This window comes from Saccharothrix tamanrassetensis (assembly GCF_014203665.1).
GTDB classification, from domain to species: domain Bacteria; phylum Actinomycetota; class Actinomycetes; order Mycobacteriales; family Pseudonocardiaceae; genus Actinosynnema; species Actinosynnema tamanrassetense.
Genome location: NZ_JACHJN010000002.1, coordinates 622,705 through 680,375, shown reverse-complemented (window position 1 = coordinate 680,375; position 57,671 = coordinate 622,705). Strand labels below are relative to the sequence as shown.

Here is a 57,671-nt window from a genome sequence, read left to right as displayed (position 1 = left end):
TCTCTGTGGTCCAGACCACGGTAGGGGTGAGGTCTAGACCACCTCTACGGCCGAACGGCCGAATCCGGTCCTACCGATCCCGATGCGCGGGTCATCGGTCTTGCAAAAGTTTGCATGTGCGCTGGCGGGCGGGGCGCGCTAGCGTCGCGTTGTTCAAGTTTGAACAGGGGCTCACAAGGGGGAATGGTGACGATCCTGGTAACCGGCGCGACCGGCAACGTCGGCCGACACGTGGTCGACCTACTGGTGAAAGAGGGGGTGCGACCGCGGGCGCTGACCCGCAACCCGGACAAAGCGGGCCTGCCCGCTGACGTCGAGACTGTGAAAGGCGACCTCACCAAGCCCGACGAACTGCCGCTCGACGGCGTGACGGCGGCGTTCCTGCTGCCGGTGCTGGAGGGCGACCGGGCCGCGGACCTCGCGCGGGCCTTCCTGGAGCGGGCGCGGGACCTGCGCCGGGTGGTGTTCCTGTCCACCGACGCGGTGGCCGTCCAGCGGCCGGGCAGCAACGAGCCGCACCAGTCGGTGGAGAAGGTCATCGAGGCCGCCGGCGTCGAGTGGACGCACGTCCGACCCGGTGAGTTCATGTCCAACAAGATGATCTGGGCGGAGACGATCAGGCGGGAGAACGTCGTGCGGGCCGCCTACCCGGACGCGATCGGCACGCCGATCCACGAGGTCGACATCGCGGAGGTCGCGGTGCGCGCGCTGCTGGACGACGGGCACGCCGGCCGGGCGTACCGGCTCAGCGGGCCGGAGGCGTTGACGACCCGGCAGCAGGTGGCCGCGATCGGCGAGGGCCTCGGCCGGGAGATCCGGTACGAGGCGCTGACCTACGGCCAGGCGCGGGCCACGCTCATCCGGGACGTGGGCCTGCCGTGGGACATCGCCGAGTACATGATGGGGTACTACGCCCAGTTCAACGAGGAGCCCGCCGACCTGCTGCCCACGGTCGAACAGGTCATCGGTCGGCGGGGTCGGACGCTGGCCCGGTGGGCGGCCGACCACGCCGGTGAACTGTCGGTGCTGAACTAGTGCGCTGAACTAGTGCTAGCGGCGCGGTCCGGTCCCGGCTAGACCGCGCCGTACTGGCGATCGCCGGCGTCGCCGAGCCCCGGGACGATGAACCCGGAGTCGTTCAGGCGCTCGTCGACGCTGGCGGTCACCAGGCGCACCGGCAGACCCGAGTCCGCCAGGTGCTCGATGCCCTCGGGCGCGGCCAGGGCGCACACCGCCGTAACGTCCGTCGCCCCACGATCTGTGAGCAGACGGATCGTGTAGGCCATCGACCCGCCGGTGGCGAGCATCGGGTCGAGCACGAGCACCGGGCGGCCCGCCAGCGACTCGGGCAGCGACTCCATGTACGGCGTCGGCTGGAGCGTCTCCTCGTCCCGGGCGAGTCCGACGAACCCCATCTGCGCGTCCGGGATGAGCTTGTGCGCCTGGTCGGCCATGCCCAGCCCGGCCCGCAGCACCGGCACCAGCAGCGGCGGGTGGGCCAGGCGGTAGCCGGTGGTGCGCGCGACCGGCGTGTGCACCCGTTCCTCGGCGACCGGCGCGTCGCGGGTGGCCTCGTACACGAGCATCACGGTCAGCTCGTGCAGCGCGGCACGGAACGCCGCGTTGTCGGTGCGCGCGTCACGCATGGTGGTGAGCCGCGCCCTGGCGAGGGGGTGTTCGACAACGAGGACGTCCATGGTCGAACAGTATGTGGTACGAGTAGGCGATGCCCGACGGCTCGTTACCGACTTCCGTGGTGCGTTTCGTGGACGGCTCGGGACACATCGTCGGCACCGGCGTCGTGGTCAGCCGCACGCACGTGCTCACCTGCGCCCACGTGGTCAACCTCGCCCTGGGCCGGGAACCCCGGGCCACCCCCCGCCCGGCCGACCCGGTGCCGGTCGAGTTCCCCGCGCTGCCCGGCCTCGCCACGCCCGCGACGGTCCACTCCTGGACGCCCCCGCCGCCGCGCGAAGGCGTGGCGGGTGACGACATCTGCGTGCTGTCGCTGGACGTGCCGGCGATCGTGACACCGGCGAAGCTGATCAACACGCCGCCGCGCGCCGGGCACCCGGTCGACGTGTTCGGCTTCCCCGCCAACCGGCCGGACGGGGCGTGGGTGCGCGCGGTGGTGCGCGGCCAGGTGTCCGGCCGGCTGCTCCAGCTGGACAGCGAGTCGGCGCTGCGCGTCCAGCCCGGCTACAGCGGCGGACCGGTGTGGGATCCGGAGACCGGCCGCGTGGTCGGCATCATCGCGACCGCCGCCGGGCAGGACAGCTACGCCATCCCGGCCGACCGGCTGCGCACCGCGTCGCCGGACCGGCCTCCGGTGCGGCGCGGTGACCGGATCTCCCTGCTGCACCTGGCTTCCACCCGGTTCGGCGCGGACGAGCGGTGGTTCGGCCCGTTGCACGGGTCGCTGGCCGACGCGCGCCCCGATCTCGTGGTGTTCAGCGGCGACCTGACCGAGGGCGGCAAGCCGAGCGAGGTCGACCGCGGCTTCCGATTCCTCGCGCAGTTGGCCGAGGCGGTGGAGCTGCCGCGCGAGCGGGTGGTGGTGGTCCCGGGCGCGAGCGACGTGAACCGGTTGGCGTGTCAGGCTTACTTCGCGCAGGAGGAGGCGCTGGAACGGCTGCCCGTGCCGCCGTACTGGCCCAAGTGGGCACCGTTCGCGGCGGCGTTCGACGAGTTCTACGACGGCAAGGTGACGTTCACGCCGGACGAGCCGTGGACGTTGTTCGAGGTGCCGGACCTCTTCGTGGTGGTGGCCGGGCTCAACTCGACGTTCCACGACAGCCACCTGACGTCGAAACCCGGTCTGGGTGCCGGGCAGGCGGAGAGGTTCACCGCGCTGCTGAGGGACTACCGGCTGCGCGGGTGGCTGCGGCTGGGCGCGGCGCACCGCTGGCCGGGCGACCCGGGCCTGGCCGACCGCGACCGGCTCAGCCTGTGCCTGACCGGGGACGGCGAGGTGTCGCGGATGCCCACCGGGATGCCGGTCGTGCCGGTCGCGGACAGCTCCTACCAGCTGATCACCCTGCACCCCATGGACATCACGCGGACTGTCCGGAGATGGCAGGGCGGCTGGGTCGACGTGGGGACGGAACACATGTCCGCGGAGTGGGAGTCGGCGCGGGCGACCTTCACCCTCGTCGACGCCCCTAGAGTGATCGACAGGTCCTCGAACTCGTTGCGCGGCACGTTCTTCGAGCGGGTGCACGAGGCCACCGTGGTGTCCCAACCGACCGCGACCGTCACGCCGCGGGCGGACCAGTCGTACCTCCGGGTGTCGAAACCCCGCGAGGGCGGCGGGTTCGAGCAGTGGCCGGTTGGCGTGGCGGGTGGCCCGGTGTCGGAGGAGGACGTCGACCGGTTCATCGTGCACGTGCACAACTCCTTCGCCGCAGCGGATCCGTCGGTGCCGTCCGAGATCGTCTACAGTGGACCGCCAGCCGCCCCGGAGGTGGTCCTGTCAGCGCAACGCCGAGGCGTGCGGTTGCGGAGCTTCGTCGAATACCAGGGCCTGCTGGACCTGCGGTCGTTGGCCGACCGCCAGGCGCAACGACTGGCCTCCGACCCGGTGTACCCGGCAGAGCTGTACGTGCCGCAACGGTTCGCGATGGTCGGCTCGACCGAGGTGAAGGACGACGTGCTGGGCCAGGTGATCGACTGGCTCGGTCGCGAGGCGGCCCGGTTCGTGATGGTGCTGGGCGACTTCGGGCGCGGCAAGTCGTTCCTGCTGCGCCAGTTGACCCGGCAGCTGCCCGAGCACCTGCCCGGACTGCTGCCCGTGCTGGTGGAGCTGCGCAGCCTGGAGAAGGCGCCGACGCTGGACGAACTGCTGGCGCAGCACCTGGTCCGCGAGGGCGTGGAAGCGGTCGACGTGGCCAAGCTGCGGTACATGATCAGCAGCGGGCGGCTGGCGTTGCTGTTCGACGGGTTCGACGAGTTGGAGCTGCGGGTCGGGTACGACAACGCGGCGGACTACCTCGGCGTGCTGCTGCACGCCGTGACGGACCGGGCGAAGGTCGTGCTGACCAGCCGGACCCAGCACTTCCGCTCCACCAACCAGGTGCTGACCGCGTTGGGGCAGCAGGTCTCCGCGTTGACCGCCAGCCGGGGGGTGGTGCTGGAGGACTTCACCGACGACCAGATCCTGGACTTCCTCACCCGGCACTACCTGGGTGACGCGGACCGGGCGGCGAAGCGGTTCGCGCTGCTCGGCGCGATCAGCGATCTGCTCGGCCTGTCCCGCAACCCGCGGATGCTGTCGTTCATCGCGGACCTGGACGAGGACCGGCTGCTGGAGGTGCGGCGGGAGCACGGCCGGATCAGCGCCGCCGAGCTGTACCGGGAGCTGGTGGACTTCTGGCTGGTGCACGAGGCGGAACGGCAGCGGCACCGGTACGGGACGCCGTCGTTCGACGACGTGGAACGGCTCGCGGCGTGCACGTCGCTGGCGCAGCGCCTGTGGGAGACCACCTCGTCGACCATCCGGACGACCGACTTGGCCGAGACCGTCGTCACCACGCTGACCCGGCTGGCGGAGCGCGGCTACTCGATCGACCAGGCCGCCCACGCGGTCGGCTCGGGCACCCTGCTGGTGCGGACCGAGGACGGCGGGTTCGCGTTCGTCCACCAGTCGGTGATGGAGTGGCTGGTCGCCAAGGTGGCCGCAGACGATCTGCTGGCAGATCGTCTGGACACCGCCATCACCCAGCGGAAGATGTCCAAGCTGATGGTGGACTTCTTCTGCGACCTGGCGGGGCACCAGGCCGCCGTGCGGTGGGCCCGGGCGGTACTCGCGGATCTCGACGCCGGCGACGTGGCGAAGCGGAACGCCACCGCCGTCGTGCAGCGGTTGGACACCTGGGCCAGGTTGGAGCTCTCCGGAGTCGATCTGCGTGCCAACGATCTGAGCACACTCGATCTGCGAGGCGCCAATCTCAGCGGTGCGGACCTCAGCGGTCAGCGCCTGGTCAACAAGGACCTCAGCGGCGCGAACCTGGCGAATGCCAACCTGACCGACGTCCGCATGTTCGGCGGCGACCTCACCGGCGCCACCCTGACCGGCAGCCGCTGGCACCGCGCCGCCCTGCTGGGCGTCACCGGCACCGAACACGGTGAGCTGGCCGACGCGGCGGTCAGCGGTCGCGACCGGGTAGCGGCGATGGTCGCGCCGCTCGCCGAGGACGTGAGCGCGGTCGCCTTCTCCCCGGACGGCGAACTGGTCGCACTGGCCCGCGTGCACGGGGTCGAGCTGCGCGACACGAAGACCAACAAGCCGGTCCGGTTCTGGCGCGGACACGCCAACCCGGTGGAGGAGATCGCCTACTCCCCCAACGGGAGGCTGGTGGCGACGGTCGAGTCGGACGGCCGTGCCTACCTCTGGGACGCGATGACCGGCGAGCCGCGCGCCGAGATCGAAGGACTGGTCCGCGGCCGGATCGCGTTCCTGGCGGACCGGGTCCACCTGGTCGGCCTGGGCGTCGAGGGCGAGGTGCGGTTCTGGGTGGTCCGCACCGGGGCTCTCCGCGACGCGTTGGCGGGTCGGTTCGAGAGGTTGGCGGTCGCATCGAACGGGGTGTGGCTGGCCACCGCAGCGGCCGGCGGCGTGGTCCAGGTCTGGGCTCTCGACGGCCACGAGACGCACCAGATCAGGGTGGACTCCGAGGTCCACCGGCTCGCGCTGTTCGACGACACCACGGTCGCCGTCGGCTCAGAGGACGGCGCGGTGGAGATCGTCGACACCGCGTCCGGTATGCCGGTCGCGCGCGTGGCGACCGGTCACGGGCCGATCGAGGACCTGGCGTTCTCGCCGGACGGCACGCTGCTGGCCACCACCGGTCAAGGCGCCGACGTGGCTGTCTGGGACATGGTGACGGGCGTCGAAGTGACTTCGTTCTCGGCCCGCTTGGGCGTCGGCGCACTGGTGTTCGCACCGGACGGGAAACGCATCGCGGTGGCGGTGGAGGACGGCTCGGCGTTCCTGCACCACATCCCCGACGGGAACCGCCTGGGGGTGCTCTCCACCGAGTGGCGCGGGGTCGGCGCGGTGTCGTTCACGCGGAACGGCGCCGCTCTCGCCACTTCCTGCGACGGCCTGATCAGGCTCTGGGACACCCGGACCGGGGTCGCCCGGCGCAAGTCCCGCATCGTCGACCGGGACATCCGGCAGGTGCGGGTCTCGCCCGACGGCACCCGAGCGGTCACGACTACCACCACAGGTGTCGCGAAGGTCTGGCCGTTGCGCGAGGTCGGGGAGTCCGTTCGGATCGGCGACGACGTCGTCCACGCGGTGGCCTTCTCCCCGGACGGCGAGCGGATCGCCACCTGGCACGAAAGAGGCCGGCTCCGGACCTGGTACAGCCGGACCGGAGCCCTGCTCACCAGCACCTCCGCGCCCGGTCTCGCGACGGCCTACGTGCTGGCGTACTCGCCGAACGGCCGCCGCATCGTCTCCGGGCACGTCGACGGCACCGCGCGGGTCTGGGGCGGCCAACACCCGGTCGTGCTCGGCCACCACGACCTCGAGGTGGAGACCGTGGCGTACTCCGCGGACGGCAGGCACATCGCCACCGGTTCGACCGACGGCAACGTGAAGATCTGGACCACCCGCGGCCACCTGCTGACCACGATCTCCATCCAGCGCAGCATCTGGGCAGTGGCGTTCTCCCCGAACGGCGAGCGCGTCGCCGCCGCGTCTTCCGACGGGTTCGCACGGGTCTGGAGCGTGAACGGCGAACTGCTCCTGACCCTCACCGGCCACACGACGTTGGTGCGGGACGTCGCGTTCTCCCCGGACGGCGAGCACATCGCCACAGCCGCCGAGGACGGCACCGCGCGGATCTGGGATGCCGGGACCGGCGCGGAGGTGGCGACGCTCGTGCACAGCGGGGACGGGGAGATCGTGCTGTTGCCGGACGGGTCGTACAAGAACGAGAACGGCCTTCCGGTGGACGACGTGTTCTGGTCGATCAAGCAGTGCCGGTTCGGTGAGGGCGAGTTGGACGCGTACTACCCGCACATTCGGCAGTTGTCGGATGATGCGCCTATTCCGGTGACTCGGCAGGGTTGAGCGGTGGTCGGTCAGCGGTGGCGGTGGGCGGCCAGGTAGTCGAGTTCGCGGTGGGCTTCGGCCATTTCGACCACCGTGCGGAAGTGTTCCGCCAGGGCGTCGAGGTTCGGGGTGGGCGGCGGGGCGGCGGGCTCGTCGGTGTCCGGTGGGAGGATTTTGACGGCCAGGTGCCAGTCGGCGTAGGTGCCGGTGATCTTCCAGGTCTGTTCCACGCGGAATACGTTCCCCCCCTTGCGTTTTGGTCTTGCAATGCGCACCTTCGGGTGACACCCCTTTCTTGCCCCGGTGGCAAGGCGGAACTCTCTGGGCCATGACACGCAAGGGGGCGTCCGTCCGGCAGCGGCGGGTTTCTACGGAACTGCGGGCTCTGCGCCTGGCCAGGGGATTGAGCTGCGCCGAGGTGGCCGATGCGATCGGCTGTTCGGAGAGCAAGATCAGTCGGATGGAGACGGCCAACCGGGGCCTGTACGCCGATGAAGTCGCCGCGATACTCGGGTTTTTGCAGGCTCCACCGAAGTTGCGGCAAGAACTGGTCGCACTGGTACGGGCCGGAGAGGACCGGAACTGGCACGCCATCCACGGCAAACTGCCCAACAACTGGAAGAACCTCATCGACTTCGAGGGTCAGGCCGAGGCGCTCTACAACTACGAGCCGCTGGTCATTCCCGGCCTCGCCCAGACCGCCGACTACGCGCGGGCGGTGATCAAGGGCACCGACGGCCGGTTGTCCGACGGCGAGGTCGATGGTCTGGTGGCGGCCAGGATGAGCAGGCAGGTCATCCTCGGGCGGGTGGATATTCACCTGCTCATCGACGAGACGGTGCTCCGGCGTGCCTTCGGCGATCCGCCGATGTTGCGCGCGCAGCTCCAGCACCTGGTGGCCCTGGCCAGCCGGTCGACCGTCGCGATACAGATCGTTCCCTTCGACACAGTGGCTCATCCGGGAGTCGAAGGCTCGTTCCTGCAGTTGGAGTTCGCGGATCAGCCGTCGTTGCTCTACGTGGAGAGCCGGAACACCAGCACCTTCCTCGAGGAGGAGATCTACCTGGAAGGGGCTAGGGATGCCTGGCGGGCGCTGCGTACCTTGGCCATGTCACAGGAGGAGTCGGTCGGGTTGATCGCCAGGCTCGCCGGCAAGGCGACATGAGACGGGAAGTGCAGCCGATGACATGGCGCAAGAGCAGCTACAGCACCAGCCAGGCCAACTGCGTGGAAGTACGGCACCTCGGCACCACCATCGCCATCCGGGACTCCAAAAACCCCAACGGACCGGTCCTGGTACTGCCCAAGGTCAACTGGCACGGCCTCACCCGCTGAACCATGCGGCACGCACTGCTGATCGCCACCGACCGGTACGCCGACCCGACGTTCAGCGCGTTGAAGTCGCCGCGCCGGGACGTTGCCGAGCTCGACCGGGTGCTGGGTGATCCGGCGATCGGCGGGTTCACCACCGACGTGCTGGTCAACCGGACCTCCGGGCAGGTGCGGGAGCGGATCGAGGGTGTGTTCAACTCCGCCGGGCACGACGACTTCGTGTTGCTCTACCTCTCCGGGCACGGGGTGAAGGACCGGGTCGGCCGGCTCCAGTTCGTCGCGACCGACACGCGCAACGACAAGTTCGCCTCCAGCGCGGTGTCGGCGCAGTTCGTGCACGACCTGATCGGGCAGAGCCGGGCGTCCCAGGTGGTGGTGTGGCTCGACTGCTGCTACGGCGGCGCGTTCCCGAGCGGGATGCTGCCCCGGTCGGCCGGCACCGTCGACGTGGTCGAGCAGTTGGAGGGGCGCGGGTGCGTGATCATGACCGCGTCCACCCACATCCAGTACGCCTACGAGCCCGGCCGGAACGGCGCGGACGGCAGGCCCGAACCGTCCGTGTTCACCAGGACGATCGTGGAAGGGCTGGAGACCGGCGCGGCCGACCTGGACGGGGACGGCGAGATCACCACCGGTGAGCTGTACTCCTACGTCTACGACCGGGTGCGTGCGGAGAACCCCGAGCAGACGCCCACCAGCGGTGGCACGGTCAGCGGCAAGCTGGTCGTCGCGCACGCGGGTTCCCAACTGCCGTTCGGGCTGCCCGATGAACTCCGCCGGCTGCTCCGCAGTCGCGACCCGGCTCTCCGGGAAGCCGGAACCCGGATCCTCGCGGAACGGGCGGGCGGGGGTGACGCCGAGGCGGCGGAAGCCCTGCGGTCGCTGGGGACGGAGCCCGCGGTGGTCGTCCGGCGAGCGCCGCCGTCGCACGAGGTGGTGCTCGCCCGGTTCGAGCACTGCGCGGAAGTCCGGGACGGGGCGGGCACCGTGGCCTTCAGCCCGGACTCGACGATGTTCGCGTCCGGCGAGTGGGTGTGGGACACCGACACGTGGCAGCGGATCCACCACATCGAGGACGGCGTCGCCCCGGCGTTCAGCCCGGACGGGCGGCTGCTCGCGGTGGGGAGGCTGGCGACCGTCACGTTGCTGTCCACCTCGGGCTGGGACGAGGTCGCCCGGCTCGACTGCCCGCCGGACCGGCTGGAGGAGCTGAGTTTCAGCCATGACAGCCGCTCCGTGCTGTGGGATGGCGGTCACGGCCAGCGGGCGTGGATCGCCCGGGACGGCGAATGGATCCAGTGGCGGCACGGCAGCGAGCGGTACGCGTGCCTCAGCGCCGGCAGCCCCCGGTTCGCCAAGCTGTCCTTCAGCGGCGTCGAGTTGTCGGACACCTCCGATCCGTGGAACTGGCGCGTGCTGCACACCTACCGCACGGCCGAGGCGAGGGCCATCGCGCTGAGCCCGGACGGCAAGCTGCTCGCGATCGCGGACCGGGAGCGGACGACGGTGTGGCGGACCACGGATCACATGAAGCTCTCGACGCTTCCCACGGGTGTCGAACACTTCGCCCGGATGGCCTTCGGGCCGGACAACCGGACCCTCGTGGTGCCGACCAAGTACGGGTTGGAGCTGTGGGACGCGTTGAAGGGCAGGTCTGTCCAGACCCTGGGGGCGGGCCTTGACCGAATGGCGTTCAGCGCGGACGGCAGGTTCCTGGCGGCCGGCCACCGGTACGGGTTTTACCGGAACGCGTGGGTGTGGGCGAGCGATCCGGGCGCCCTCGACGGCCTGCCCCGAGGGGACGGACCGCCACCGTCGAGCGCCGAGGTGGACCGCCGGACGTGGGTCTCGATGCGGCCTTCGGTGGGCGGCTCGGCCGCCGGTGTGGCGGGGCTGGGGACGACGTTGTCGGTGGCCGGGTGGTCGTGGCTCACGTTCCTGCTCGCCGTGGCGGTGGCGACCGGTCTGTTCGTAGTCACCCGTTCGGTCGTCAAACGGGCGTGGCCCTCCTAAACTCACCCGGGTGAGCGACGAGCTGGTGCCGGACCCCAGTCAGATGCGTGCCTCGGATGCCGACCGGGAGAAGGTCGCCCAGGTGCTCCAGCGGGCGCACGGCGAGGGGCGGCTGGACCTGCACGAGCTGGACGAGCGGCTCGGCGCCGTCTACGCGGCCAAGACCTACGGCGAGCTGGCTCCGCTGACCGCCGACCTGGGGATGCCCGCCGCCAACCTGCCCTCGCCGATGCCGCACCACCTGCCGTCCACCCGCATCGGGGGCACGCCCGGTCCCACCACGTCCATCGCGTTCTGGTCCGGGGTGGACCGGAAGGGCGAGTGGGTGGTGCCGGCGAGCCACACCGTGGTGGCGGTCATGGGCGGGGTCGTGCTCGACCTGTCCAAGGCGCGGTTCGCCCAGGCCGAGACGACGATCAACGTCTTCGCGTTCTGGGGTGGCGTGGAGGTCTTCGTGCCCGAGGAGGTCACCGTCCGGGTCGACGGGGCCGGGATCATGGGTGCGTTCGAGGACAACACGCACAAGACGCCGACCATCCCCGGCGGGCCGGTGGTGCGGATCACGGGTGTCGCCATCATGGCCGGGGTCGAGGTGCGGCGGCCGAAGCGGAAGAAGATCCGGGGCGAGAAGCGGGCCGAGCTGGAGGACTGAGGCCTCCCGGCGGCCCTCCGACACCGTCTCCACAGACCACGTCACCACCCCGGTACAGACCCGCTGAGCTGCGGAAACGCGTTCACTTAGGACGCGCGTGCCAGTCCGCCTAGACTCGGTCGCATGGCTGCCACATCGACTGCGCCGTCGTTGCCGCCGGCGCTCGCGGACGCGGTGCGCGACGACGCGTCGCTGCGCCGGTTCCTGCACGGACTGCCCGGTGTCGACCAGGTCGGGGTGGAGCAGCGCGCGGCCGGCCTGGGCACGCGCAGCATCAAGAAGGCCGCGAAGTTGTGGGCGATCGACACCGCGATCTCGATGGTCGACCTGACCACGCTGGAGGGCGCGGACACGCACGGCAAGGTCCGGTCGCTGGCGGCCAAGGCCCGCAGACCCGACCCGGAACGACCGGACGTGCCGAAGGTCGCGGCGGTGTGCGTCTACCCGGACATGGTGGCGACCGCGGTCGGCGAGCTGCGGGGCACCGGGATCAACGTCGCGTCCGTGGCGACGGCGTTCCCGTCCGGCCGGTCGTCGTTGCCGGTGAAGCTGGCGGACACCGCGTTCGCGGTGGAGGCCGGTGCGTCCGAGATCGACATGGTGATCGACCGGGGCGCGTTCCTGTCCGGCCGGTACGGGCAGGTGTTCGACGAGATCGTGCAGGTCAAGCACGCCTGCGGGGACGCGCACCTGAAGGTGATCCTGGAGACCGGCGAACTCGCGACCTACGACAACGTGCGGCGCGCGTCGTGGCTGGCGCTGCTCGCGGGCGGCGACTTCATCAAGACGTCCACCGGCAAGGTGACGCCCGCCGCGACGCTGCCGGTGACGCACGTGATGCTGCAAGCCGTGCGGGACTGGCACACCCAGACCGGTGACCTGCGCGGGGTGAAGCCGGCCGGCGGCATCCGGAGCACCAAGGACGCCATCAGGTACCTGGTGGCCGTGCACGAGGTCGCCGGGCCGGAGTGGCTGACGCCCGACCTGTTCCGGTTCGGCGCGTCGACGCTGCTCAACGACCTGCTGATGCAGCGGCGCACCCAGTTGGAAGGCCACTACAGCGGCCCCGATTACGTGACGGTGGACTGACATGTGGGAATACGCGCCCGCGCCCGAATCCCGGGACATCGCCAACCTCAAGCCCGACTACCGGATGTTCGTCGACGGCCAGTTCGTCGAAGGCGGCGGCGAGCCGCTGAAGACGATCAACCCCGGCACCGAGGAGGTGCTGGCGGAGGTCTCCACCGCCGCGCCCGCCGACGTGGACAAGGCCGTGAAGGCCGCCCGCCGGGCCTACGACCGGGTGTGGGGCCGGATGCCCGGCTCCGAGCGCGCCAAGTACATCTTCCGCATCGCGCGGCTGGTCCAGGAGCGCTCGCGCGAGCTGGCCGTGCTGGAGTCCTTGGACAACGGCAAGCCCATCAAGGAATCCCGTGACGTCGACGTGCCCACCGCGGCGGCGCACTTCTTCTACCACGCGGGGTGGGCGGACAAGCTCGGCCACGCGGGCTACGGGCCGGACCCGAAGCCGCTCGGCGTCGCGGGGCAGGTGATCCCGTGGAACTTCCCGCTGCTGATGGCGGCGTGGAAGATCGCCCCCGCGCTGGCGTGCGGCAACACGGTCGTGCTCAAGCCGGCCGAGACGACGCCGCTGTCCGCGTTGGTGCTGGCGGAGATCATCCAGCAGGCCGACCTGCCGCCGGGTGTGGTGAACATCCTGCCGGGGGCCGGCGACGTCGGCGCGGCGGTGGTGTCGCACCCGGACGTGGACAAGGTGGCGTTCACCGGGTCCACCGACGTCGGCAAGGTCATCCAGCGGCAGCTGGCGGGCACCGGCAAGAAGCTGACGTTGGAGCTGGGCGGCAAGGCGGCCAACATCGTGTTCGACGACGCGCCGCTGGACCAGGCCGTCGAGGGCATCGTGAACGGGATCTTCTTCAACCAGGGTCACGTGTGCTGCGCCGGATCCCGTCTGCTGGTGCAGGAATCCGTCGCCGAGGAGCTGCTGGAGAAGCTGCGGGTGCGGGTGTCCACGCTGCGGGTCGGCGACCCGTTGGACAAGAACACCGACATCGGCGCGATCAACTCGCGCGAGCAGCTGACCAGGATCGAGGAGCTGACCGCCTCCGGCGAGGCCGAGGGCGCGCAGCGGTGGACGTCGTCGTGCCCGTTGCCGGACAAGGGTTTCTACTTCGCGCCCACGGTGTTCTCCAACGTGTCGCAGGCGATGCGGATCGCGCGGGAGGAGATCTTCGGGCCGGTGCTGTCGGTGCTGACCTTCCGCACGCCGGACGAGGCCGTGGCGAAGGCGAACAACACGCCGTACGGGCTGTCCGCCGGCATCTGGACCGAGAAGGGCTCGCGCATCCTGTGGGCGGCGCAGAAGATGCGCGCCGGCGTGGTGTGGGCCAACACGTTCAACCGCTTCGACCCCACCGCGCCGTTCGGCGGGTACCAGGAGTCGGGCTTCGGCCGCGAAGGCGGTCGCACGGGGCTGGAGGCGTACCTCGATGTCTGAGCGCATTTCCCTCGGCCGGGCCGAGAACCGGATCGCAGTGGCCAAGACCTACAAGCTCTACATCGGCGGGGCGTTCCCGCGTTCGGAGTCGGGGCGCTCGTACCCGGTGAACGACGCCAAGGGCGCTTTCCTGGCGAACGCGGCCCAGGGGTCGCGCAAGGACGCGCGTGACGCCGTCGCGGCGGCGCGGAAGGCGTTCGGCGGCTGGTCCGGCGCGACCGCGTACAACCGGGGGCAGGTGCTCTACCGGGTGGCCGAGGTGCTGGAGGGACGCCGGGAGCAGTTCATCGCCGAGGTCGGCGCGGCCGAGGGCGTCGCGGTGAAGAAGGCGCAGTCGCTGGTCGACGCGGCGATCGACCGGTGGGTCTGGTACGCCGGGTGGACGGACAAGATCGCCACCGTGCTGGGCGCGTCGAACCCCGTCGCGGGACCGTACTTCTCGTTCTCGGTGCCGGAGCCGACCGGCGTGGTCGCGGTGCTCGCGCCGCAGCAGTCGTCGTTGCTGGGGCTGGTCAGCGTGGTCGCGCCGGTCATCGCGTCCGGCAACACGGCGGTGGTCGTGGCGTCGCAGGACCGGCCGCTGCCCGCGATCACGCTGTCCGAGGTGCTGGCGACGTCGGACCTGCCGGGCGGGGTGGTCAACATCCTGACCGGGCGGACCGCCGAGATCGCGCCGTGGCTGGCTTCGCACGGCGACGTGAACGCGCTGGACCCGACCGGCGCGCCGGAGGCCGTGAGGGCGGATCTGGAGCGGTCGGCGGCGGGCACCGTGAAGCGGGTGCTGCGGGCCCGCACGTCGGAGGACTTCACGCGTGAGCCGGACCTGGCCCGGCTGCGGGCGTTCCTGGAGTCGAAGACGGTCTGGCACCCGGTCGGGGTCTGAGCGCTCACTGTTCCAGGCCCGACCTCGGCGTGCCCGATCTTCGGCGCGTCCGACTCTCGGAGGTGCCCGATTCCCGGCGCGCCCGACGCCGGCGCTTCAGGACCCGCTCGGTGGCCCGGATGCCAGGCCGGGCACGTCCGGTGCCAGGTCGGGTGAGCCGAGGCACCTCGCGGCCTGGGACGCGCCGGCCGCCAACGCGGTGGGCGTGTCCGCGCCGGCGAGGTGCGCGACCAGGAAGCCGGAGAAGAACGCGTCACCGGCTCCGTTGGTGTCCACGATCCGCTCCACCGGTGTGGCCGGCACGTGGTGGAGTCCGCTCCTCACGGCGGCCGTCGCACCCTGCGCGCCCCGCGTCGCCACTGCCGTGCGCGTCCCGGCGGCGACCCGCCCGGCGAGGAAGGCGACCAGCTCCGGTTCGGACATCCCGTCGTCGTTCAGGAACAGGTGGTCGGCGGCTTCGACGAAGTCCCGGTGGTACTCGGCCACACCGTCGTAGTCGTGCACGTCGCACCACACCGGGACGCCGGCGCGTCGGGCCGCGGCGAGCAGCGGCCGGGAGTGCTCGGCGAGGTCGACCACGGCGGCATCGGCGTCCGCGAGGGCGGCCAGGGCGCGGTCGTCGTGCCGCGGGTGCGCGAGTTCGGGCAGTTCGAGGTAGATCGACACCCGGCCGCCCCGCGGGGACATCAGGTTGAGGTGCTGCTCGCTCGCGCCGGGCGCGACCTCGGCGATCAGCTCCACGCCGGCGGCGGTCAGCACGTCCGCGATCGCCCGCCCGGCCTCGTCGTCGCCGATGACCGTCCGCAGGGTGACCGAAGCGCCCAGCGCGGCGAGGTTGAGCGCCTTGCCCGCCGACGTGCCGCCCAACGCCGTCCGGTGGCTCCGGGCGAACGCGGTGTGCGGCCTCGGCTCGGGCAGCCGGTCCAGCACCACCAGGCGGTTCCACGACACCGGTCCCGCGACGAACACCTCGGGCATGGACGGCATTCTGCTGGGCCGCGCCGACGATCGGGTCGAGCAGCGCCCGCGGCGTGTCGGCCGGACCGACCGGGCTCGCCCGGCAGGGTGCGGGGCGTTCGTCCCGGCGGAGGAGCGGCGAGGCGGCCGGGACGTCAGTCGGTCCGCCAGCCCAACCGGCCGTCGGTGGTGACCAGCGGCTGGCAGTGACCCAGTCGGCTGCGGTGCTCCAGGGCGGTGGCGACCTGGTCCAGCATCTCGTCCAGGCTGGTCCACTCCGGTTTGAGCATCTCGCCGCGCTCCCGGTCCCACTCCACCACGCAACCGGACAGGACGCCCGGCCGGAGGTCCACCGCCAGCGCGTCGCCGCAGCCGTCGAACGCTATCGGCAGCCACCTCGGGTGGTACCCGGACGTGGGCGTGCCCGCCTCGGAGTCCAGGTCGGCCGGCCAGAACCGCTCCTTGAGCCGCCACGACCGCAGGGCGTTCGTCGGACCCAACGGCGTGTAGAACGGCGGCAGCACCTCCGCGAACGCCAAGTCGGCGGTGCCGCCGCAGACGGCCCACCACGTGCGCAAGTCCTCGGGCGGCTCCAGGCCGCTGGCGCCCGCCAGCGCCTCGACCGCTGCGACGTCCTCACTGGCGACGAAGGCCGAACCGGTCGAGGGGGCGTGCTCGTCCAGCCACGCCACGATCCGCTCCCAATGGCGCAGAACACCCACACAGACATGATCAGGTCAGGAGGTCGCGCGGGGTACCGCTCATCAGGGGAGGATCTGCGCCAAAGGCCGCACGGCCGACCGCCCGATGGGGCAGGATCGCCGATGTCGGGCATCAGAGGGGGGAAGCAGTGGAACGGGGTTTCGGCGTCGACCTCGCCGCGCTGTCGACGTACACCGGCACGGCGTCCGGTCTGGCCGGTGAAGTGGGCGCGGTCGGCACGTCGACGCTGGCGGGCACCACCACGTTGGCAGCGGGCAGCTTCGGCAGGATCGGGGACGAGGTGGGCCTGGGCGCGGCGTTCCAGCAGGCGGCACAGGCCCAAGTGGACGGAGTCGCGGCCGCGTCGGCCGGGCTGTCGGCGTTCGCCACCGCCGTGTCGAAGGCGGGCACCGCGTACACCGAGCAGGAGGCGCAGCACGGCGCCGACTTCGACAAGGCTTACCGGGTCTAGGGATGGACGTCGCGGGATTCCTGGCCGGCCTCGTGCAGCCGATGAAGGACGACCTGGCCAAGCTGGAGGGCGACACCGGTGGCGCGTCCCGCGCCGCGGACGCCTTCGGGCGGGCCTCGTCGGCGCTGAGCGAGATCGACGGGCGGCACACCGGCGCCGCCAACGCGGTGCTCGGCACGTGGTACGGCGACCGCGCGAACGCGTTCCAGCAGCGGGTCGCGTCGTTCTCCGGCGGGGTGGGCACGTTGGCGCGCAACGCGACCGCCACCCAGACCGCCGCGACGACCGCCGTGAACGCGGTCGACGGCGGCAGGAAGACCATCCAGGGCCTGATCGACGACTTCACCGGGTGGGCGCAGCCCCGGCTGGCCGCCGCGGTCGCGGCGTCGCTGTTCGGCGGGATCGGCGCGGCGCTCGCGGTGGCCGCCGACATCACCGCGAAGGCCCGCGAGTACGAGGGGAAGTCGAAGCAGGAGCTGGACAAGGTCCGGTCCGAGCTGACCGCCGTCGCGGCGCAGCTGAAGGGCTTGCCGAAGCCCGACTTCGCCGGGCTCGGCGGTTCGCTGGGCGGGGATTCCGGTGGCACCACGTCGACTTCGAGCGCGGGTGACGACGGCAAGCGCGAACCCTCGTCTCCCGGCGGACCCGGTGGTGATTCGGGCAGCGGCGGCGGGTCCGGCGGTGGCGGCTCGGGCGGCGGTTCAGGTGGTGGCTCCGGTGGCGGAGGCGGTGGCGGTGCCACGGGTCCTCGGCTGCCGGTGGCGATCCCGCCGCAGCCCGGCACCGGCGTGGGCGTGAACCTGCCGGACGGCAGCTCCGCCGAAGCGCCCAACGAGACCGCCGCACGGGCCGTGCGCAACGCGTTGTCCGCCTTGGGCACCCCGTACGTGTGGGGCGGCGCCAACCCGCCGCAGGGCACCGACTGCTCCGGCCTCACGCAGTGGGCGTACCAGGGCGCGGGTTTCGACATCCCGCGCCCGGCGTCCTCGCAGGCGATGGGCGCGTCCGTGCCGCCGGACCAGCTGCTGCCCGGCGACCTCGTGGTGTGGGACGGGCACGTGGCGATGGTGATCGGCAACGGGCAGATGGTGGAGGCGGGCGACCCGGTCCAGGTGAACCCGGTCCGCACGGACAACATCGGCATGGGTTTCATGGGCTTCTACCGACCGACGGGCTGAGGACGTGGACGAGACGAACCGCGCGGCCCGACGGGTCGCCGACGTGGAGACGCAGGTTTCCGAGCACATCGCGCGCACCGGACCGGTGTTCGGCCGGGCGTCCTCTTCGGACGGCGCGGTCACCGTGGTGTGCGCGCCGGGCGCGCCGCCGCAGGAGGTCCGCATCTCCCCGGCCGCGCTGAACATGGGTGCCGCCGCGCTGGGCGACGAGATCGTGCGGGTGGCCGAACGCGCCGCGGAGGACGCCGCCGCGCGGATGCACCAGTCGCTGGCGCGGCTGGTGGACCCGGCGACCTCGCGGGCGCTGACCGAGATCGGTTTCCCGGCCGGCGCGGCGGAAGAGGACTTCGGCTCCTCGTACCTGAGGGGGCCTCGATGAGCTCGCAGGAAGAGCGGATCGCCGCCGCCGACCGGCTGACCGGGGTGCTGTCCCGGGTCACCGGCACGGCCACGCACCACACCGGGCTGGTGACCGTGACCGCGTCGGCGGTGGGCGCGCTGAAGTCCGTGCGGCTGCTGCCGGCGGCGCTCGGAAGGGGTCCGGACGCGGTGGGCCGGATGGTCACCGAGACCGCCCGGCTCGCCACCGACTCCGCCGTTCAGACCAGCTACAACGAAGTGGCGAAGACGTTGGGCGACAGCATGGCGATGGCGATCGAGGACTTCGCCGGCCCGCCACCGCTGCACGCGCAGGGGCCCGGCACGCCGCCGCTGCCCGGCACGTCCCCGGCACCCGGCGGGTCCGCGCCCGCGCCGCCGCGGGCGCCCGGCAGGACCGCGCCGCGACCGGCTCCGGCGCACCGGCCCACACCGGAGCCGCCCGCTCCGGGCCAGGTCACCCGCCCCTGGTCGGCGCAGCCGCCGAAGCCCGCGCAACGCCCCCGTCCGCCGGTGGAGGACGACGACGACGACTTCTTCGCGGACCCTTTCCGTGGTCAACGGCGGTAGTCGGAGATCCACCCCGTAGTCTTGCCCCCGCATGGCAAAGGGGCATGGTGTGACCGGGAGGTCGGATGGCACAGGACATCGTCCCGATCGAGCTGGGGCTCACCCAGGGTGATGTCGTCACCCTGTGGGCGCCGCGCTGGCGGGAAGAGGGCGAGGAGTGGGAGGCATTCCTCGGCCACGAGGAGGACCTGTACGCCTTTCCGGATGCCGCCCACCTGGCGGCGTTCGTGCGCAAGGCCGAAGAGCACGACCTGACCGACCACCCCGCGTGGCACGTCGTGCCGGGGCTGTCCGTCGGTGAGCTGTCCCCGGACGACAACCACCAGTTCGACCTGGTGGGTGTGCCGGAGCTGGTCGCCGAGGAGCCGGACACCTGGGTCATCGGCGAACTCGCCGACGTGGTGTCGATCGTGCGCTCGCTGGCCGACGTGTGCGACCTGGAGAAGGTGCACGAGGTGCTGGACTCGGCGGAGGGCTTCTCGCTGCTGCCGCAGGGCACCCTGCCGTTCACCGGTCGCGAGGGCCAGGCGCTGTGGACCGAGATCGCCGAGGTCGTCGCCGAGAAGTGGGACGAGGTGCTCGACGCGATCGACGAGGTGGTCACCGCGCCGGACGTCGACGAGGACGCGCTGAAGGCCGCCCAGGACGAGCTGGCGGCGTTCGAGGAGGCCAACGCGACGGCCGCGGCCGACGACGAGGACGACGACGAGGACGGGACCGAGCCGGTCGGCTTCTGGGCCGAGGTCGGCATCGACCCGATCAAGATCATCACCAGCACCGGCGAGTACTACACGCTGCGCTGCTACCTCGACGACCAGCCGCTGTTCCTCGGCCGCAAGGGCCGGATCGACGTGTTCGGCTCGCCGCGCGCGCTGTCCCGGTTCATCGTGGAGGCCGACGACAACGACCTGTCCGAGGTGTCCACCTGGGGCGAGCTGGTGGTCAAGGCGACCGGTGGCGACCTGGAGGTCGAGGTCGACCCGGACAACGTCTACGTGCTCACCGGCCTGGACGAGGACATCGCGGACGGCCCGGACGGCGTCGACCCGACCCAGCTGGACCTCGCGGTGGAACTGCTGGAGGACACCGGCGAGTGGGCCGGCGACGACGGGGTGAAGGTGGCGCTCAACCAGTCCGAGTCGTTGGGCTGGCTGGTGTCCTACGTGCTCAAGCCGGACCCGACGCGCCTCGCGCCCAGCGCGCCGTACGACGCCGAGGTCGCCGCGTGGCGGACCCTGGTCGCCGCGTTCGAGGACCGGCTCAAGGTGCACTAGGTCCGTGCCCGCGAGGCAACGGGAAGGGGGCGTCCCGCGCGGGACGCCCCCTTCCCGTTGCGGTGGGACTACTTCACCAGTTCGGCGTAACCGGGCTCGATCACGTCCCGGATCAGGGCGCGGCGCTCGTCCAGCGGCAGGAACGCGGCCTTGGCGGCGTTGACCGTGAAGCGGCGCAGGTCGTCCCAGCCGAAGCCGAACCGGTCCACCACGGTGTGGAACTCGCCGGACATGGTGCAGTCGCTCATCAGCCGGTTGTCCGTGTTGACCGTGATGCGGAAGCCCAGGTCGTCCAGCCGCTTGATCGGGTGCTCGGCGAGCGAGGCCACCGCACCGGTCTGCACGTTGGACGTCGGGCACATCTCCAGCGCGATGCGGCGGTCCCGCACGTACGCGGCCAGGTGGCCGACCTCGTCGCCCTGGATGTCCTCGGCGATGCGCACGCCGTGGCCCAGCCGCTCCGCGCCGCAGAACTGCACGGCCCGCCAGATCGACTCCGGGCCGTCGGCCTCGCCCGCGTGGATGGTGAAGTGGGCGTTCTGCTGCCGCAGGTACTCGAACGCGGTCAGCTCGCGGGTGGCCGGGAAGCCCAGCTCGGGGCCGGCGATGTCGAACCCGACGACGCCCGCGTCCCGGTAGCGGACCACCAGGTCGGCGATGCGCTGCCAGCCGTCGTTCTGGCGCATGGCGCACAGCAGCGTGCCGACCCGGATCCGGTTGCCGGAGGCGGCCTCGCCCTGCCGGAAGCCCTCCTGCACGGCCTCCACGGCCTGCTCCAGGCTCAGGCCCTTGTCCGTGAACAGCTCGGGCGCGTACCGGATCTCGGCGTACACCACGCCGTCCGCCGCGAGGTCCTGCGCGGCCTCGGAGGCGACCCGGACCAGCGCCGCCTCGTCCTGCATGACGCCGCAGGTGTGCGCGAAGCCCTCCAGGTAGCGCACCAGCGAGCCGGAGTTGGCGTTGTCGCGGAACCAGTCGGCCAGCACGACCGGATCGGTGGTGGGCAGGCCCTGGTGTCCACTGGCGTCGGCGAGTTCGATCACCGTCCGGGGGCGGAGTCCACCGTCGAGGTGGTCGTGCAGCAGCACCTTGGGCGCGCTGCGGATGGCCTCCGGGGAAAGCGGGGTAGGCATGCGGATCACCGTATACCGGCGACACGCGGTGACCGGTGCGCTTCGCGGTGATCAAGCCCGCTATGATCACCGCGGTGTCATCCGGTGTGGCGAGAACCACCCTCCCGGATGCCCCTTTGGCCGTTGTCCAGTCGTGATGCAGAACTTTCCGCTACCGGCGTCCCGGCCCTCGTCACCCGCCCGGCGGATGCTCACCCGGAGCACTCAAGGGTGCGCCGGCCGTTACCTTCCAGTAGGGTCGGTCGTCGTAACCCGAACGGACTAAGCGCAAGCGCGAGACAGGCGGTGTCCTCCGGGGGGTGGTACAGCCCGGACCCCTGACGCGGTTAGGCTCCCGGAGGTCTCCCCTCCCCTGGACGAAGGCATTCAAGCCGTGAACGAGAACAACAACTCCACGATGTCCTTCGATCGGATGCGCAACATGCTGACGCGCGCCGCGGAGATCCGTGAGAGCGAACAGCAGCAGATCTTCGATGCACTGGACGAGATCCACGCGCGGATGTCCCCGCTGGAGTCGCTGGGTTCCGTTCGCAAGCGCCTGTCCGAGCTGCCCGACCGGACCGAGGTCGGCGTGCTGGCCGAACGGCTGGACGAGGCGCTGGCGCGGTTGGAGGCGCAGGACAACGCGGTCCAGGGCATCGGCCGGGCGGTCGACGGCCTGGTCGACAAGCTCGCCAAGCCGTTCGCGCAGCTCGACGGCAGGCTGGACGGCGTGGCCGGCCGGTTCGAGGGCGTCGCGGGGCGGATGGACGGCCTGGAGGACAAGCTCGGCCACATCCACAAGCGGCTGGACGACCTCGAAGTCCACCTGGACAAGCAGGACGGCAAGGTCGACGCCGTGCCGGGCGCGGTGACCGGCCCGCTGCGGGAGCGCATCGAGTCGCTGGAGGTCGCGCTGCGCGGTCGCCTGGACGAGGTGGACGAGGGCGTGCACGAGCACCTCGACGGCACCCGCGAGGCGTTGCAGCGCTCGGTGTCCGACTCCTCGTCGACGCTGCACGGCCGGCTGGACGAGACCAGGGACAACCTCAACAGCACCCGCGACTCGCTGTTCTCGTCGCTGCACGACACGCGCGACAAGCTCACCGGCTCGCTCGACGAGACCCGCACCGCCCTGTCCGGCTCGCTGACCGAGACCCGGGAGACCCTCGCGGCGGCCTTGGACGACACCCGCAGCACGGTGCACGGCAAGCTGGACGAGACCCGCGAGGCGCTGCACGCGGCCCTGGACGAGACCCGCGACCAGGTGGACGCCACCGACCGCCTCGAAGCGCTGGCGCAGCGCCTGGAGCAGGTCACGTCCCGCCTGGACACCATGACCACCCGCCTGGACGCGGTGGAGGACGACTTCGCCGCCCGCCTGGGCGACCTGACCGGCGTGGTGGAGCAGGGCATCGCCAAGGTCGAGGGCACGCTGTCGTCCCGGCCGGACTCCGACTCGCTGGCGTCCATGGTGCGCAAGAGCAACCAGGAGTCCGAACTCCGCATCGGCGGCCAGCTGGACGAGGCCATGGCGACGTTCGCCGAGCTCATCCTCGGCGGCGGCTCGCCCACGCCTCCCCCGCCGCCCACCGCGCTGCCCCGTCCGCAGCGGCGCACCCGCAAGAACGGCCCGAAGCCGACCGACAACCGCGACGACGACGACCTGACCGCCGAGGGCGCCTGATCGCAGTCGTGCGAGAAGCCCGGTCCCCCTCGCGGGGGCCGGGCTTCTCGGCGTTCAGAACGGCAGCGGGCGCGGGTAGGGGCCGGGCCGGTGGTCGGAGAACGCCGGTCGGACCACGGCGTCCTCGCCGGTCAGCGGGTTGCGCACGACCTGCTTGTCCGGTCCGAAGGCGGACGCGGCGGTGTTGAGCGTGGCCGGGTCGGTGGCGGGCCAGGCACCGTCGGCCAACCGGTCGAACAGCGTGCCGAACGCGGTGATCTCCTCGGACGCGGTGAACCGGCAGTGCCCCGCCCGGTCGACCGGGTACTGGCGCAGGTCGGACTCGCGGTGCACGCGGTCGCGGTACGCGGTCTGGTTGGAGATCGGCAGCAGGCCGTCGGCGACGTTGTGCACCGTCACCACCGGCCAGGGGTTGACGCCGATCGGCAGGCTGGTCCTGGCCAGGTACGCCACGGCGGACGGGTCGGCGGTGACGCGCGGCGCGCCGGCCAGCCGGGCGAGGTCGGCGTCGAGGTCCAGCCCGGCCGCCGCGTACGCCTGACGCACCAACGACTTCTCACTGGACCGTTCGAGCACCCGGCGGTAGTCGACGCCGATGTTCCAGGACGGGTTGCCGCCCGCCCACCGCTCCAGGTCGGCCCGACCCACCCCGACCGCACCGGTGCGGAAGTGCTGCGCCCACACCCGGGTCCAGTGGAGCTGGTCCACCAGCCCGGTCGGCCGGGGCGCGGTCGGGTCGAACCAGCCGGGCAGGTCGCCCAGCGCGCCCGCGAGCGCGATCCGCGCCCGGCCGACCGGGTCGTCGCCCGCCGCCTCGATCGCCTGGAAGGCCTTCGCCTGGTTGGCCTCCGGGTCGGCCACCTCCACCAACTCGATGTCCACCCCGAGCAGGGTCTTCACCGCGAACATCACGTCGAGCCCGGAGTTCCAGTACGACGCCCCGCCGCCCACCGCGCCGCACAGCGTGAGCACCCCGTCGAACCGCCGAGGATTGCGCTCGGCCAGCACGGTCGCCGTCGCGCCACCCACCGACTCACCGGCCGAGATGGTGCGGCGCGGGGTGCCGACCGTGCGCCGGAACCAGTCGAGCAGGGCGATCTGGTCCCGTAACCCGTCCTCCAGCGACCACCCCACGGTGGTGCGGAACTGCGAGCCGGCCAGCGCGAACCCCCTGGCCAGCAAATAGTCCTCGGTCGCGGGCTGATCCGTCAACGCGATCCTCGACGGCGGCGCGCCGTACGCGCCGTGACTCCACAGCACCAGCGTGCCGTTCCAGTCCGACGGCACCATCACCCGGTACGCCGCACCACCGATCTCCCCCTCGTACCGCCGGACGGAAGCCGAAGCCGGCACCGCCAGACCCAACAGCGCGCACACCACCAGCAGCAGAACCCCGAGTCGCTTCATGACCGGGTTTCTACTCGCTCACGGGCACGGATTCAGCCGTTCACCCGATGCTGTACAACGCCGAACGCGATACCTGACGACAGTCAGCCCCGGATGGTGTCGATGACCAGCGGCCTCAGCGGCGGAGCGGTGTCACCGATCGCGTAAGCGCCTTCGAGCACCGCCAAGGCACCGGCCAACGCGTCCAGTGTGTCGGTGTACAGCTCCAGCAGCGGCTGGCCCTTGGCGACCTTGTCCCCCGGCTTCGCCTGGCACAGCACACCGGCCCCGGCCTGCACCGGGTCCTCCTTGCGCGCACGTCCGGCACCCAGCCGCCAGGCGGCCACCCCCACGGCGTAGGCGTCCAGCGCGGTGAGCACGCCGTCCTCCGCGGCCTCCACCACGTGTTTGTGCGCACCGACCGGCAAGGCGGCATCGGGGTCGCCACCCTGGGCCCGGATCATCCGCGCCCACGTCTCGAAAGCCTCGCCACTGGCCAGCACCGCCGCCGGATCGGCCGCGATCCCCGCCTGGGACAGCATTTCCGCCGCCAGTGCCACGGTCAGCTCCACCACGTCCGCCGGACCGCCGCCGCGCAGCACCTCCACGGACTCGGCCACCTCCACGGCGTTGCCGACCGCGCGCCCCAGCGGCACCGACATGTCCGTCAGCAGCGCCGAGATCCGCAACCCGTGGTCCACCCCGATGGACACCAGCGCCCGCGCCAACTCCCGCGCCCGCGCCTCGGTCTTCATGAACGCCCCGGACCCGACCTTCACGTCCAGCACCAGCGCCTCGGCGCCCTCGGCGATCTTCTTCGACATGATCGAACTGGCGATCAGCGGGATCGACTCGACGGTCCCGGTCACGTCCCGCAGCGCGTACAGCTTCCGGTCCGCCGGCGCCAGGCCCTCGGTCGCCGCGCAGACCACCGCGCCGACGTCCCGCAGCTGCGCGGTCACCTCGTCCACGGAGAGCTGCGCCCGCCAACCCGGGATCGACTCCAGCTTGTCCAACGTGCCGCCGGTGTGCCCGAGGCCCCGCCCGGACAGCTGGGGCACGGCCGCGCCGCACGCGGCCACCAGGGGAGCCAGCGGCAACGTGATCTTGTCGCCCACCCCGCCGGTGGAGTGCTTGTCGACGGTGGGCCGCCCGACGTCCAGCGACAGGGACGTGCCGGAGCGGACCATGGCGCGCGTCCAGCGGGCCGTCTCGGCGGCGTCCATGCCGTTCAGGAAGATCGCCATGGCCAGCGCCGACATCTGCTCGTCGGCGACCGCGCCCCTGGTGTAGGCGTCGACCACCCAGTCGACCTGGGCGTCGGACAGCCGGTGGCCGTCCCGCTTCGCCCTGATCACGTCCACGGCGGTGTGGGTCATGGCAGGTCCTCCGGTCCGAAGGCGTCGGGCAGCACCCGGCTCATGGGCAGCACGCCGGAGGGTGTGTCGACCAGGCAGTCGGGACCGCCGAGCTCGAACAGCACCTGCCGGCACCGGCCGCACGGCATGAGCAGTTCGCCCTCACCGCTGCGGCAGGCGACGGCGACGAACTTCCCGCCGCCGGTCAGGCGCAGTTGCCCGGCCATGGCGCACTCGGCGCAGAGCCCTACGCCGTACGACGCGTTCTCCACGTTGCAGCCGACCACGACCCGCCCGTCGTCGCACACCGCGGCCGAGCCGACCCGCAAGCCCGAGTACGGGCAGTACGCCGACTGCGCGGCGGCGACGGCCCGTGCCCGCAGGTCGTCCCAGTCGACCGCGTCCCGGTCAACCACGGCGGTACACCACGCCATCGGCCGCGGGCATCCGCAATCGTTGCGACGCGACGGCGAGCACGATCAACGTCACCAGGTGCGGCGCGTAGGTCGTCAGCTCGCTGGGCACCTCGTCGACGCTGTAGTACACCGCGTACAGCACCACCGCCGCGACGATCCCGCCGGCCGCCGCGAACCACCGGCGCCGGACCAGCTGCCAGATCACGATCACGCCCAGCAGCAGCACCGCACCGTAGATCAGCGCGAGGAACGTCTTGCCGCCGCTGCGCAGTTGCAGGCCGTCCGCGTAGCCGAACAGCGCCGCGCCGCCGAGCAGCCCGCCGGGGCGCCAGTTGCCGAAGATCATCGCGGCCAGGCCGATGAAGCCGCGGCCGTTGGTCTGGCCCTCCAGGTACCCCGGCTGACCGGGGTTGAGCACCAGTGCCGCGCCGCCGATGCCGGCCAGCGCGCCGGACGCGATCACCGCGATGTACTTGTGCCGGTAGACGTTGACGCCCAGCGACTCCGCCGCCACCGGGTTCTCGCCGCACGACCGCAGCCGCAGGCCGAACCGGGTCCGCCAGAGCACCAGGTAGCTGCCGACCACCAGCGCGATCGCCAGCATGGTCAACGGGGACACGCCGGTGATCAGGCCGCGCAGGATGCCCGCCACGTCGGACAGCCCGACCCGTTGCTGCGCTTCGAGGCCGGCCAGCCAGTCGGAGATGCCGGGCGCCGAGTAGGTGTCGAACTTCGGCACGGCCGGGGACTCGCGCGGGTTGTGCGAGATCGGGAAGAAGATCAGCGTGGACAGGTACTTGGTGATGCCCGCGCCGAGCAGGTTGATCGCCACGCCGGACACGATGTGGTTGACGCCGAAGGACACCGTGGCGATCGCGTGCAGCAGGCCGCCCAGCGCGCCGAACACGGCGGCGGACAGCAGCGCGGCCCACGGACCCCACTGGTAGCCGGCCCACGCGGCACCCCACGTGCCCATGATCATCATGCCTTCGAGGCCGATGTTCACCACGCCCGCGCGTTCCGCCCACAGACCGCCGAGCGCGGCGAGCAGGATCGGCAGCGCCAGGCGCACGGCGGTCTGGATCGTGCCGTTCGACGTCAGCTGCGGCACGTCGGTCAGGTACGAGGTGGTGGACAGCAGCACGATCGCGCCCACCACGCCCAGCACGCCGACGGCCCAGCCGGGCAGCCGGCGGGACTTCCGGGGCGGCGGAACGGTGGACGGCGCTTCGGAGGGGTTCATCAACGAGGTGCTCATGCCGCCACCGTCCCCAGCTGCTTGCCGACCCGGCGCTGTTCGGCGGCCAGCTCGAACCGGCGGACCACCTCGTACGCGACCACGACCGACAGCACGATCGCGCCCTGCATGATCGTCACGATCTCCCTCGGCACACCGACGTTGTCCAGCGCCAGCCCCGACTTGTCCAGGAACGCCCAGAGCAGCGCGCCGAACGCGATGCCGCCGGGGTGGTTGCGGCCGAGCAGGGCGATCGCGATGCCGGAGAACCCGATGCCCGCCGGGAAGTTCAGGTTGTAGGTGTGGTCGCGGCCGAGGATCTCCGGCATCGACACCAGACCCGCGATGCCGCCGGACAGCAGCATCGCGATCAGCACCATCTTCTTCGCGCTGACCCCGCCCGCCGCCGCGGCGGTCGACGACTCGCCGGAGGCCTTGAGCTCGAAGCCGAACCGGGTGCGGTTCATCATCACCCAGTAGCCGATGCCCAGCAGCGCGGCCAGGAACACCAGGCCGAAGACCGTGCCGGACGACCCGAGCGGGATGCCCGGCACCCAGCCGCTCTCCGGGATCTCCGGGGTGCGGATGTTGTTGCCCCGCAGCTCGCCGAACACGTCGTCCCGGATCAGGTACGCGGCCAGGCCGAGCGCCAGGCCGTTCATCATGATCGTGGAGATGACCTCGTTCACGCCCCGGGTGACCTTGAGGACCGCCGGGACCGCCGCCCACAGCGCGCCCACCAGCGCGGCCACCACGATGACGGCCAGCGCGTGCAGGCCGGGCGGCAGCGCGATAGAGCCGCCGACCACCGCCGCGACCACGGCCGCGACCCGGTACTGCCCCTCGACCCCGATGTTGAACAGGTTCATCTGGAACCCGATGGCCACCGCGAGCGCCGCGATGTAGTACGTGCCGGTGCTGTTGACGATGTCCACGGCGGTCGTGCCCTCGCCGACCTGCGACACCATCGCCCCGAACGCCTCCGCCGGGTTCGCGCCGGACACCACCAGCGCGATGCCGCAAAGCAGTGCGGAGAACAGGATCGCCAGTGCGGGCGGCAGCAGCTTGCCGCGCAGGATTCCCATTACTCGCCTTCCAGTTCCGCGACGGCGGCGCTCGTGGCGCCCGCGCCGGTCATCGCGCTGCCCAGGTCCTCCGGGGTGACCGAGGACGGGTCCGCGTCGGCCACCAGCCGACCCCGCAGCATCACCTTGATGGTGTCCGACAAGCCGATCAGCTCGTCCAGGTCGGCGGAGATCAGCAGCACGGCCAACCCGCGCGCCCGCGCGCGCTTGATCTCGTCCCAGATCAGCGCCTGCGCGCCGACGTCCACCCCGCGCGTCGGGTGCGAGGCGATGAGCAGCACCGGGTCGCCCGAGAGCTCCCGGCCCACCACGAGCTTCTGCTGGTTGCCGCCGGACAGCGCGGCGGCGGGCACGTCGATGCCGGGCGTGCGGACGTCGAACTCCTCGACGATCCGCCGGGTGTCCTTCTTCGCGCCGGCCAGGTCCAGCCACTGCCCCTTGGACACCGGCTCGCGGGTCTGGTAGCCGAGGATCCGGTTGGCCCACAGCGGCTGGGTGAGCAGCAGGCCCTGCCGGTGGCGGTCCTCCGGCACGTAGCCGATGCCCGCCTCGCGGCGGGCCAGCGTGCCGAGCCTGGTCAGGTCCCGGTCGCCGAGCAGCACGCGGCCGTGGGACGCCCTGCGCATCCCCATGATCGTCTCGACCAGCTCGGTCTGCCCGTTGCCCTCCACGCCCGCGATGCCGACGACCTCACCGGACCGCACGACCAGGTCGATGCAGTCGAGCACCGGGCGGGTGCCCTCCTCCGCCACCAGGCCGAGGTTCTGCACGTTCAGCACGACCCGGTCGGTGACGGTGGACTCGCGGGTCTCCGGGCTGGGCAGCTCGCTGCCTACCATCATCTCGGCCAGCTGGCGGGAGCTCACCGCCTTCGGGTCGGCGGTGCCGACCGTGGTGCCGCGCCGGATCACCGTCACCGAGTCGGCGATCGCGCGCACCTCGTCCAGCTTGTGCGAGATGAACAGGAACGTGAAGCCGCGCTCCTGCATCCCGCGCAGGGTGGTGAACAGCTCGTCGACCTCCTGCGGCACCAGCACGGCGGTCGGCTCGTCCAGGATGATCACCTCGGCGCCCCGGTAGAGCACCTTCAGGATCTCCACCCGCTGGCGGTCGGCCACGCCGAGGCGTTCGACCAGCACACCGGGGTCGACGGTGAGGCCGGTGGCCTTGGCGAGGTCCTGGATGACCCGGCGGGCCTTGCCGCCGATGCCGTGCAGCGCCTCCGCGCCCAGCACGACGTTCTCCTGCACGGTCAGGTTGTCGGCGAGCATGAAGTGCTGGTGGACCATGCCGATGCCGGCCTTGATGGCGTCCGCCGGGGACCTGAACCGGACCTGCCTGCCGGCGACCTCGATGGTGCCCTCGTCGGGCTGCTGCATCCCGTACAGGATCTTCATCAGCGTGGACTTGCCCGCGCCGTTCTCACCGCACAGCGCGTGCACTTCGCCTGCCCGCACGGTCAGGTGCACGTCGCTGTTGGCGACCACACCGGGGAACCGCTTGGTGATGCCGGACAGGACGACGGCAGGGGTGCCGGCGGTGGCAGGGGTGCTGGTGCTCATTCTTCGGCTCCGTCTGGGTCCGGGGTCGAGACCACGCACCGGGCCTCGCGAGGAGGTGTCTCGCGAGGCCCGGTGCGGTACGGCCGGATCAGCTGGTCGGCTTGTCCGACACCTTGATCCTGCCCTCGATGATCTGGGCCTTGTAGCCCTCCAGCACGGCCTTCAGGTTGTCGTCGATCTTGCCACCGGACGTGGAGTAGCCGACGCCGTCCACCTTCAGGTCGAACACCTTCGGCAGGCTCGCGAGGTCGTTCTTGGCGACCGCCTTGACGTAGTCGTAGACCGCCACGTCGACGCGCTTGAGCATGGACGAGATGATCACGTCCTTGGACTCCGCGACGGTGGACTGGTTGTACTGGTCGGAGTCGACGCCGATGGCCTTGACGTTCGCGGCCTTCGCGGCGGAGAAGACGCCCTTGCCGGACGCGCCGGCGGCGTGGTAGAGCACGTCGGAGCCCGCCTCGATGCGGCCCTTGGCGGCCTCCTGGCCCTTGGCCGGGTCCTGGAAGCCGGTGAAGTCGCCCGCCGGGGTCAGGTAGGCCTTCTCGATCTTGATGTCCGGGGCGGCCGCCTTGGCGCCCTGCTCGAAGCCCGCGTCGAACTTCTGGATCAGCGGGATCTTCACCCCGCCGATGAAGCCGACGTTGCAGGTCTTGGACTGGTAGGCGGCGATCACACCGGCCAGGAAGGAGCCCTGCTCCTCGGCGAACACCAGCGGCGTCACGTTCGCCGCGCCCTCCACCGCGCCGTCCACGATGGCGAACTTGACGTTCGGGAACTCCGGCGCGACGACCTTCAGCGACTCGGCGTAGGCGAAGCCCACCCCGATGATCGGGCTGAAGCCCTCGCTCGCCAGCTGGCGGAGCCGGGTCTGCTTGGCGTCCTCCGCCTCGTTCGGGGCGGCGGTCAGCTCCTTGACCTCGGAGACGCCGAAGTCGGCCTTGGCCTTGTCCAGGCCGGCGGCGGCGGAGTCGTTGAACGACGCGTCACCGCGTCCGCCGATGTCGTAGGCCAGACCGACCTTGAGCGCGCTGCCGTCCACCTTCTCGCCGGCCGACGTGCTGCTGGACGTCCCGGCGGCGGCCGGCGGCTTGTCCGCCAGCTTGCACCCGCCCGAGGCGTTGTCGGTCGAACCGGAGTTGGTCCCACCGCTGTCCTTGGCACAGGCGGCCATCGACAGAACGCTGGTCAGCGCGATCGCGGCCACCGCGATGCCACGCATTCGACGACGCACGGCTCGTCTCCCTCCCTGCTCATCGAGCAGACAAATCCCGACAGCGTCGTCGGGCTTCTTTCCGAGTGGCGAACCGTACCCCGTAGTAACGACGACCGCGCGCGTACCGGCCCGCACGTGACCTAATCGTTGGTGCCGGCTGTGTTGTCTGTCCGAGCTCCGCTCGGACGGCTCGGCCGCCTGGGAGTCGGCGCATCGCGGTGCGGAGCAGGCCGATCGAAAAACGTGATCGACCTGCTCCGCACCGCGACACACCGACGCGGCCTCGCGGGGGTGCGGGTGGGGGCGCGCGGCGAAGGAGCGGGGGGCGGGGGCGGGGGCGAAGGGGCGGGGGCGAAGGGGCGGGGTGAAGAGGGGCGGGTATGGGGGCGGGGGAGCTGTGGCGGGCCCCCGTTGGTGGGGCGTTGGGGCGGCGTTGGTGACTTTCGGTGGACTCCAGGGTGCAGCGGTATCCACTGGAGGAGGCAGTTTGGACCCCCGGCAATGGCTGGACGACTACGAGTCGCGCCTGGCGGACCTGAAGCAGAAGTCGGCCGACCTCCAGGAGAACGTCGCCGCCGCGAACGCCCGTGTCACCAGCAACGACGGCGCGGTCACGGTCACCGTGGGGCCCAACGGCGGGCTGCTGAACCTCGAACTGGGCCACCGGGCGTGCGACCTCGGCCCGGCCCGGCTGACCGCGCTGATCATGACCACCGCCCGCACCGCCCAGGCGCAGGCCGCGCGGAAGGTCGTGGAGGCGTTCGCGCCCATGGGCGCGGGCACCGAGGCGATGCGGCTGGTCATCGACGCCACGACCACCGCCGGCGGCGAGCCCGACGCCGACGGCACCACCGGCGCGGACGACCACGACCCGGAGCCCGAACCGGAGCCGCAGCCGCCACGCGTCCAGGTCAGGCCCCAGCCGGTCGCGCCGCCGAAGCCGGTCCGCCCGGCCCGCCGGGACGACGAGGACGACGACGAGAACCAGCCCTGGTGACCTAGGAAGGCCATGCCATGACCGCCCCCGACACCCCCATCGCGGCGCCTCCCGGGATCGAGATCACCGAGGAGAACAAGTTCAAGGGCTCGCTGTTCGTCGAGGCGTTCGACGGGCTGATCGACTCGATCGGCAAGGACGCCGAGTCGGAGACCGAACGCGTCCTGGACATCACGTTCAACGCCATCGGTGCGGCGTCCTCGGTGGCGATGTTCGTCTCCGACCCGTTCGGCAGCATCCTGGGCGCGGGCATCGGGTGGCTGATCGAGCACATCTCGTTCATCCGCGAGGGCTTCGACCAGCTGATGGGCGACCCGGAGAACATCCAGGCCAACGTCGACGCCACCAAGAAGCAGGCGGTCGACATGCGCGTGCTCGCCGAGGACCACAAGCAGGGCCTGGTCACCTTCGACGGGTGGACCGGGCAGGCGTCCGAGCGGTTCTCGGCCAGCATGGAGGCGATGGGCAAGGAGCTCGACGACCTGGCGAGCGCGCTGGAGACGAAGGCCAAGATCGTCGCCGTCTGCGGCATGCTGGTGCAGGTCCTGCGGGACATCGTGCGCGACCTGATCGCCCAGTTCCTCGGCTCGCTGCTGGCCGGCGCACTGGCCGCCGCCGCCGCGATGATCCCCTCCTTCGGCGCGTCCATCCCGATCTTCATCGGCTTCGCGGTCGGCCGGGGTGTCGCGCTGGCCACCAACGTCGCCGCCCGGATCGCGCGGCTGGTCGCCGCGCTGGGCCGGCAGATGTCCCGGATCGGCAAGCTCGACGACATCATGAAGAAGATCGACAAGGGCTGGGACCGGTTCGAGAACATCGCCGACGTCGGCGAGATCGGCTGGGAGGGCTACAAGGCCGTCGACGACGTCGACAAGGACATCGACAAGGGCAAGAAGCAGGACGACGACCAGGACAAGGTCGACCAGGCGAACAAGGAAGCCAAAGAGTCCAATCAGAAGTACGAGGACGCCAAGAAGAAGGAGCAGAAGGAGGCCGAGGAGCTCAAGACGGCCAACGAGAAGCTCAACGACTCCTCGGACAAGGCCGCCGCGGCGAACAGGAAGGCCAACGACGCGGCCGAAGCGCTGAACAAGGCGGCCGCGTCCGGCGACCAGGCGGCGTTCGACCAGGCGAAGGCCAAGTACGACGCCGCCAAGGCCGAGGCGGACGCGGCCCGCGCCCAGGCGGCCGGCGACGCGAGCGCCGCGGCCAAGGAGGCGCGCGACCTCGCCGACGCGTCGAAGAAGTCGAACGAGGCGCTGGGCGCCACCAAGTCGACCGACGAAGCGCAGCAGAAGGCCTACGAGGACTACAAGCGGCAGAACCCCGGCGGTCCGCCGGACCCGGCGAGGACCGCGGCGGAGAGCGACCTGACCGCCAAGAACAACGCGGCCAAGGACGCCAACGCCAGGTACGAGCAGGCCAACGTCGACTTCACGGAGGCCAACGCGAAGGCGTCCGAGGCCAACGCGAAGGCGTTCCGGACCGGCAGCGAGGCCGACATCGCCGCCGCCGAGCGCGCCTCGGAGGAGGCCGAAGCGGCGGGCAGGCGCGCCGAGGCCGCGGCGAACGACGCCAAGGCCTCCGGCGAGGCGGCCAAGTCCTCGTACCAGGACTACCAGTCCAAGTACCAGGACAAGACCGGCACCGGTCAGCGCACCGACGCACCCAACGTCCAGGTCTAGTCGTCCCGCCTAGTCGTCCGGAGCACCGCTCATGGCCCCGAAGAACCCCGGCGGCGGCAACCCCAGCCCGTCGCCCGGTCCCAGCCCGTCGCCCAGTCCCACGCCGGGCCCTCCGCCGCCACCGGTGGGCGGGCCGACGGGCACGTCCGGGTTCGGCATGAGCAGTTCGGCCATGGAAGGCCTCCAGGGCAAGGCGGGCGACTTCCAGTCCAGGATGAACGCGATCACCGGGGGGCTGCGGGGGCTGCAACTGAGCCCCAACGCGCTTGGCCCGATCGGCTTGTTCGCGGTGCCCGCCCTGAACAACTCGAACAACAACTCGGTGGCGCAGGCGGAACGGGCGGCGACGACGTTCGGCAACGTCCAGGCGGGTCTGAAGGCGACGCAGCAGACGCACGTCAACACGGACGCCAACAGCCGCCGCGAGTTCAACAAGTTCAACCCCGACGCGAACGCCCAACGGCCGCCCGGCCAACCCGGTGGCGGGCCGACCGGCGGGCCGAAGACCGGTGGTCCTTCGGTGACTCCGTCGCAGGGGCCGAAGGGCGGTGCCGGGACCGGGCCTGCCGGCGGGCCAAAGGGATCGGGCGGGCCGACGGTCGGGCCGGTCACCGGGCCGAAGGGCGGCGCGGGAACCGGGCCTTCGGGTGGACCGAAGGGTCCGGGCGGACCGGCCGTCGGACCGGTGAACGCGCCCAAGGGCGGCGCGGGAACCGGGCCTGCCGGCGGACCCAAGGGCACTGGCGGGCCGACGGTCGGACCCGTCAACGCGCCTAAGGGCGGCGCGGGAACCGGGCCTGCCGGCGGACCCAAGGGCACTGGCGGGCCGACGGTCGGACCCGTCAACGCGCCCAAGGGCGGCGGCGGGACCGGCGCTTCCGGCGGGCCGAAGGGAGCCGGCGGGGCTGCGGTAGGGCCGGTCAGCGGTCCGCGCGGCGGTGCGGGAACCGGACCTTCGGGCGGGTCCAAGGGATCGGGTGGGCCTGCGGTCGGGTCGGTCAACGCGCCGAAGGGTGGCGGTGGAACGCCTGGCGGTGGGCCGAAGGGCGTCGGTGGACCTGGCGTGATGCCGTTCACCGGTCCGGCAGGCGGGCCGAACGGTGCTCCGGGGACGAAATCCCGAACGTCGGGTGGTGTGGGTACTCCGGGCGGAAATTCAGGCGCGCCGGGCGGTACTCCGGGCGCTCCAGGCGGTACTCCGGGCGCGCGCGGCGGGATTCCGGGCACTCCGGGCGGTACTCCGGGCGCTCCGGGCGGCGCTCCAGGAGGCGCGAAGGGCGGGGGCGGGGGCGGCGTCCCGGGTGGGGCCGGCATCCCGGCCGGGGTCGGTGCGGGCAGCATCGGTGCGGCCGGGGTCGGTGGTCCGGGCGGCGGCAAGGGCGTCGGGACGCCGGATCTGCCTCCCGGCGGGAAGACCGCGGTGGGCGGCACGTCGTTGGCTCCGCCTCCGGTGGGCACCACTGCCGCGCCGGCCAAGGGCGGTGCCGTCGCACCTCCGTTCGCGGGCGGCGTGCCGCCGAAGGGTGGCGCGCCCGGTACGCCGGGTGGCGCGGGAGCGTCGGAACGGTCGAGCAAGTACACCGGCGGGCCGGGCAAGGGCACGTTCGACGCGCCCACCCCGCCGCCGGGCAACGGCACCGTCAGCAAGGCACCGACCGCCTCGTCCTCAACCCCTCCACCGGCGCCGAAGCCGACGATCCCGAACACCGGCACGCCGTCCGGCAGCGGCACCACGGCGAAGATCCCGCCGGCCCAGACCGCCACGATCCAGCCCGCCACGATCCAGCCCGGCACTCAGCCGAAGAACACCGAAAGGGCTCAGAGCCCTTCCACCACGAAGAAGACCGCGGGCACCTCGCAGCCGCCGTCGGCACCCAAACCGAAGTTCTCGTTCAAGAACCCGTTCGCGTCCGGCAGCAAGTCGAGGGCGAACCCCACCACGAACACCGGCACCGACCTCGAAATGCAGCCGGTGAAGACCACCACGCCCGACACCGGCCCGAACACTCACCAGCAACAGAACCAGAACCAGGACTCCGACCAGGACCAGAACCAAGACCAGGACAACAACCAGGACCAGGGCGGCAACCAGCAGAACCCGCCCGCGACGCCCAAGGTCCTGCCCTCCCTGAACATCCCCGACTTCTTCCAGACCGGCCAGGCACTGGGTGCGATCGCGGTCACCGACGTCAACGGCGCGCCCGCGGTCACGACCGCCGTGAACGGCCTGCTGCCCAACAACCCCAACGCCACCCCCGTCGGCGTGGACCAGATCGAATCGGCCCTGACCAACGACTTCGAGTCGTTCCTCGGCAACGGCCGGAACTTCCAGATCAGGGTCGGCAACAAGTGGTTCGAGGCGAACGTCCAAGCCCACCTGGACACCCCGACCAACGAGGCCGGCGCGATCAGCGCGCCCCCCACCAGGACCAAGGTCGACTTCACCGCGAACAGCGGCGCGACGGCGAACACCGCCACCTCCACCGCCACCGGCGGCGAGTTGGCGTTCTCCGCCACGGGAGGCAGGGGCGCCGGTCCGTACGTGACGGTGGGCGGCAAGGTCCCGCTCGCCCGGCCGGCCGCGACGACCACCGTGCAGACGTCCACGGTGGACCAACGGGCGATCCGGTCGGGTGGGAACTCGACCACCGCCAAGATCCCGGTGACCTACACCGTCACCCTGACCGACGCGGGCAACAAGCCGGTCGGCACCCCCGTCACGGTCACGTCGCAGCCCGACGCGGCGGTCGACACCACGGTCCAGATCCCCGACGAGCTGGTCAGCCCGACCCCGCACGTCCCGGTCAAGCCGGCCGTCGCCCCCAGCGCCGACTGGGGCTCCAAGGTCGAGCACGTGGCGCCGGAGGCGGTCACCGACGTCGACTCCGACGCGTTCCAGACCATCGCCGACAAGCTGCACCCGTCGGTGACGAAGCTCGGTGCGCCGGGCCGGACCGCGTTGCGGGAGTTCCTGAGCCCCACCACGATCCGCGACAACCTCGGCGCGATGCTCAACGGCTGGGTCACCTCGCCGGAACTGGCGAGCCCGCACTCCAGCTACGCGGGCGCCGTGCAGATGAAGGCCACCCTGAAGACGGACGTCGAACTGCTGGGCACCAACCCGGACGCCCAGCTGCGCCTGCACGACATCGCGAACACCAGCACGGGGGTCGGCACCAACACCAGGAGCGGCTTCGACGTCAACGTCGGGGTCGGTGGCGGTCTGCAGGTCTCCGGCAAGCTCGGCGGCACGGGTGGTGTGGTCGGCGGCTACTCGGCCAGGATCACCGAGACCTCGAACGTCGGCACGAGCACCGGCAACCGGTCCGGCATCCAGGTGAAGGGCGACACCGGGCTGTACAAGGTCGGCGTGGAACTGGAGGTGCGGACCTCCAACGGCGCCGGCGTGCCCATCTCGGCGACCGCCTACATGCGCATCGGTCTGCCCGAAGCAGCCGCGCACGGCCTGCCGACGCCGGACAACGGGCCGACCGCGCTGACCAAGCCGGGAACCGCCGACACCAAGTTCGAGCCGCCCTACCTCGCCACCGACCTCGCCGCGGGCAACATCAAGGTGGGTGAGTTCACGCCCGCGAGCCGGGTGCAGGCCGAGGTCGAGGCGGCGTTGCGGAAACTGCCGGGCTTCGACGGCTTCCTGCCCGACTGGAACGACCCGAAGACGAACCCGACAGCCGGTCCCGCCGCCGACCCCGCGACCGCGCCGAAGGCGGATCCGCCCAAGGGCGGCAAGAACTTCGCCGACCTGGTCGAGCAGCTGAACAACCAGCGCAAGCTCAACACCGAGCTGTCGCCGACCGCGCTGAAGGCGAAGATGGACAGCCTGATCGGGCCGGGCGTGAACGTGCAGCTGAAGCGGCAGGGCCTGGCCACCAACGACTTCGTCAACATCAAGGTCACCGCGGAGCTCACCGACCCCAAGCACCTCGGCCAGGTCGACGCCCACAACGTGCGCAACTGGGGCGGCTCCGGACCGAAGCTGGACAGCTCCACCACCGTCCAGAAGGGCGGCAGCATCGGGTTGGAGGCCAAGGTCACCATCCCCACCACGCCCGGCTCCACCGACCTCACGCCCACCCCCTCCGCCGGCATCAAGCGCATCGACACCACGGCGGTCAAGACGACCGCCGGCCCGTCGGTGAACAGCTCCGGGCTCAACGTCGGCGCGTCCGACGCCCAGGTGTTCGAGCACGACGTGGCGATCAAGGTCGAGATCACCGAGTTCAGCCGCAACCGGGCGTGGGTCAAGCGGATCACGCCGGGTCTGCCGGGCGCCCAGCCGCCGATCGCCAAGGTGGTCGCGACCACCGGCGGCGGCGGGCCGAAGGTGGTGGACATCGGGCAGATCGACGGCAAGGTCAAGCTCTGGGCGTCGGACAGCTCGACGTTCGACACCGACCAGAAGGCGAACAAGCCGGGCACGCCGGTCGCGACCCCGTTGGCGGTCAAGACCGACATCAAGCAGATGCTCACCGCGCCCCGCCCGCCCGCGCCGGAGATCCTGCACGTGGAGGCGGTGGTGAACACCGAAGCGGTGAAGCAGGCGGCGATCACCGCGCTGACCAACGCCGCGAACGGCGACTCCGCGCTGACCGTGCCGGGCACCGCGGCGCGCAACCAGATCGACAAGCTGTTCAGCCCGGAGGCCATGAAGGCCAACCTGACGAGGATGGCCGAGACCGGTGTGCACGAAGGCGGCATGAAGTACGGCCGCCGGTACCAGGACCGGATCGGCGCGATCGGCGCCAAGGTCGAGCTGAGCGGGCCCAAGCTCGTCTCCGTCTCGGACAAGACCGGCACCGAGACCACCACCAGCGGCGGCTTCAAGGCCAGTGACAGCACGGTCGACACCAAGGCGGTGGAACTCGCGGCCGGGCTGAACCTGCCCGCGAAGCCGACGGCGAACCCGACCGGTCAGGGCGCGGTGGGCGCCATCGCGAAGTGGACGCCGTGGTCGAAGTCGAAGTCCTCCGGCAACGAGGTCGGCGGCAACGTCGACCGGGTCAAGGTCGTGCCCGCGTCCGGGCGGACCGTGCTGGTGCGGATGGACGCCAAGGTGACGGTCGTCGCCGAGAGCCGCGCGGGCAACACGCTGTCCAAGGGCCGGACCGACACCGACGGTGTCGAGGTCGACCTGCCCGGCGGCGTGTTCGTGCGGGTCAGCGAGGACGTGGCACGGGGCCTTGGCGTGCTGGACCCGACCGGCGGCACCCACCCGGAGCCGACCGACACCGACAACACCGCCGACGACAGCGCAGACAGCAGCGTCGACAACGAGCAGAAGCTCGCGCCGCCGAAGTCGCTGCGCCCCGACCAGCCGGGTTCGCTGGGCCTGGGCATGATCGAGAAGCTGCCGCACGACCTGCCCAAGCTGGTCGACGACCTGGCCGCGGACCTGAAGAAGAACGGCACCGACCTCATCCCGCCGTCCGTGCTGGACGACTCGATGAACAACCTCCGGCGCCTGGTCGACCTGACCTCGCCGACCAGCGTCAAGGCGCTCATGGACAGCGCGCTGGACGGCGGCGTGCCGCTGCTGGTGCACAAGCCCGGCACGTTCGGCAAGGACACCTACCAGGTCACGCTGACGGCGGTGACCGGCGACCCCAGGTTCACCGGCATGGCCAACGACGGCGTCGACGTCGAGCACATCATCGCCGGCGGCACGAAGACCACCGTCGGCCAGGGCAAGGCGACCGCCTGGGGCGTCGGTCTCAAGGTGCCCGGCAGCGGTCTGCCCGGCAGCACGCTGCCGAACAACTCCGGCTCGGCGGGCGCTTCGCTGGCGGTGAACCACAGCCAGGGCAGGAACAGCGCGGTCACCGACGCCACCACCGACCAGGTCGGCCACAAGCGGGTCGCCGGCGGGCCGGTCGCCAGGTTCGACGTGCCGGTCACCTTCGAACTGGTGGTGGAGAAGGGGAACAAGAAGGTCGGGGAGGCCAGGACCGCGACCCAGGACATGAGCGTGCGGCTGCACGCGGACAACCAGAAGATCGCCGTCAAGCCGTCCACCCCGACCAACACCGCACCGGACACCAGCAGCGCACCGAACACCGACACCGCCGCGAACGCCGGCACGACACCGGACGGCAGCAGCGCGCCGAACGCCGCACCGACCACCGCGCCCGACACCAGCACCGCGCCGACCACCGGCACGCCCGACAACCCCCCGCTCCCGCCCAGCGCGACACCGAACGCCGACGCCGAGGCGTGGCAGACGGATGCCGCGGCGAAGCCCCTGCCGCCGTCCGCGTCGGTCGAAACCCTGCGCGGCGCCAAGGACCTGCGCGCCGCGGCCGTCGAGGCGTTGCAGAAGGCGGGCGCGAAGCCCGGTCTCACCGACAAGGGCACGGGTTCGCTGAACTCGCTGTACTCCGCGCTCAGCTCGGAGAGCCTCCAGCCGCAGCTGCCGGGGATGCTCACCGGTCCGCTGACCGTGCCGGGCCTCCACGAGGCGGCGCTGACCTTCAGCCAGCACGCGGACGTCAAGGTGTACGCCAAGATGGTCAACCCGACGCTCGCCGGGCTGAGCGACGGCGTGAAGCTGGAGAACCCGCGGACGACGGTCAGGACGACGTCCAGCGAAGCCAAGAAGACCGAGATCAACGACGTGGTCGTGGGCGGCCCGACCGGCGGTCTGACCACCAAGGTCAACGAGGGCGGCCTGTTCGGCACCCCCGGCTTGGAGTTCAGGCACGCGGGCGAGGTGTCGGACGCCGGCGTCGGCGGCGCGTCGAACAACAAGATCAACGACCTCAAGAAGGAAGGCCGGACCGGTCTGGTCGAGTTCGACGTCGAGTACCGGATCGTCGCGGACCTGGGCAAGGGCCGGACCGGCGTGGTCGAGCTGAAGGTGCCGGGCTCGGCGCAGGTCCGGATGCCCGCGCCGGAGGCGCAGACCCTGCTGGACAAGCAGCTCGCCGACCTGGACCCGTTCCAGGACGACGTGAAGAAGGCCGGCGCCGACTGGCGGACCGCCGAAGCGGCGGTCGAGGCGGCCCAGCACGCGATCGACGACCTCGAACTGGAGATCAAAGCCGGCTCGGCCGCGATCAAGGACGCGCAGGGCGAGGTCGACGGGGCCCGGACCAGGTACGACCAGGAAGCCGCGAAGCTCCCGCCGCTCGAAACGGCGGCCGACGAAGCGGCGACGGACCTCGAAACCGCCAACCAGACGCTCGACACGCGGGCCGAGGAGTTCGACGCCGCCGGGAGCGACCTGGAGTCGGCGAACGCCGCCCTCGAAGACGCGAAGGCGGAGATCGACGAGACCATCACCGCGCTCGCCGAGCTGAACGCCGGGATCGACACCGCGGCGCAGGACGTGAGGACCGCCGCCGACGCCGTGAAGGCGGCCGAACAGGCGTTGACCGACCACCGGACCAACCGCCCCGCGCCGCCGGAGGGCCAAGCCCCGGACCCGGTGGAGACCGACCTCGGCCGGCAGGTCGTGGACGCGAGGGCCGACCTGGAGGCGAAGCAGAAGGCCCTGGAAGATTTGCAGGGCGAGTCCGTCGCGCTCAACCAGGAGCTCGACGACCGGAAGGGTGGTGTGCCGGCGCTCGAACAGCAGGTCAAGGACGCGGACGCCGCCCTGAAGGAAGCGGAGAAGCGCTTCGAGGCCGCCGAGAAGGACGTGCAGGCCAAGAACGCTGCCGCCGTGACGGCGAACAAGAACCTGGCCGACGCCGCGACGGTCGCCGACGCGGCGGGAGCGGAACTGGACGAGGCGCAGGGCAAGCTCGACGCCGCGCGGGACGCCAAGGACGCCCTCGTCCAGCAGCGGCCGGGGCTGAAGGAGGACCTGGAGAACCGTCGCAACGAGGTCCAGCCCCAGCAGCAGAAGTGGTGGGACGCCAAGAAGGCGCTCGACCAGCGAATCGACGCCTTCAACAGCCCGCCGCCGGACGATCAGGCGCAGACCCCGCCGGACGACCACAACCCCTCGGACGGCCAGGACCCGCACAGCCGGCAGCCGGTCCGGCAGAACGCGGAAACCGCTCCGAGCACGAGCACCCGAACGGAGGTCCCGCCCAACGCGGAAGCGTCCACCAGCGCATCGACCTCGAAGCCGGCCGAGCGGTCGGTCCCGGCGGCGTCCACGTCAAAGGCGTTCAAAGCACCCGCGAGCAGTTCGTCCCAGACCTTCGGCGGTCCGGCGGCCACCCTGACCCGCGGCTTCGGAGCCCCGGTCGACGGCACCCCCGACGCCACGGCCCCTTCGTCCACCACCGCCACATCGACCACCACCACATCAACCGCCGCCACGTCCACCGCCGCCACGCCGAACGGGACGCCGGCACCCACCCCCGACCAGCTCAAGGCCGAGCGGGACAAGGCGACCGGCGACCTGGCGGCCAGGCAGCTGGCCGAGCGCACGGCGGAGAGCAACGCCCTCGCCGCCCGTCAGGCAGCCGAGAAGCAGAAGGTCGCCAACGACCTCACGGCCAGGCAGCAGACCGAGTACCAGACCGCGAGCAACACGCTGAGCGCCAAGCTCGACGCCGAACGCGCCAAGGTCGAGGCAGACCTGATCGCCAAGCAGCAGCAGGACCGCACCACCGCCGCCAACGAGCTGACGAACCGGTTGCGCGCCGAGTACCAGCGCGTCACCCAGGACCTGGCACGCGCCCAGCAGGTCCACCAGCAGCAGGTCGTCGCCCAGGTGCGGCAGAACCAGGACCTGGAGCGCCGGCAGGCCGAGGCAGAGCTGCGCGCCCGGCTCGCCCAGTCGCCGCCCGGGTCGTTCGACCCGAACCCGCTGTGGCAGCAGCTGCTGGTCAACCAGGACAGCGCGCGCCAGAACGTCGAACAGCAACTCCTCCAGCAGCAGCAGATCGAACGCCAGAACGTCGAACAGCAGCTCAACACCCGGCTGGAGCAGGAACGTCAGCAGGCCCAGCAGCAGTTCGACAACCAGCAGCTCGCCGAGTACAACCAGGCCTCCCAGCAGCTCAAGGCCAAGCAGGACCTGGAACGGCAGACGGTCGAGCAGCAGCTCAAGGCGAAGCAGCAGCTCGAACGCGACCAGGTGGACCAGCAGCTGGAAACCCGCCAGGAGACCGAGCGGAAGCTGGTCGAGCGGCAGCTCGACGCCCGGCAGGACGCCGAGCACCAGGCCGAACTGCGCAAGTGGCTGCCCGTCGGCACCAAGCACTTCGACGCGTTCGCCGACGACGCCGCCGCCGCGAAGTGGGCGGACGACAACTACCCCGGCCTCGCCCAGGTCAACCGGGCGAACTTCGACGCGGCCGTGCCCGGTCACGACGTCAACTGCACGAACTGCGTCATCGCGACCCACCTGACGCTGCACGGCAAGCCGGTCGCCGCACCACCGCTGCCCGCCCCCGCGCAGGGCAGCTACCTGGAGAACACCTTCGGCACGACCTTCCGGACCGCCGCGAACTACCACGAGGTGGTGGACCACCTGGCGGCGAAGCCCGGTGCGCACGTCAGCGTGGGCATCACCCGCAGCGACGGCACCGGGCACGTGTTCAACGGCTGGAACGACGGGCAGCGGGTGACCTTCTACGACTCGCAGAACAACCGGCCGGCCCGGCTGGAACGCGACGCGGTGAAGATCCAGTTCATCCCCCTGCCCGACCTGCCGAAACCGGTCGCACCCCAGCCGGCCGCACCCCAGCCGGCCGGACCGCCACAGCCGCCCGGCGCGAGCGGTTCAGCCCCGCCACCGCTGTCGACCGTCCCGTGACCCCGCCGACCCGACGAGCCCGATGAGGTACCTGTGACGCATCCACGAGGCACTGCCGAGCAGTGGCTCGGCCGGGTCTACGGCGGCGGAGCCGAGCCCACCCGGTACCCGCTGCTGGAGACCGGCCGGGTCGCGGTGTTCGGCTGCCGGTTCCGGGACGAGACCCAGCCCATGCTGGCCGCCGCGCTGGCCGTGCCGAAGAACGGGGACGCCCCGTTCCCGCTGCCCAACGACCGCCCGTTCGCCGACCTCGGCATCGGCGAGGACGCGACCGGGTGGCACGCGCCCGCCGAACGTGACTGGGTGTGGCGGGTCAACGCGCGCAACAGCGTGGTCACCGTGGACGCCGTGGTGGACCGCGCGCCCGCGTCCGCCCTGCCGTGGCGGCCATCGGACGAACGTCCGGGCTGGTGGGACCGCCTGCGCGCGAACCACTTCCCGGACGCGGAGACCTCGGTCTGCGCCGACTGGAACGACGTGGTGTCCGCCGTCCGCGCGGCCGGCCCCGGCACCAGGGGCGTGGTGTGGGTGCGCAGGCAGCTCGCCGGCGTGGAAGTCACCGGCCACCTCGTCTACGCGCACCACGACGGGACCGACGTGGCGGTGCTGGACGGCCTGCGCGGCGGCCTCGCCGACCTGGAGACCGCCACGGTCGAACGCCTGGTCCTGGCCCGGTTCCACCGCCCGCGACCGGCCGCGCCCCCGGACGACGGCGCCACCCTCGCCGACGCCGTCCGCAAGGCCGAGCGCCACCTGGCCGACACCTACGGCGGCCAGGTCGTCCTGGTGGACCCGTCGCCCGACGACGAACTGGACCGCGGCTGGCTGTTCGCCTGCACCACCCGCGACTTCGCCGCGTCCGGCGACTTCCGCGACCAGATGCTCGACGCCGCGCTGGTCGTGCCCAGGAAGGCGGGCCACCGGCCGTTCAACCCGCCCAACTCCGACCCGTGGCCGTGGCTGGAGCGCTGGGACGCCGGCGAGCCCGGCCTGCCCCCGCCGCCGGCACCCGGCCCGGCCGCCTGGTTCACCCCGACCCTGCGCCGGCTCGGCGAGGTGTCCAGCACCAGCACGCACACCCGGTGGAGTGACGTTCTCGACGAGTTCACCGCTCTCCCGGTCGGCTCGATGGCCCTGGTCTGGATCCGCCGGCTGGACCGGCGCGGCCGCGAAACCGTCGGCCTCGTGGTGAACGCGCGCCGGGTGGAGGGCGGCCTGCGACTGGCCGACGGAATGCGCCGGGAACCGCCGGACCTGACCGACGACGGCGTTCTGGGCCTGCACGTGATCCACTACCGCTGACCTATGACGTCTCATGTGGACACCATTCGCAGCAGGTAGCGCACGTCACCATTGAGGTGAATTGATAAAGAGTACGGCAGCTGTTCTTCCGCTCACACAGGGACGCGGCCATTGGGTCGCGCGGAGCACGCGGGTCTAGCATCCGAGGGTCAAGGTCCCCATAGCACGGGAGACCAGTCCACCACTGACGCTGGAGGCCGTTGCGCATGGCCGGCACCACCGCAACCGAGCGGTCGGGCACCTCCCGAGGAGGCGGCACGCTCTACCGTGGCGATCTGGGCATGTGGTCCTGGGTCGCCCACCGCATCACCGGTGTGTTGACGTTCTTCTTCCTGTTCGCGCACGTCCTGGACACCGCCCTGGTACGGGTGTCGCCGGACGCGTACGACAAGGTCATCGAGACCTACAAGAACCCGATCGTCAACCTGTTCGAGGTCGGCCTCGTCGGCGCGGTGCTCTACCACGCGCTCAACGGCATCCGCGTGATGCTCGTCGACTTCTGGGCCAAGGGCCCGAAGTACCAGCGGCAGATGCTCTGGGCGATCCTCGCGGTGTGGGTGCTCGTGATGATCCCGGGTACCTACTTCATGCTGGTCCGCACGGTGTCCGACATGTTCGGGGGTCACTGACCATGAGCGAGCTGATCCTGGACAAGCCGCGGTCCCCGCGCCGCCCCGCCGCGCGCCGCGGCAACGGCGAGCTCTACAGCTGGCTGTTCATGCGCATCTCCGGCGTGGCGCTGGTGGTGCTGGTGCTGGGCCACCTGTTCATCATGAACGTCCTCGACGGCGGTGTGCACCGCATCAACTTCGGGTTCGTGGCGGGCCGCTGGGCGTCGCCGTTCTGGCAGTTCTGGGACCTGGCGATGCTGTGGCTGGCGCAGATCCACGGCGGCAACGGGCTGCGCACCGTGATCAACGACTACGCCCGCAAGGACGCCACCCGGTTCTGGCTCAAGGTGCTGCTGTACGCGTCGATGGTGTTGATCATTTCCCTCGGCACGTACGTGATCTTCACCTTCGACCCGAACATCACCGACTGATCGCCGCGGGAGTACCTCGAAATGCAGTTCCACAAGTACGACGTCGTCATCATCGGTGCCGGCGGCGCCGGGATGCGCGCGGCGATCGAGTCCGGCCAGCGCGCCCGCACGGCGGTGCTCACCAAGCTCTACCCGACGCGTTCCCACACGGGCGCCGCGCAGGGCGGCATGTGCGCCGCGCTGGCCAACGTGGAGGAGGACAACTGGGAGTGGCACACCTTCGACACGATCAAGGGCGGCGACTACCTGGTCGACCAGGACGCCGCCGAGATCATGGCGAAGGAGGCCATCGACGCGGTCCTCGACCTGGAGAAGATGGGCCTGCCGTTCAACCGCACGCCCGAGGGCAGGATCGACCAGCGGCGGTTCGGCGGCCACACCCGCAACCACGGCGAGGCGGCCGTGCGCCGGGCGTGCTACGCGGCCGACCGCACCGGCCACATGATCCTCCAGACGCTGTACCAGAACTGCGTCAAGCACGGCATCGAGTTCTTCAACGAGTTCTACGTGCTCGACATCTGCCTGTCCGAGACCGAGGACGGCCCGGTCTGCACCGGCGCGGTGGCCTACGAGCTGGCGACCGGTGAGATCCACGTCTTCCAGGCCAAGTCCGTGGTGTTCGCGACCGGCGGCTTCGGCAAGGTCTTCAAGACCACGTCGAACGCCCACACGCTGACCGGCGACGGCATGGGCATCGTGTTCCGCAAGGGCCTGCCCCTGGAGGACATGGAGTTCTACCAGTTCCACCCGACCGGTCTCGCGGGCCTGGGCATCCTGCTCACCGAGGGCGCGCGCGGCGAGGGCGCGATCCTGCGCAACGCGTCCGGCGAGCGGTTCATGGAGCGCTACGCCCCCACCATCAAGGACCTGGCGCCACGCGACATCGTGGCCCGCTCGATGGCCCTGGAGGTGCTGGAAGGACGCGGTGCGGGTCCGAACAAGGACTACGTGCTGCTGGACTGCACGCACCTGGGCGCCGAGGTGCTGGAGACGAAGCTCCCCGACATCACCGAGTTCGCCCGCACCTACCTCGCGGTCGACCCGGTGAAGGAACCGGTCCCGGTGTACCCGACCGCGCACTACGCGATGGGTGGCATCCCGACCAACGTGCACGGCGAAGTGCTGCGGGACAACGACAACGTCATCCCCGGCCTGTACGCGGCGGGCGAGTGCGCGTGCGTCTCGGTGCACGGCGCGAACCGCCTGGGCACCAACTCCCTGCTGGACATCAACGTGTTCGGTCGGCGCGCGGGCATCGCCGCCGCCGAGTACGCCAACGCGCACGAGCACGTGGAGCTGCCGGAGAACCCGGCCGCCCAGGTGGAGGCGCAGGTCGCGCTGGTGCTGTCCGAGCACGGCCAGGAGCGGGTGGCGGACATCCGCACCGAGCTCCAGGCCACCATGGACGCCAACGCGTCGGTGTACCGCACCGAGGACACGCTCAAGACGGCCCTGCACGACGTGCAGGCGCTCAAGGAGCGCTACCAGCGGATCACCGTGCAGGACAAGGGGAAGCGGTTCAACACCGACCTCCTGGAAGCCGTGGAGCTGGGCTTCCTGCTGGAGCTGGCCGAGGTCCTGGTCGTCGGCGCGCTGGCGCGCAAGGAGTCCCGGGGCGGTCACGCCCGCGAGGACTACCCGAACCGCGACGACACGAACTTCATGCGCCACAGCATGTACTACAAGCAGGGTGAGGGCCTGTCGGCGGACATCCGCCTGGACTACAAGCCCGTGACGTTCACCCGGTACCAGCCGATGGAGCGCAAGTACTGATGACCGCTACCGCTGAAGTGTCCACGGGCTCGCGCGGCTCCCAGCCCCCGGTCCCGGACGGCGCGATCACCGTCACCCTGAAGGTCCGCCGGTTCAACCCGGAGTTCGACGACGAACCGCGCTGGGACTCGTTCGAGATCCCGGCCCTGGCGTCGGACCGCGTGCTGAACCTGCTGCACTACGTGAAGTGGTACCTCGACGGGACGCTCACGTTCCGCCGGTCGTGCGCGCACGGCATCTGCGGCTCGGACGCGATGCGCATCAACGGCGTGAACCGCCTGGCGTGCAAGGTGCTGCTGAAGGACCTGCTGTCCTCGGGCGGCAAGCAGACCACGATCACCGTCGAGCCCATCAAGGGCCTGCCGGTGCACAAGGACCTGCTGGTCGACATGGAACCGTTCTTCGAGGCGTTCCGCGCGGTCAAGCCCTACCTGATCACCTACGGCAACGAGCCGACCCGCGAACGAGTCCAGTCGGTGGCCGACCGCGAGCGCTTCGACGACACCACGAAGTGCATCCTCTGCGCCTGCTGCACGACCAGCTGCCCGGTGTACTGGACCGAAGGCTCCTACTTCGGCCCGGCCGCCATCGTCAACGCCCACCGCTTCATCTTCGACTCGCGCGACGAGGGCGCGGAGGAGCGGCTCGACATCCTGAACGACGTCGACGGCGTCTGGCGCTGCCGGACGACGTTCAACTGCACCGACGCCTGCCCCCGAGGCATCCAGGTGACCAAGGCGATCCAGGAAGTGAAGCGCGCCCTGCTCTTCAAGCGCGTCTGACCACACCACACGACAAGGGGCGGAGCCAACGGCTCCGCCCCTTCGTCGCACGCCCCCAACCTCACGCAGCACGCATCCGCCGCACCACCACAGAGCAGACCAAAGCCCGAAGTTCTCGTTCTTGTTCTAAGCAGCTCGACGGCAGAAGAGGGACCACGGACCCAAAGCGCTCTAGAAGCACGCAGGTCCGGGCTCAAGCCGGGAACACCAAGCAACTGGACCACATCATCCCGGTCCCAAGAGCTGCCAGGGGACCGCTCTCAACCGGGCACGCCGCCCGCAACGCAACCCCCCAGCGTGCCAAGCCGCGCGCCCTTGCCCTGCCCTTGCTTGCCTGTCTTCCGCAGTCAAGCTGCGCACACCTTTTTGAGAGCGTTTGAGTCCTGGCTTCAGTTCGACTGCTGGGCGGCGGCGCGGGCGGCGCGGGCGGCCTTGGCTCGGCGGTTGCGCAGGTACATCAAGAACGCCAGGACGACGCCGAGGCCGGCCACCGCCGTGATGGGACCGCCGACGGTGCCGAAAGCGGTCGACATGGCGGTGTTGCGGGTGTCCTTGGACTCGGCCACCTCGCCGACCGCCGCGCTGGTGGGCGTCGGCCTCGGCTCGACGGTCTTCTTCTTCGTCTGCGGGGCGCCGTCGACCAGGCGCCCGACCGGCTCACCGGTCGGCAGTTCGAAGCCGTAGTCGAGCAGCTTCGCCGCCTGGTCGATCAACCGCACGGGCTGCTGCTGTCCCCGCAGGAGCACCACCACGAGCTGTCGACCGTCGCGCTCGGCCGCTCCCACGAAGGTGTGCTGGGCGTCGTCGGTGAAGCCGGACTTGCCGCCCAGAGCGCCCTCGTAGGTCCCGAGCAGCTTGTTGTCGTTGATCACCGGCACGGTGCCGACGCCGCTGGCGGCCGGGAAGTCGATGCGCTGCGTCACGACGGCCTTCGCGAAGTCCGGGTACTTCATCGCCGCGCGGAAGATCAGCGCCACGTCGTACGCCGAGGTGCTCGTGCCGGGCGCGTCCAGGCCGGACGGCGTCACCGCGCGGGTGTCCAGCGCGCCCAGTTCCATCGCCAGCGCGTTCATCTTCCGGATGGCGCTCGGCAAGCCGCCCAGCCGCCTCGCCAGCGCGTGCGCGACGTCGTTGCCGGACGCCATGACCAGGGCCTGGAGCAACTGCTCCACGGTGTACTCGGCGCCGTTGCGCAGCCCCACGCAGGTGCACTCCTGCGCGATGTCGTCGGCGTTGGCCGTGACGGTCGCGTCCGCGGCCAGCTCCTTCGCCACGACCATCGCCAGCAGCACCTTGATCACCGACGCGGGCCGTTGCCGGCCGTGCGGGTCGTAGGCGGCCAGGACGGCACCGGAGCCCATGTCGGCGATGAGCCAGCTCTGGGCCGTGATGCTGTCCGGCAGCTTCTGGGCGTTGGAGGGCAGCACGAGGCCGCACTCGCCGAGCCGTTCGCCGCCGATGGGGTTCTCCGGCACTTCCAGCGGCACGGGCGGTTTGGTTCCGGGGGGCACCTGTTCGGACGTGTCGACCGCCGGGGGCGGTGACACCCGGTTATCGCACGGGGCGGGCTGCGCCTGTGCGGCCGAGGCACCGAACACTGCGGTGGCCATCAGCGTGCAGGCAGCCAGCACCAGGGCAACGGGCCGTCGGGACGCGGGGGAAGGCACCCACCCAGGCTATCCACCCCGGTTGAGTGACGTGCACCCGCCACGTCCGATACTGCATCCGTGAAGCTCTCCCGTGGCATGTCCGTCTTCCTGGTGGCCTTCGGGGTGTGGTCCTGGGTGATCTGGCCTACCTTCCTGCGCAACATCTGGAAGGACACCCGTTCGTGGGACGCCGGTCCGACCGCGTTCTTCACCGTGCACCTGGTGCTCGTCGTCGCGTCGCTCACGTTCGGCACGGTCATCGGCGTGCTGGGCATCCGCGGCCTGCGGGCGCTCCGAAGCAAGTAACCCACCACACACCTGGAGGCTCCGCCGTGGAGTTCGTGCGCCTGTTGCTGGTGTTCCTGCACCTGCTGGGCATGGGCATGCTCGTCGCCATGTTCTTCGTCCAGAACCGGGTCGGCAAGGACGGCCCGCTGAACAAGGGCTGGCTGCACGGCGCCGGTCTGCAGTTGGTGACCGGGGTGGCGCTGGTCGCCCTCGCCCCGCTCACCGACAAGGACTACGACCACTTCAAGATCGGGGTGAAGCTGCTGGTCCTGGTGCTGATCGCGGGCTTGGTCGCGGCGAACCTGAACAAGCGGAAGGTCGCGTCCTGGCTGACGCCGGCCCTCGCCGGGCTCGTCGTCGTCAACGTGGCCGTCGCGGTCTTCTGGACGTAGGCCGGAACAGCGCGCCCAGCAGGACCCCCGCGCCGACCAGGCCCACGGCGGCGCGGGGGCTGGGCGCGCGGTGCACCTCCACCAGCGGCCGGATCACCGCCGGCGGGGGCGGTTCGGGCAGGTCGCGCAGCAGGTTCTCGCGCGCGGTGGCCGTCCACGCCGTGATGAACAGCAGGAACTGCGCCACCAGGTTCGCGAACACCAGCACACCGATGATCGGGCCGAACGCCACACCGGCGGGCGAGGACGTCACGGTGGACAGGTAGATCGTCCCGACCTGCTTGAGCACCTCGAACCCGATCGCGGCGGCGGCTGCGCCCTTCAGCGCGCTGCGCCACCCCACGGCCTTGCGCGGCAGCTTCGCCAGCACCCACAGGAACACCAACCAGTTCGCCGCCAGCGCCAGGATGATGGTGCCGACCTTGAGCAGCGCCTCGGCCCACCACACGCCGTCCAGGCCGATGAACTCCAGCACCTCGTGCGCGAACCCGCTGCCGACGGCGGTGAGGCCGAACGACACCACCAGCGCCAAGCCGAGGCTCACCAGCGCCAGCAGGTCCTTCAGCGCCGTCTTCAGGAACGGCAGGTCCTCCTTGGCGTGGCCCCACTGCGCGGTCAGCGCGTCCCGCAGGTTGCTCATCCAGCCGAGGCCCGAGTAGGCGGCGCCGAGCAGGCCGAACACACCGACCGTGCCCTTGGACTGGACGGCCTGGTTGACCACGCCGTTGATGGTGTCGCCCAACGAGCCGGGCACGGCCTCGGCGATGCTGCCCTTCAACTCGTCCAGCAGCCCGGGTTGCGAGGACAGCACGAAGCCGGCGACGGCGAACCCGATCATCAGCATCGGGACCAGCGACAGGACGCTGAAGTAGGTGACCGCGGCGGCGTAGTGCGCGCCGTACTGCTCGGTGTAGCGCTGGGCCGCGCGGAACAGGTGGTCCAGCCAAGGGCGCTCACGGCGCAGCTTGTCGAGCTTCGACTCCTTCGCCGGTTCCGATTTCCGCGCCGCGGTGGACCCGCCCGCCGATCCGGACCTCCTCGGCTTCTCCGCCGGTTCCGCCTGCGCTGCCGGTGTCGCCCTCGGGGCCGGTTTCGGCTGTTCCACCACGATCAGACGTTAAGCCGTCGGGTGATCAACCGCCACTCGGCCAGGGGTGATCACCCGGCCGGCAGGAACCCGAGGCGGTCGTAGGCCCGTGCCAACGTCTTCGCCGCCACCTCACGCGCCCGCTCCGCGCCGCGCGCCAGGATCTTGTCCAGCTCCGAGACGTCGGACAGGTAGTGCCGCACGCGTTCCTGCACGGGCGTGACGAAGTCCGTGTACACCTCGCCGAGGTCCTTCTTCAGGTCCCCGTAGCCCTTGCCCTCGTACGCCGCCACCAGCTCGTCCACCGTCCGCCCGGTCAGCGCCGAGTAGATCACCAGCAGGTTGCTGACCCCGGCCTTCCCGGCCGGGTCGTAGACGATCTCGCGCCCGGTGTCGGTGACCGCCGAACGGATCTTCTTCGCGCCCCGCTTGGGGTCCTCCAGCAGCTCGACCACACCGGTCGGCACCGACTTGCTCATCTTCGACGTCGGGTCCTGGAGGTCGAAGATCTTGGCGGTGTCCTTGACGATGTACGCCTCGGGCAGCCGGAACGTCTTGCCGTAGCGGGTGTTGAAGCGCTGCGCGAGGTCGCGGGTCAGCTCCAGGTGCTGGCGCTGGTCCTCGCCGACCGGCACGTGGTGCGCCTGGTACAGCAGGATGTCCGCGGCCTGCAGGATCGGGTAGGTGAACAGGCCGACGCCGACCTGCGCCTCCTGCCGCGCCGACTTGTCCTTGAACTGGGTCATCCGGCCGGCCTCGCCGAACCCGGTCAGGCACTGGAGCACCCAGCCGAGCTGGGCGTGCTCGGGCACGTGGCTCTGCACGAACAGCGTGGCGTGCTCCGGGTCGATGCCCAGGGCGAGCAGCTGCGCCGCCGACACGCGGGTGTTCTGCCGCAGCGTCTTCGGGTCCTGCGCGACGGTGATGGCGTGCAGGTCGACCACGCAGTAGAAGGCGTCGTGCGTCTCCTGGAGCGCCACCCACTGCCGGATCGCGCCGAGGTAGTTGCCGAGGTGGAACGAGCCCGCCGTCGGCTGGATGCCGGACAGGACGCGGGGACGGCTCACCGGGGCGGCGTTCTCGGCTGCGGCGGTGCTGTCGGCAGTGCTGTCGGCGGTGTTCGCCGCGGAGTTCACCGCGGTGTTCTCAGGAGCCACGCCCTGATTCTCCCAGGCGGATCAGGCGGTCGTGGGAGCGGGCTCGATCACGGGCTGCGCGACGGGCAGGACGACGGCGGGCTCCACGGCGACGGCCGACTCCTCCCTGGCCCGCACCACGGCCGCGCGGCGGCGCCGGACCAGGCCGGCGACCAGGCCGACCACGCCGAACGCCACGGCGGCGACACCCACCGGCGTGTCCACCGACGACGTGCCGAGGGCTGCCGCGCTGGTGCCCGCACTCGCCACACCTGTCGTGGCCAGGGCCGAGACCGTGCCCACCACCACACCCAGTGCTGCACTGCGACCGCGCACTGCCGAGCCTCCTCACCAACACCGCGTCACCACCGGGGTGAACCCTGTTGACGGACGGCCGCGAACCTACCCGGGTTGTCGGACCCCGCTGTGGGTTTCGGGTGAAATCGCGACCGGCGGCAGACTAACCGCGCCGCGTCACCCGCTCGCCCGTGGGGGGTTACCTCACGACGTCGACTCGGCCATATGTCGTAGTGCGCTGGCGGGCGGGCCGACCGGCCAGCGCGGCCGTGTCGTGCAGCTGCCGGGCGGTGCGCGCGGAGCCGTGCTCGGAGCCGGCCATCCGGCTGATGGTCTCCTCCATGAGCGTGCCGCCGAGGTCGTTCGCGCCGCCTCGCAGCACTTCGGCGGTGCCTTCGTCGCCGAGCTTGACCCACGAGCACTGGATGTTGTCGATCCGCCCGTGCAGGGCCAGCCGGGCGAACGCGTGGATGGCGCGGTTGTCCCGCCGGGTCGGCCCCGGCCGTGCCACGCCCGCCAGGTAGATCGGCGCGTTGCGGTGCACGAACGGCAGGCCGACGAACTCGGTCAGGCCCCCGGTGCGGTCCTGGAGGTCGGCGAGCGCGCGGAAGTGGCCGAGCCAGTGCCCGGGGTGGTCGACGTGGCCGTACATCATCGTGGACGACGACCGGATGCCCACCTCGTGCGCGGTGGCGACGACCTCCAGCCAGGTCGCGGCGGGCAGCTTGCCCTTGGTGAGCACCCAGCGGACGTCGTCGTCCAGGATCTCCGCCGCGGTGCCCGGGATGGTGTCCAGGCCGGCGTCCTTGAGGTCGGTGAGCCACTCCCGCACGCTCACGCCCGCCTTGGCCGCCGCGCTGACGATCTCCATCGGGCTGAACGCGTGGACGTGCATGCCGGGGACGCGGGCCTTGATGGCGCGCACGACGTCGGCGTAGTAGGTGACCGGCAGCTTCGGGTCGATGCCGCCCTGCATGCAGACCTCGGTGGCCCCGGCGTCCCAGGCTTCCCGCGCGCGGTCGGCCACCTCGTCGATGCTCAGCCGGAAGGCGTCGGCGTCGCGCTCGCGCTGGGCGAAGGCGCAGAACCGGCAGCCGACGTAGCAGACGTTGGAGAAGTTGATGTTGCGGTTGACCACGTAGGTGACGTCGTCGCCCACGACCTCGGCCCGCAGCTCGTCGGCGAGCCGGGTCATGGTTTCCAGGGCTTCGCCGTCGGCGGTGAGCAGGGCCAGGGCCGCGTCGGAGTCCTGGAGCAGCTTCGCCGGGTCGTCGGCGGCCAGCTTGAGGGCACGCGCGGCGTCCTCGGGGAGCCGGGTGACGGCCTGGGGGATGCTCAGGGAGTCCCAGTCGCCGTACACGGAGTCGAAGTCGCCCCGCCGGTCACCGGTCCGGCCCTCGGTGTCGATCGCGGTGTTCAGGTCGGCGCGGCCGTAGGTGTCCAGGCCGCCGTCCGGCTCCTGCCACTCGCGACCCACGACCTCGGCGTCGGGGTCCGCCAGCCCGTCCGGCCGGGCCAGCGCCTGGACGTGCGCGGTGAGGCGGGTGTCGATCCACTGGCCGGGGGTGCCGCGGACGTAGCGCGGGTAGACCGCCAGCCGTTCGCGGAGCTCGAAACCGGCGGTCTCGGTGAGCCCGGCCAGCTCGTCGACCCGCGGCCAGGGGCGTTCGGGGTTGACGTGGTCGGGCGTCACCGGTGACACCCCGCCCCAGTCGTCGATCCCGGCGCGCAGCATCAGCCCGAACTCGCCGCCGACCAGGTTCGGCGGTGCCTGCACGCTCGTGGACGACGGCATCACCAGCCGGGCGACCGCGATCGTGGCGGCCAGTTCGTGCAGGTCGGCGTCGGGCATCCCGCGCATCGCGGTGTCCGGCTTGGCGCGGAAGTTCTGGATGATCACTTCCTGGATGTGCCCGTACTGCCGCGCGATGCCGCGCATGGCGAGCAGGCTCTCGGCGCGTTCGGTGATCGTCTCGCCGATCCCGATCAGGATCCCGGTCGTGAACGGGACGTTGACCCGGCCGGCGTCGGTCAGCACGCGCAGCCGGACGGCGGGTTCCTTGTCGGGGCTGCCGTAGTGCGGGCCGCCCTTCTCGCTCCACAGCCGTTCGGCGGTGGTCTCCAGCATCATCCCCATGCTGGCCGCGACCGGGCGCAGCCGCTGCAACTCCTCCCAGCTCAGCACGCCGGGGTTGAGGTGCGGCAGCAGGCCGGTCTCTTCGAGGACGGCGATGGCGGACGCGCGCACGTAGTCCAGGGTCGACTCGTAGCCGCGCGCCTCCAGCCACTCCCTGGCCTGCGGCCAGCGCTCCTCGGGCCGGTCGCCCAGCGTGAACAGGGCTTCCTTGCAGCCCTGCGCGGCGGCCCGGCGGGCGATCCCCAGCACCTCGTCGCGTTCCAGGAACGCCGCCGGGAGCTTGTGCGGCACCGTCGCGAACGTGCAGTAGTGGCAGCGGTCGCGGCACAGCCGGGTCAGCGGGATGAACGCGTTGCGGCTGTAGGTGACGACACCGGGCCGCCCCTCGGCGAGCAGGTGGGCGTCGCGCACCCGGCCCGCCGCGTCGAGGAGGGCGTCCAGGTCGTCACCCCGCGCGTGCAGCAGCACCGACGCCTCGGTCACGTCCAGCGCGGCGCCGTCGGCGGCGCGGCGCAGGGCGCGCCTCATCGCCGTCGGGCCGGGGTGGGGCTCGGGCTGGGTGATCGAGATGTCCACTGCCACGTCAACGACACTAGGCGGCCAGAATTCCACCTCTGAGTCGGGAGTGACGTGTCACACCCGGGTGGGCGAGTTGCCGGCCACCAGGAGTTCCGTGTTCCGGTCGGTGGGAGCGCCCACCGCGTCCAGGTCGGCGTGGGGGTCGTTGAACGCGAACTCGCGCGCCAGCGAGGCCAGGCCGCGCGGCGAGAAGTCGTCGTAGTCGGCCGCGTAGGGCGCGTCGCCCTCCACCAGGGTGGTGAACAGGGACAGCGTCCCGTCGCCGTTGTCGACCAGTTCGATGATCCGGGCGTGCTGCGGGTGGTCGACGTGGGCGGCGGTGTTGATCTCCCAGAAGGCCCGGTCGCCGGTGCCGTGCGGGACGATCCTGTTCTCGTGGGTGTGGCCGTTGACCCAGGCGACCACGTTCGGGAAGCGCTGGAGCAGGGCGACCAGGGCGTTGCCGTCCAGCCGGGGGTCGAGCGGGCGGCGGCGGTCGGGCAGGACGTTGCCCATGGTCCGACTGGTGTGGTGGCTGAACAGGATGAACAGCTCGTCGGTGACGGCCTGCGCCTTCCTGGCGCCGAACACGTCGTAGTAGCGGGAGCTGTTGCGGCGGAGGGTCTTCTCCAGCCACCGGTACTGGTGCAGGCCGATGGAGCCGTCCGCGAACCCGGCGGTGGTCGTGGTGTCCAGGCTGACGCCGGTGACGCCGGGGGCGATGCGGAACGTGTAGAAGACGTCCACGCCGTCGGCGTTGTCCGGGGTGAACCCGTGGCCGACCGGTCCGGGGCCGGTGTTGCGCGGGTCCAGGTGGGCCCGGACGAACTCGGCGGTGCCGAACGGCCTGCGACGCGCGTCGGGCGTGACGGTGCGGACGAGGCCGGGGTTCGCGGCAAGCACGGTCGCCGCGTCGGCCGCGTGGGCGGGGTCGGTCATGGCGCGGGCGATGCGGGCGGAGTCGGCCTCGGCGCAGCCCATGACCTTGTTGCGGCCGGTGTAGAGGGCGTCGATGAACGGGATGCCGTCGGGGAGCGAGCCGACCACGCTGTCGTCGTGGTTGCCGAACGTGCAGTACCACGGGATGCGCAGGCCGGGGCTGTCGAACGGGCGGATGGCGGCGTCGAGCAGGTTCGGGACGCGCGGGAAGCCTTTGGCCTTGTAGTCGTCGGCGAGCGTGCTGTCCGGGTTCCAGTACGCCTTGACGCCGGAGTTCTGCACCCCTTCGTACCGCGCCGGGTCGCCGGTGTTGGCGGTGATCCGGCCGCCGTTGAGCACGGTGAGGAACCAGTCGAGTTCGACCTGCTCGTGGTTGTCGGTGTTGTCGCCGGTGGTCATCACGAAGTCGATCGGCCGCCCGGTGAACGGTCCACCGGTCAGTGCGTTGACCTTCCGGACGAGTGCGGCGGACGTGTGCTGCGCGAGAGTCTCGTGCGCCCGGAACGCCCCGGCCCCCATCAACGGGTGCGTGTACTCGAACCGCGCCGGGCTCTGCGTGTCGACCATGTGCATGTCGGTGAACTGCACGAAACACGCCAGTGGCCGCCGCCGGTCGACCCTCGCCGCACCCGGCGTCGCGATGTCCCCGCGCACGACCAGCGGCCACCCGGGCCCCGCCGCGAGCCGGCGGTACCCGGCCCCGCCGATCGGCGTCGCCGCAACGTCCAGCGTGGTACCGGTGGTGGTGGCGGAAGCGGGCGGCCCGCCCCACACCACCGCCGCCCCCGCGACCCCCGCCGCCTGGAAGAAACGCCGTCGGTTGACC

Annotated in this window: 44 protein-coding genes (1 of these 44 running past the window's edge); 25 read left to right on the top strand and 19 right to left on the bottom strand. The window is 71.2% G+C overall.

The genetic code is table 11. The annotated features are described in order from the left end of the window. Positions 1-183 precede the first annotated feature (183 nt). Entirely contained in the window at positions 184-1,035 is an 852-nt protein-coding gene (locus FHS29_RS08105) for an NAD(P)H-binding protein (protein WP_221455498.1), read from the top strand. A gap of 38 nt (positions 1,036-1,073) precedes the next feature. On the opposite strand, the gene upp is transcribed toward FHS29_RS08105, so the two are convergent. Further along, a complete protein-coding gene (gene upp / locus FHS29_RS08100; protein WP_184689673.1) occupies positions 1,074-1,697 on the bottom strand; it encodes a uracil phosphoribosyltransferase in 624 nt (207 codons plus the stop codon). Positions 1,698-1,765: 68 nt separating this feature from the next. Between upp and FHS29_RS08095 the strand changes: the two genes are divergently transcribed. Beyond that, the gene (locus tag FHS29_RS08095) at positions 1,766-7,078 is read left to right on the top strand and encodes a WD40 domain-containing protein (protein WP_184689671.1); all 5,313 of its coding nucleotides are present in this window, start codon (positions 1,766-1,768) and stop codon (positions 7,076-7,078) included. 11 nt (positions 7,079-7,089) lie between these two features. Here the strand turns inward: FHS29_RS08095 and FHS29_RS08090 are convergent, their stop codons facing one another. Further along, positions 7,090-7,290 (bottom strand): hypothetical protein, encoded by a 201-nt coding sequence (locus FHS29_RS08090; RefSeq protein WP_184689669.1) that lies wholly within the window; start codon positions 7,288-7,290, stop codon positions 7,090-7,092. Positions 7,291-7,388: 98 nt separating this feature from the next. On the opposite strand from FHS29_RS08090, the gene FHS29_RS08085 reads away from it, so the two are divergent. From FHS29_RS08085 to FHS29_RS08055, 7 genes are all read left to right on the top strand, one after another. Beyond that, positions 7,389-8,225 (top strand): helix-turn-helix domain-containing protein, encoded by an 837-nt coding sequence (locus FHS29_RS08085; protein ID WP_184689668.1) that lies wholly within the window; start codon positions 7,389-7,391, stop codon positions 8,223-8,225. Continuing rightward, the gene (locus tag FHS29_RS08080) at positions 8,222-8,395 is read left to right on the top strand and encodes a DUF397 domain-containing protein (RefSeq protein ID WP_246440007.1); all 174 of its coding nucleotides are present in this window, start codon (positions 8,222-8,224) and stop codon (positions 8,393-8,395) included. The genes FHS29_RS08085 and FHS29_RS08080 overlap by 4 nt, the downstream gene beginning before the upstream one ends. Before the next feature lie 3 nt (positions 8,396-8,398). Then, the gene (locus FHS29_RS08075; RefSeq protein ID WP_184689666.1) at positions 8,399-10,405 is read left to right on the top strand and encodes a caspase, EACC1-associated type; all 2,007 of its coding nucleotides are present in this window, start codon (positions 8,399-8,401) and stop codon (positions 10,403-10,405) included. Between the two features lie 10 nt (positions 10,406-10,415). Next, positions 10,416-11,057, top strand: a complete 642-nt coding sequence (locus FHS29_RS08070) for a DUF1707 SHOCT-like domain-containing protein (RefSeq protein WP_184689664.1) — start codon at positions 10,416-10,418, stop codon at positions 11,055-11,057. A 123-nt stretch (positions 11,058-11,180) separates the two neighbouring features. Further along, positions 11,181-12,146, top strand: coding sequence for a deoxyribose-phosphate aldolase (gene deoC / locus FHS29_RS08065; RefSeq protein WP_184689663.1), 966 nt, complete (start codon positions 11,181-11,183; stop codon positions 12,144-12,146). Between the two features lies 1 nt (position 12,147). Beyond that, positions 12,148-13,575 (top strand): aldehyde dehydrogenase family protein, encoded by a 1,428-nt coding sequence (locus FHS29_RS08060; RefSeq protein WP_184689661.1) that lies wholly within the window; start codon positions 12,148-12,150, stop codon positions 13,573-13,575. Beyond that, complete coding sequence (locus FHS29_RS08055) at positions 13,568-14,458, top strand: aldehyde dehydrogenase family protein (protein ID WP_184689659.1); 891 nt, start codon at positions 13,568-13,570, stop codon at positions 14,456-14,458. The genes FHS29_RS08060 and FHS29_RS08055 overlap by 8 nt, the downstream gene beginning before the upstream one ends. 96 nt (positions 14,459-14,554) lie before the next feature. Here FHS29_RS08055 and FHS29_RS08050 read toward each other — a convergent pair whose 3' ends face one another. Both FHS29_RS08050 and FHS29_RS08045 read right to left on the bottom strand, forming a co-directional pair. Beyond that, positions 14,555-15,436, bottom strand: coding sequence for a carbohydrate kinase family protein (locus FHS29_RS08050; RefSeq protein WP_184689658.1), 882 nt, complete (start codon positions 15,434-15,436; stop codon positions 14,555-14,557). A 134-nt stretch (positions 15,437-15,570) separates the two neighbouring features. Then, positions 15,571-16,137 (bottom strand): SMI1/KNR4 family protein, encoded by a 567-nt coding sequence (locus tag FHS29_RS08045; protein WP_184689656.1) that lies wholly within the window; start codon positions 16,135-16,137, stop codon positions 15,571-15,573. Between the two features lie 128 nt (positions 16,138-16,265). On the opposite strand from FHS29_RS08045, the gene FHS29_RS08040 reads away from it, so the two are divergent. The 5 genes from FHS29_RS08040 (at position 16,266) to FHS29_RS08020 (ending at position 19,989) form a co-directional block, all read left to right on the top strand. Beyond that, positions 16,266-16,589: a hypothetical protein gene (locus FHS29_RS08040; protein WP_184689655.1), complete on the top strand. Its 324-nt coding sequence runs from the start codon at positions 16,266-16,268 to the stop codon at positions 16,587-16,589. Positions 16,590-16,591: 2 nt separating this feature from the next. Beyond that, positions 16,592-17,767, top strand: coding sequence for a C40 family peptidase (locus FHS29_RS08035; protein WP_184689653.1), 1,176 nt, complete (start codon positions 16,592-16,594; stop codon positions 17,765-17,767). Positions 17,768-17,771: 4 nt separating this feature from the next. Further along, positions 17,772-18,146 (top strand): YbaB/EbfC family nucleoid-associated protein, encoded by a 375-nt coding sequence (locus tag FHS29_RS08030; protein ID WP_221455497.1) that lies wholly within the window; start codon positions 17,772-17,774, stop codon positions 18,144-18,146. Continuing rightward, positions 18,143-18,715 carry a YbaB/EbfC family nucleoid-associated protein gene (locus FHS29_RS08025; protein ID WP_184689651.1) on the top strand — a complete coding sequence of 191 codons (573 nt, stop codon included), beginning with the start codon at positions 18,143-18,145 and terminating at the stop codon, positions 18,713-18,715. The genes FHS29_RS08030 and FHS29_RS08025 overlap by 4 nt, the downstream gene beginning before the upstream one ends. Positions 18,716-18,780: 65 nt before the next feature. Beyond that, positions 18,781-19,989: a SatS C-terminal domain-containing protein gene (locus FHS29_RS08020; protein ID WP_184689649.1), complete on the top strand. Its 1,209-nt coding sequence runs from the start codon at positions 18,781-18,783 to the stop codon at positions 19,987-19,989. Positions 19,990-20,057: 68 nt separating this feature from the next. On the opposite strand, the gene FHS29_RS08015 is transcribed toward FHS29_RS08020, so the two are convergent. After that, positions 20,058-21,122, bottom strand: a complete 1,065-nt coding sequence (locus FHS29_RS08015) for an adenosine deaminase (RefSeq protein ID WP_184689647.1) — start codon at positions 21,120-21,122, stop codon at positions 20,058-20,060. A gap of 397 nt (positions 21,123-21,519) precedes the next feature. Here FHS29_RS08015 and FHS29_RS08010 point away from each other — a divergent pair, with 397 nt between their 5' ends. Beyond that, positions 21,520-22,788 carry an apolipoprotein A1/A4/E family protein gene (locus FHS29_RS08010; protein ID WP_221455496.1) on the top strand — a complete coding sequence of 423 codons (1,269 nt, stop codon included), beginning with the start codon at positions 21,520-21,522 and terminating at the stop codon, positions 22,786-22,788. A 54-nt stretch (positions 22,789-22,842) separates the two neighbouring features. Here the strand turns inward: FHS29_RS08010 and FHS29_RS08005 are convergent, their stop codons facing one another. The 7 genes from FHS29_RS08005 to FHS29_RS07975 all read right to left on the bottom strand — a co-directional run bounded on the left by FHS29_RS08005 (position 22,843) and on the right by FHS29_RS07975 (position 31,054). Beyond that, positions 22,843-24,195, bottom strand: a complete 1,353-nt coding sequence (locus tag FHS29_RS08005) for an alpha/beta hydrolase family protein (protein ID WP_184689643.1) — start codon at positions 24,193-24,195, stop codon at positions 22,843-22,845. Positions 24,196-24,278: 83 nt separating this feature from the next. Next, the gene (locus tag FHS29_RS08000) at positions 24,279-25,553 is read right to left on the bottom strand and encodes a thymidine phosphorylase (protein ID WP_184689641.1); all 1,275 of its coding nucleotides are present in this window, start codon (positions 25,551-25,553) and stop codon (positions 24,279-24,281) included. Beyond that, positions 25,550-25,948 carry a cytidine deaminase gene (locus FHS29_RS07995; protein WP_376774393.1) on the bottom strand — a complete coding sequence of 133 codons (399 nt, stop codon included), beginning with the start codon at positions 25,946-25,948 and terminating at the stop codon, positions 25,550-25,552. The genes FHS29_RS08000 and FHS29_RS07995 overlap by 4 nt, the downstream gene beginning before the upstream one ends. Beyond that, a complete protein-coding gene (locus tag FHS29_RS07990) occupies positions 25,941-27,206 on the bottom strand; it encodes an ABC transporter permease (protein ID WP_184689637.1) in 1,266 nt (421 codons plus the stop codon). Before FHS29_RS07990 ends, FHS29_RS07995 begins: the two co-directional genes overlap by 8 nt. Next, positions 27,203-28,270 carry an ABC transporter permease gene (locus FHS29_RS07985; RefSeq protein WP_184689635.1) on the bottom strand — a complete coding sequence of 356 codons (1,068 nt, stop codon included), beginning with the start codon at positions 28,268-28,270 and terminating at the stop codon, positions 27,203-27,205. The genes FHS29_RS07990 and FHS29_RS07985 overlap by 4 nt, the downstream gene beginning before the upstream one ends. Continuing rightward, positions 28,270-29,832, bottom strand: coding sequence for an ABC transporter ATP-binding protein (locus FHS29_RS07980; RefSeq protein WP_184689633.1), 1,563 nt, complete (start codon positions 29,830-29,832; stop codon positions 28,270-28,272). The genes FHS29_RS07985 and FHS29_RS07980 overlap by 1 nt, the downstream gene beginning before the upstream one ends. Before the next feature lie 88 nt (positions 29,833-29,920). Beyond that, positions 29,921-31,054, bottom strand: coding sequence for a BMP family lipoprotein (locus FHS29_RS07975; RefSeq protein ID WP_184690067.1), 1,134 nt, complete (start codon positions 31,052-31,054; stop codon positions 29,921-29,923). Between the two features lie 481 nt (positions 31,055-31,535). Here FHS29_RS07975 and FHS29_RS07970 point away from each other — a divergent pair, with 481 nt between their 5' ends. Both FHS29_RS07970 and FHS29_RS07965 read left to right on the top strand, forming a co-directional pair. Next, entirely contained in the window at positions 31,536-32,045 is a 510-nt protein-coding gene (locus tag FHS29_RS07970) for a YbaB/EbfC family nucleoid-associated protein (protein ID WP_184689631.1), read from the top strand. A gap of 17 nt (positions 32,046-32,062) precedes the next feature. Then, the gene (locus tag FHS29_RS07965; RefSeq protein WP_184689629.1) at positions 32,063-33,730 is read left to right on the top strand and encodes a hypothetical protein; all 1,668 of its coding nucleotides are present in this window, start codon (positions 32,063-32,065) and stop codon (positions 33,728-33,730) included. 9 nt (positions 33,731-33,739) lie between these two features. On the opposite strand, the gene FHS29_RS07960 is transcribed toward FHS29_RS07965, so the two are convergent. After that, positions 33,740-34,162, bottom strand: a complete 423-nt coding sequence (locus FHS29_RS07960) for a hypothetical protein (protein ID WP_184689627.1) — start codon at positions 34,160-34,162, stop codon at positions 33,740-33,742. 988 nt (positions 34,163-35,150) lie between these two features. On the opposite strand from FHS29_RS07960, the gene FHS29_RS07955 reads away from it, so the two are divergent. The 6 genes from FHS29_RS07955 (at position 35,151) to FHS29_RS07930 (ending at position 48,362) form a co-directional block, all read left to right on the top strand. Continuing rightward, the gene (locus tag FHS29_RS07955; RefSeq protein WP_221455495.1) at positions 35,151-43,463 is read left to right on the top strand and encodes a toxin glutamine deamidase domain-containing protein; all 8,313 of its coding nucleotides are present in this window, start codon (positions 35,151-35,153) and stop codon (positions 43,461-43,463) included. 33 nt (positions 43,464-43,496) lie between these two features. Continuing rightward, entirely contained in the window at positions 43,497-44,765 is a 1,269-nt protein-coding gene (locus tag FHS29_RS07950) for a YrhB domain-containing protein (protein WP_184689623.1), read from the top strand. A 206-nt stretch (positions 44,766-44,971) separates the two neighbouring features. After that, the gene (gene sdhC / locus FHS29_RS07945; protein WP_184689621.1) at positions 44,972-45,394 is read left to right on the top strand and encodes a succinate dehydrogenase, cytochrome b556 subunit; all 423 of its coding nucleotides are present in this window, start codon (positions 44,972-44,974) and stop codon (positions 45,392-45,394) included. A gap of 2 nt (positions 45,395-45,396) precedes the next feature. Further along, the gene (locus FHS29_RS07940; RefSeq protein ID WP_184689619.1) at positions 45,397-45,807 is read left to right on the top strand and encodes a succinate dehydrogenase hydrophobic membrane anchor subunit; all 411 of its coding nucleotides are present in this window, start codon (positions 45,397-45,399) and stop codon (positions 45,805-45,807) included. Positions 45,808-45,828: 21 nt separating this feature from the next. After that, on the top strand, positions 45,829-47,580 hold the full coding sequence (gene sdhA / locus FHS29_RS07935) for a succinate dehydrogenase flavoprotein subunit (RefSeq protein WP_184689617.1): 1,752 nt from the start codon (positions 45,829-45,831) through the stop codon (positions 47,578-47,580). Further along, positions 47,580-48,362, top strand: a complete 783-nt coding sequence (locus FHS29_RS07930; RefSeq protein ID WP_184689615.1) for a succinate dehydrogenase iron-sulfur subunit — start codon at positions 47,580-47,582, stop codon at positions 48,360-48,362. Before sdhA ends, FHS29_RS07930 begins: the two co-directional genes overlap by 1 nt. Positions 48,363-48,751: 389 nt before the next feature. On the opposite strand, the gene FHS29_RS07925 is transcribed toward FHS29_RS07930, so the two are convergent. Then, a complete protein-coding gene (locus FHS29_RS07925; RefSeq protein WP_312864814.1) occupies positions 48,752-49,849 on the bottom strand; it encodes a serine hydrolase in 1,098 nt (365 codons plus the stop codon). A 240-nt stretch (positions 49,850-50,089) separates the two neighbouring features. On the opposite strand from FHS29_RS07925, the gene FHS29_RS07920 reads away from it, so the two are divergent. Continuing rightward, positions 50,090-50,317 (top strand): SCO4848 family membrane protein, encoded by a 228-nt coding sequence (locus tag FHS29_RS07920; RefSeq protein WP_184689611.1) that lies wholly within the window; start codon positions 50,090-50,092, stop codon positions 50,315-50,317. Between the two features lie 26 nt (positions 50,318-50,343). After that, positions 50,344-50,691, top strand: a complete 348-nt coding sequence (locus FHS29_RS07915; protein WP_184689609.1) for a hypothetical protein — start codon at positions 50,344-50,346, stop codon at positions 50,689-50,691. Here the strand turns inward: FHS29_RS07915 and yhjD are convergent. From yhjD to FHS29_RS07890, 5 genes are all read right to left on the bottom strand, one after another. Next, positions 50,660-51,655: an inner membrane protein YhjD gene (yhjD, locus tag FHS29_RS07910; RefSeq protein ID WP_184690065.1), complete on the bottom strand. Its 996-nt coding sequence runs from the start codon at positions 51,653-51,655 to the stop codon at positions 50,660-50,662. The two genes, FHS29_RS07915 and yhjD, sit on opposite strands and share 32 nt — an antisense overlap. Before the next feature lie 194 nt (positions 51,656-51,849). Next, positions 51,850-52,845, bottom strand: a complete 996-nt coding sequence (gene trpS, locus FHS29_RS07905) for a tryptophan--tRNA ligase (RefSeq protein WP_184690063.1) — start codon at positions 52,843-52,845, stop codon at positions 51,850-51,852. 111 nt (positions 52,846-52,956) lie between these two features. After that, positions 52,957-53,250 carry a hypothetical protein gene (locus FHS29_RS07900; RefSeq protein WP_184689608.1) on the bottom strand — a complete coding sequence of 98 codons (294 nt, stop codon included), beginning with the start codon at positions 53,248-53,250 and terminating at the stop codon, positions 52,957-52,959. Positions 53,251-53,410: 160 nt separating this feature from the next. Next, positions 53,411-55,876, bottom strand: coding sequence for a bifunctional FO biosynthesis protein CofGH (locus FHS29_RS07895; protein ID WP_221455660.1), 2,466 nt, complete (start codon positions 55,874-55,876; stop codon positions 53,411-53,413). Positions 55,877-55,981: 105 nt separating this feature from the next. Beyond that, a protein-coding gene (locus FHS29_RS07890) for a TIGR03767 family metallophosphoesterase (protein ID WP_184689606.1) crosses the window boundary here: on the bottom strand, positions 55,982-57,671 show its 3' portion. 8 nt of this gene lie beyond the right edge of the window; 1,690 of the gene's 1,698 nt are visible here — the last part of the coding sequence; its start codon lies beyond the right edge, outside the window; its stop codon occupies positions 55,982-55,984.

Coding starts and splice junctions, on each gene's coding strand:
- FHS29_RS08060 (WP_184689661.1), top strand. CDS start 12,148: ATGTGGGAATACGCGCCCGCGCCCGAATCCCGGGACATCGCCAACCTC.
- FHS29_RS08000 (WP_184689641.1), bottom strand. CDS start 25,553: ATGACCCACACCGCCGTGGACGTGATCAGGGCGAAGCGGGACGGCCAC.
- FHS29_RS08105 (WP_221455498.1), top strand. CDS start 184: ATGGTGACGATCCTGGTAACCGGCGCGACCGGCAACGTCGGCCGACAC.
- FHS29_RS08055 (WP_184689659.1), top strand. CDS start 13,568: ATGTCTGAGCGCATTTCCCTCGGCCGGGCCGAGAACCGGATCGCAGTG.
- FHS29_RS07975 (WP_184690067.1), bottom strand. CDS start 31,054: ATGCGTGGCATCGCGGTGGCCGCGATCGCGCTGACCAGCGTTCTGTCG.
- upp (WP_184689673.1), bottom strand. CDS start 1,697: ATGGACGTCCTCGTTGTCGAACACCCCCTCGCCAGGGCGCGGCTCACC.
- FHS29_RS08025 (WP_184689651.1), top strand. CDS start 18,143: ATGAGCTCGCAGGAAGAGCGGATCGCCGCCGCCGACCGGCTGACCGGG.
- FHS29_RS08050 (WP_184689658.1), bottom strand. CDS start 15,436: ATGCCCGAGGTGTTCGTCGCGGGACCGGTGTCGTGGAACCGCCTGGTG.
- deoC (WP_184689663.1), top strand. CDS start 11,181: ATGGCTGCCACATCGACTGCGCCGTCGTTGCCGCCGGCGCTCGCGGAC.
- sdhA (WP_184689617.1), top strand. CDS start 45,829: ATGCAGTTCCACAAGTACGACGTCGTCATCATCGGTGCCGGCGGCGCC.
- FHS29_RS07895 (WP_221455660.1), bottom strand. CDS start 55,876: ATGAGGCGCGCCCTGCGCCGCGCCGCCGACGGCGCCGCGCTGGACGTG.
- FHS29_RS07985 (WP_184689635.1), bottom strand. CDS start 28,270: ATGGGAATCCTGCGCGGCAAGCTGCTGCCGCCCGCACTGGCGATCCTG.
- FHS29_RS07940 (WP_184689619.1), top strand. CDS start 45,397: ATGAGCGAGCTGATCCTGGACAAGCCGCGGTCCCCGCGCCGCCCCGCC.
- FHS29_RS07980 (WP_184689633.1), bottom strand. CDS start 29,832: ATGAGCACCAGCACCCCTGCCACCGCCGGCACCCCTGCCGTCGTCCTG.
- FHS29_RS08005 (WP_184689643.1), bottom strand. CDS start 24,195: ATGAAGCGACTCGGGGTTCTGCTGCTGGTGGTGTGCGCGCTGTTGGGT.
- FHS29_RS08035 (WP_184689653.1), top strand. CDS start 16,592: ATGGACGTCGCGGGATTCCTGGCCGGCCTCGTGCAGCCGATGAAGGAC.
- FHS29_RS08015 (WP_184689647.1), bottom strand. CDS start 21,122: ATGCCTACCCCGCTTTCCCCGGAGGCCATCCGCAGCGCGCCCAAGGTG.
- FHS29_RS08020 (WP_184689649.1), top strand. CDS start 18,781: ATGGCACAGGACATCGTCCCGATCGAGCTGGGGCTCACCCAGGGTGAT.
- FHS29_RS07965 (WP_184689629.1), top strand. CDS start 32,063: ATGACCGCCCCCGACACCCCCATCGCGGCGCCTCCCGGGATCGAGATC.
- FHS29_RS08010 (WP_221455496.1), top strand. CDS start 21,520: ATGTCCTTCGATCGGATGCGCAACATGCTGACGCGCGCCGCGGAGATC.
- FHS29_RS08085 (WP_184689668.1), top strand. CDS start 7,389: ATGACACGCAAGGGGGCGTCCGTCCGGCAGCGGCGGGTTTCTACGGAA.
- FHS29_RS07990 (WP_184689637.1), bottom strand. CDS start 27,206: ATGAGCACCTCGTTGATGAACCCCTCCGAAGCGCCGTCCACCGTTCCG.
- FHS29_RS07930 (WP_184689615.1), top strand. CDS start 47,580: ATGACCGCTACCGCTGAAGTGTCCACGGGCTCGCGCGGCTCCCAGCCC.
- FHS29_RS08080 (WP_246440007.1), top strand. CDS start 8,222: ATGAGACGGGAAGTGCAGCCGATGACATGGCGCAAGAGCAGCTACAGC.
- FHS29_RS08075 (WP_184689666.1), top strand. CDS start 8,399: ATGCGGCACGCACTGCTGATCGCCACCGACCGGTACGCCGACCCGACG.
- sdhC (WP_184689621.1), top strand. CDS start 44,972: ATGGCCGGCACCACCGCAACCGAGCGGTCGGGCACCTCCCGAGGAGGC.